The organism is Lysinibacillus composti (assembly GCF_016908465.1).
GTDB lineage: Bacteria > Bacillota > Bacilli > Bacillales_A > Planococcaceae > Ureibacillus > Ureibacillus composti_A.
In genome coordinates, this window is sequence record NZ_JAFBDY010000010.1 from 1 (window position 1) to 57671 (window position 57671).

The following is a 57671-nucleotide window of genomic DNA, read 5'->3' on the forward strand; positions in this document are numbered from 1 at the left end:
ATCCTCTTTTCTAATGTTTATCGTCGTTGAAAACATTGTATCCAAGAGGGCATAAAATGACTCTTTTCTTTTTACACAATTATATGGACTTAATCGTTAACCGTTCTAAATCAGGGTGAAATTCAAAGGTTTGCATGAGATAAGGGAAAAACATTCCTTTATTTCGGATAAAATATCGGCAATTTTTAAAATAAGGGAAATTTCTTCCGTTAAAGTACCGAGAGGCATAATATTGGGCAGATATAAGGGAAGAAAATTCCGTTAACCGTTCTAAATCAGGGTGAAATTCAAAGGTTTGGATGAGATAAGGGAAAAACATTCCTTTATTTCGGATAAGATATCGGTAATTTTTAAAATAAGGGAAATTTCTTCCGTTAATGTGCGGAGAGGCGGCTTATTGGGCAGATATAAGGGAAGAAAATTCCGTTAACCGTTCTAAATCAGGGCGAAATTCAAAGGGGCGGATGAGATAAGGGAAAAATGTTCCTTTATTTGGCGGAAAATATCGGCAATTTTTAAAATAAGGGAAATTTCTTCCGTTAATCTACGAAGAGCAGGCTTAGAAGTCCAAATAGGTGTTGTCTGCCCCTCTCCGATAAAGCTCTATTCCAGTTGCATTGTAAAATCTACCAATGCAGTTGAATTTATCATATAAAATTGAAGAAGTTCGTCTATTCTTTGCAAGGCGATGTGGATTTTCGGTAAGATGAGCCTGTGGAAATACAACATAACATCAAGAGGAGGTACTACATATGAAAAAACTAGGGTATTTGTTAATGTTTTTTGGAATTGTATTATTAGCCGTTTTCTTGCTCGCTGATTTAGAGATGACGTTTCAGTTTTGGCTCATTGGCTTTTTAATTAGCATGCTTGTTTCGGGTGCAGGCATTGTGCTGTTAATTTTAGATTTATGGAAAGCCATTAAATTAGAAAAAGCCAATAAAGTTAAATAGATGGTTCATCTTCATCAGCCACATCTTCTCCCCAAAAAATACTATCAAAAATATACCGGGAAGTGAAATTGTGAAGTACGAAAAAATTGTACATGGCCAATTTGATCAACGAATTAACCGCTTTATCGCTGAAGTGACGATCGATGGGGGAAAGGAACGCGTTCATGTAAAAAATACAGGTCGTTTAAAGGAACTCTTTCTACCAGGCGCGGACGTTCTTTTGGAAGAGACGAACAATCCGAATCGAAAGACAAAATACTCCCTCACTGCTGTGATGAAACAAGGACGTTGGGTAAATATTGATTCACAAGCTCCGAATAAAGTGGCTTTTGAGGCGGTTCGGAATGGAAAAATCGCGGAAATTGGTGAGGTAACCGCGATAAAAAGAGAAGTGACCTATGGAGCATCCCGCTTCGATCTTTATTTTGAACAAGGCGATCAAAAAGGGTTTATTGAGGTGAAAGGTGTTACGTTAGAGAAAGAGGGAATCGCGATGTTCCCGGATGCACCAACAACTAGGGGCACAAAACACGTATTAGAGCTCGCAAAAGCAGTCGAGGAAGGTTACAAGTGTGCGATTCTTTTAGTTGTGCAATTAAAAGGCTGCCAGGAATTTGTCCCGAATAGAGAAACGGATCCAGCCTTTGCGGATGCGCTATTGCAAGCCTCAGAAGCAGGGGTGCAGATTTTAGCCTATGATTCGGTTGTTACAGAGGATGGATTAGTGCTTGATCAGGCAATTCCCGTAAACTTGGTTTAACTTTCCGATACTTAAAGCTTTAAACCAACAAGGGTAACGTCTATAAATGATAAAAGGCATTTTCTAGAATGATATTGTATAATGGATAGAATTGGAAAATACTAGATTTATAGAATGGCTCAGCAACGGTTTTGAACGGTAAAATTCAGTGCTTTAAGAGGAGGAAATGATGGGCTTTAAAGATGAATTTAAACGTGAAATGCGTAACGCAATGAAGGATTTAGAGAAAGAAGTACATAAGACGTGGAAGATTGATTATAAAGGACATAATATTGAAATCATTAATCAAATAAAAGAAGAGATGCTCGTGATTGATGGTATTACGGTCGATAGAAAAATGCGAAAAAGTATTCTCTCGCATATTAAACCGCATTCGAAATTATCTGGGATGCTTCAAATGCAAGATGGCACAAAGCATAAGGTGACGGTTAAGATTGGTGGATATGTACGATTTAATTGTGTTGTAAAAGTGGGGAATGAAACCATTTTAGATGATTCGCTTAAATTGGAATTCCTTCCGTGGGATCATAAAGAAAAGCTGGTTCCCTTCATCCAGCAACAAGTTCAAACAAACCATAAAATCATCAATGACCGGTTGCCAGATGAAGAATATTTATATGATGAAAATCATCCGCGATTTGCTGCGGGCTTATCGGATAATTTTGCAGATGAAACACCAACGCCGTTTTATGCAAAGAAATTACTCAAGCTCTTTGAAGAACAGATAAATGACCCGACAACCAAAACCCGAAAAGCAACATATGAAAAAATCATTTTCGATCAGATTGCGAGCTATGGGAATGAGTTTATCGAACGATTCCGGGAAGCAGAATTAGACGAAACGCTTGTTCAGCAAGAGGCGTTATGGCTTCTTGAGCACGCGGCGCATCGGGAAGTTGTAAAATTTGCTATCACCGTATTAGGTTGTACGAATTGTGAGAAATATAAAGACCTCTTATTCACTTTAGGGATGCATGAGGAATTTACCATATATGTCGTTTTTGCGTTGAGAAATGGCACCATTCAGGCAAACGAACAAGTTTGGAAACTCGCTCAAGAACTTCAGGGTTGGGGGAAAATCGCAGCGGTAGAACATCTAGATGCCTCTACGCCAGAAATGAAACATTGGTTACTGACAAAAGGCTGTCGCAATGAAATTATGGATGAATATTTAGCATATACATGTGCCATCAATGGAGAACTTGACGTAGCTTTATACGAAGAAATGATTTCAAAAGAGCTATATGATGGGGCAAGTGTCATAATCGAGGCACTATTAAGTGAAAATGCCTCCCAAGGGATTGATGATTACCCCTATGCAAGCGCCATTCTTTCACGGTTGGTCTTTCATGCTAGAACGCACTGTCAAAGGTTAGAAGACTTTTATCCTCTAATGAAAATAAGCGAATTTTTAAATGCTGATCAAGAAATTTGGAATGAACGCTTCAGAGACTCGTGGAAACAACATGAATACAATTCTTTGCAGCAGGCAATCCAACCATTTATAGATGATCCGAAATGGCCACAACTTGCAATGGAGTCGCTACTGCAAGGAAGTAATTATAAAACGATTGAGATCGCTCGTTTTTATCAGTTAGATGTGACGCAGAATTTGTTTGATTTGCTTGAGAAAGAGCCAACAAAAAGTGAATTATATTTAGCGATTATGGATACAAACAAGCGTGAACATATTCAGGCGCTCTGCACATTTGCAGAAACCCATTTATTCTTATCAAGTTTTTCAAATGATGAAGAAGTATGTGTGCACTGTATCGTTCAAGATTTACATGAGTACGAGGGCGTGGGGCTACCGTTGATTCAAGCTGGGCTGCAATCAAAGAATAAAAGCTTGCAGTATCATGCACTAAGTGTACTAAAGAGTTGGTCCCCAGCTTTCTCGCAACAACCTGATATTCAGGAACTAATTAAAAACATTGCCACAACAACAAGTGATAAAGAAGACCGACAACTAGCAAAACAATTGTTAACGAAATAATGGATCAAACAAAAAACTACTGAAATTTTCAGTAGTTTTATTTTTGGGTGTACCTTTAGGCTAATAATTTTTGTAAAGGTAGGAGAATGATGGTGTTGGGGGAAATCCTAATTTTTTTCTAAAATTTTTCTAAGAGTCTAGTCTGTTCGCAAACACCCACATATACTACTTTTAGTAAAACTGTTTTTCTGGAGATGATGTTCGATTCCGGGCATTAGCAATTCCATTTTGAACTCATAGCCGTGGTGAATTGAAATAATTAGTTATTCGCCAAGTGTTTTACTTTTCATATTTCAGATGAATTGCATATCTTAATGGTGTATTGATTAATAACTCCATGAAGTATAGGTGGTGAATTTTGTGGTATTTTATCAGCCGGATCCAAGAAGGAGACCACCAACGACGAATAATAGTCAAAGAGTTGGACCTCCAAATTCAATGAGAATGCCGGAACAAGCATATTTTGGCCCAAATCCAATGAGAATGCCAGATGAAGCGTTTTTCAACCCAAATCCAATGAGAATGCCGGAACAAGCATATTTTGGCCCAAATCCAATGGGAATGCCAGATGAAGCATTTTTCAACCCAAATCCAATGGGAATGCCACGTGAAGCATCTTCTCGCCCGAATTCAACGAGAGGACCGCGAGAAACATATTCAGGCAGAAATCCAATGAGTGGGCGACGTGAAGCATATTCAGGCCCGAACTCAATGAGAGTGCCACGTGAAGCAACTTCAGGTCCGAACTCAACGAGAGGGCCACGTGAAGCATCTTCTCGCCCGAATCCAATGGGAATGCCGGGTGGAGCAAGTTTTGGCCCGAACCCAATGGGAATGCCGGGTGGAGGAAACTTTGGCCCGAATCCAATGGGAATACCCGGTGGAGGAAACTTTGGGCCGAACCCAATGGGAATGCCGGGTGGAGGAAACTTTGGTCCAAATCCAATGGGAATGCCTGACGAATCCTATTTTTTACCTGAACCAATGGGAGGACCAGGAGCGAATTTTTACCCTAATCAGATGAGGGGACAGTTTAATCCTAATGGTCCTTATCCACCGCCACAACAACAACCACCACAGCGTCCAGCGTCCATGCTCCAAAAATTACCGGAGCATATAAATGCAATTAATGGCCATATGGGAACAATACAAAATGGGATAAATTTAGTTAGACAAATCAGTTCGTTATTCAGTTCGTTTAGAAGACCGGCTAATTAATTGAATAACTGTGAAAAACGCAAGAAATCACTATCCTTTTGAAAAGAATAGTGATTTTTTATTTTTTATATAAAACTCTCTTGGATGAACGGGATTTCGGAGAGCTTCCAATGGGATTTGTCGTTCATAGCCCTGATGAACGGCATTTCACCTGAGTTTTCATCGAGATCTACCGTTCATCCCGAAAATAACAGCTTATCACTTGGAGATGCAACCGGATAAGCTGTTCAAAAAGCGAATTCTATTTAATCACACGCTTAGCGCCTACGTAACGATCCTTCCAATACTGGTCGCTTATTTTAACAATTTTAACGCCTTTAGTCGTAACACCAGTAAACGTACCATCCCCATTGTAAATTCCGACAAAGGATACTTTTCCTTTTTGACCTGTAGCGTAGAAGACTAAATCGCCTTGTTGTAATTCATTTTTCTTAACGGATTTTCCGATTTTATATTGTTCCGCACTTGTTCGTGGGATCTTTAAGTTGGTTGCAGCATTTTTATAGATGTATTGCGTAAATCCACTTGCATCAAAGCCTTTTGCCGTCGTTCCGCCCCATTTGTAAGGTGCATCTACATAACGTTGTGCTGTTGCTGATACTTCTTCACCGTAATTAATGGATGCCGAAGCACTGGATGCCAGACCGAAAATCATTGTAGCCAATAAAACAAAAATTGCGCCGACAGTTACTGCCCATTTTGGAAATTGAAAAGACAAAGACATGCTAAACCCTCCAAATTTCAATTTTTTTGACTTACAGATTAGTAGACGGATGGATTGAATAAAAGTGACATCATTTTTCGAAAAGTTCACTCTTTTATATGCTGTACGGTTGAGCATACAGCACTTCCATTTTTCCTTTAAATGTTACACTACAGATACAATCAACAAAATGGAGTGAGCAAATGACAACGAACAAAATACTTGGTAAACAACACTTAGGTTTCCAATGGCAAACGGAAGATCCATTTTTAATTACGGTTTATCATAAAGATCTTTATCCAACAGGGAATGAAGAACAAGGGGTGGACCCGAAATATCTTGTCGGAAGAAACTTAGGCGAGGATTTTGAATTGCGTGATGGCTTTCGAATGTACCACGGGGATTCTGTTCCAGGTTTTCAAGCACATCCACATAAGGGATTTGAAACAGTGACAGTCGTGCAGGAAGGATTTGTTGACCATTTTGATTCTACCGGTGCGAAAGGCCGTTATGGCAATGGGGATGTGCAATGGTTAACAACAGGGAGTGGGTGCCAACATACCGAAATGTTCCCGCTCGTATATTCGGACAAGCCGAATCCACTAGAATTATTTCAAATTTGGCTGAACCTACCTGCGAAGGGAAAGTCCGCAAAACCAGAATATCAAATGCTTTGGGCAGAAGATGTTCCAGTAATCGAACAGGAATCAGTAAATGGAGGGAAATCTACTGTTCGAGTAATCGCAGGACGATTGAACGGAAAGGAAAGCCTTGAACCAAATAGTGCTTCATGGGCAAAAGACCCGAACCATCATGTTGGAATTTATCTTATTCGAATGGAACCCGAGGCAGCTTTCACTTTACCTACAGTTTCAGAAACGTTAAATCGAAATCTTTATTTCTATGAAGGGGATACGATTGAAATCGATGGGGAGGCAATAGCTTCATTAAATCGAGTCAAACTAGCAGGGGATCAAGAAGTCAACATAACAAATGGTTCTAAAGAAAGCTATCTATTAGTTCTAGAGGGTGAACCGATTAATGAACCCGTTGTACAACAAGGGCCATTTGTGATGAATTCAAGGGAAGAGATATTCGCGGCTTTTCAGGAATATCAACAAACTCGTTTCGGGGGATGGCCATGGGGACGTTATGATCCTGTAAATGAACGAGACGCCGGACGATTTGCACAGCATTCGGATGGACGGATTGAAAAACGATAAAATTAAAGTGCCGGCCACCCAAACTGTACAGAGTTGTTTGAGTGACTGGCACGTTTATTTTTCTTCCTTATAGTAACGCTCACCGGTCTCGGGATTGTAGTAAACCACTAACTTTTTCCCGGTGCTTGGGTCAATGGAGACCTCGTTTGTACGCTCGAATCCTTTTGGCACTTGCTGTCCATGTTTCGTTTTAAAGCGAGTATCCCAAACGAACCAAGACCCGATAATCAATATAATAAGAAGGATGATTTGGATACCATAAAAACCGATAATCCACGCCATTGTTTACGCCTTTTCCACACGTACTGCTGTACCATATGCAACGATCTCACTCATGTTCTGACCAATTTCACCGGAGTCAAAACGCATCATAATAATCGCATTAGCACCCATAGCTGTAGCGTTTTTTACCATACGATCCATCGCTTGTTTTCTGGCATCTTCAAGCATTTCCGTATACTGATTAATTTCTCCACCGACAAGCCCCTTTAAAGAAGCAACGATATCTTTACCGATTCCTCTAGCTCTTACAGTTAACCCGAATACTGGACCTAACACTTCTGTCACTTGGTGGTTCGCAATATTCTCCGTTGTAACGATAATCATTCAATTCCGCCCCTTAACAAATAATCATTACATACAAATTAGTTTATGAATTCACAGGATAATGATGCAAAATTTAATAAATAAGCATCGACAAAATTAGGTGGCGTTTAATTATGGACTGCGAGCTATAAATAGTATAATGAGACCGACGATAGATTCAACTTCGAAGGGAGTCATTAAAAATGGCACAAGAATTAAATGGAAAAACAGCATTCATCACAGGTGCAGCAAGAGGGATTGGGAAAGCGACTGCGCTTCACTTAGCAAAAGAGGGCGTTAACATTGGCTTAATCGCAAGAACGGAGTCTGCTTTAAAAGAAGTGGCATCAGAAATTGAAGGATTAGGGGTTAAAGTTGCGTATGCTGTTGCCGACGTATCTTCGAAAGAGCAAGTAGAGGCAGCTGTTGCTTCGTTAACAAATGATCTTGGCACTACGGATATCCTCATTAACAATGCAGGGGTCGCTTCCTTTGCTCCTGTTTTAGAGATGGACCCGGAAGAGTGGAAAAAAATCATTGATGTGAATGTAATGGGTACATACTATGTGACGCGTGCTGTATTACCTCAATTAATTGAGAAAAATGGTGGCGACATCATTAATATTTCGTCAACAAATGGATTAGGCGGGGCAGCAACGGCTAGTGCCTACAGTGCATCAAAATTTGCAGTGATTGGATTTACAGAATCATTAGCGCAAGAAGTTCGCCGTAACAATATTCGGGTTTCCGCGTTAACTCCAAGTACAGTGGCAACGGACTTAGCGCTTGATTTAAATCTAATTAAAGAAAACAATGAATCGAAAATCATGCAACCAGATGATATTGCCGAATTCATCGTTAGTCAATTAAAACTAAATCCAAGAGTTTATGTGAAAACAGCAAGCTTCATCGCAACAAATCCATTCTAATTAGCGATTTAATGAGCCTTCATCATTTATGGGATGAAGGCCTTTTTAGTTGGTGAATGCGGGCGGAAATGTCTTGATGAAGTGGATGAAGACCAATTTTGCATGAGGTAAGGCGTAAAAAGGTCTTCATAGGATTGATGAAGACCAATTCAGCATGGATGTTGGAGTAAAAAGGTCTTCATGACTATGATGAAGACCAATCCGGCATGAGGCAAGGTGAAAAAAGGTCTTCATAGCCTAGATGAAGACCGCTTCAACTTGGAAGTAAGAGTAAAAAGGTCTTCATGACTCTGATGAAGACCAATCCGGCATTGGGTAATGTGAAAAAAGGTCTTCATGACTATGATGAAGACCAATCCGGCATGGGGCAAGGTGTTAAAAGGTCTTCATAGCCTGGATGAAGACCAATACAGCATGAGGTAAGGGGTAAAAGAGTCTTCATAGCCTTGATGAAGACCAATCCGGCATGAGGTAATGTGAAAAAAGGTCTTCATAGCTTGGGTGAAGACCACTTCAACTTGGAAGTAAGAGTAAGAAGGTCTTCATGACTGTGATGAAGACCAATCCGGCATGAGGTAATGTGAAAAAAGGTCTTCATAGCTTGGGTGAAGACCACTTCAACTTGGAAGTAAGAGTAAGAAGGTCTTCATGACTGTGATGAAGACCAATCCGGCATGAGGTAATGTGAAAAAAGGTCTTCATAACCAGGATGAAGACCAATACAGCATGAGGTAAGGGGTAAAAGAGTCTTCATAGCCTTGATGAAGACCAATACAGCATGGGGTAATGAGAAAAAAGGTCTTCATGATCCCGAAAAAGTTCACTTCCACTAGAAAAAATACTTCATCCCATTGACGTGAATCAAAATAATAGGCTGTGTCCATTGGAGAATAGAGTATTCCTGTGGCACAGCTTTTTTATTGAAAATTATTTTTCGAGAAAAGGAAAAGAGACTACTTTCTCCTATAAGTTGCTCGATTCGATCTATGAAAGGAAAACACGATTCTTACATTACATTAGTGTTACAGAGAAATTCATAACGATTGAGATAACAACATTGAAGATTGAATAATTTGTCAATCTAATTGACGAAATGGGGAATTCAGCAGAATAACTTTCTGTAAACTAAGTTGATGAATAATCGCGAGTAGTAAGTTCGTAATTACTGGTCCAATTCAACTCTAAGTCATACTTGTAAACTATTTTGATAAAATACTCTCAATCATACTAAATGCTTTATTAATATAAATGTTTAGGAGTTTTTCTTTTAGTCTTGGGCTAAGATTTTTCACGTGCTGATTCTGTTGGACAAGTTCTCGCTTTCTTCCTGGTGCAATATTCAGTAGTCCATGGTCTCGCTAAATTCGAATCACCGTTTGAATTTATACCTAAATGAAAAAAGGAACTTAGAATCGAATCTAAGTTCCTTTGTATTTAATCCTCTAAGAAGACCTGCCGCCAACATCATTCTAAGGTTGAACGGGTTCTTTTCCTTTATCTCCTGTTGGACCACCGGATGGAGCTCCCTCTGGACCACCACCCATTGGGCCACCAGTTGGAAATTCTATTCCTAGTTCTTTAAGTTGTGCTTGTGCTTCCTCTTGTGTAATGGTTCCATTCATTTGTTGTTCCATAATATTTTGGAGTTTTTCACGAGTTTCTTCATCTAAATCTGAGAACATATCTTCACGATTTCCAGGTGCGCCACCATTAGGACCTCCCATTTTTCCTCCAGGACCGCCCATTCCACCAGGTCCCATTGGTTGTGCTTCTGTGACGCCTGTTTCGTCTAGCCATGTAATCGTGTCAGCAATCGTAAATTGTACGACACTTGTCCCGTTTTGATAGCTTCCGTCTGAATACAAACCGTTAGTTTCTGTACCCGATGCTGTTCCTCCTGAGGAAAGGGTATAGGAAGTATCCTTCGCGAGTTCTGGCGAGCTGATGACCGCTGTTTGATAGTCTTTTTCAGGTGCGAATGTAGCAATGGTATTTCCTTTGTCATCTTCTAAGTGAAGAAGTGTTCCTGCTTTTTGTATTTCAGGGTAAGTCATCAAGATCGCATATTGTGAAGACGTATCAGAAGTGGGCATTGCCATCCCTGAACTTCCTGTCGCGATGAGGAAGCCACCACTTTGTTCAAAGCTTTGATCATAATCTAGGGCCCCGTTAAAGTTATTCGTTGGACCGCTTACAATCACTGTTCCGTCTGTCATTGCAATAGACCCATTCGAATCAAGTCCATCGCCGGCTGCATTCACATAAATTAAGCCGCCACTAATGGAGAGGAGGTTGTCTTCGCTATTTTCTGTTGCAGCAAAGTCTCTTCCTGAACTATCGTTACCTCCACCAATATTGATGCCGTCATCTGCCGCATCCACCCGAATTTTCCCGTCCGCAATTGTAATGGATTTACTTTCTAACCCTTCATAACTTTTTGTTACATTAATATCTCCACCTTTGATTAAAAGGGATTGATCTGCATGTATGCCATCATCACCTGAAGCCACATTCATAGATCCTCCAGTAATCGTGATGGAGTTATTACTATGAACCGCATCATCTAAGGAATTCAGTGTAAAATTCCCTCCGCCAATGGCCACTTCTACGGCAGCTTTTAATCCTTTAGCACTATCCTTGTTTGTCTCCGTGCTAGTAGTCGTTGGTGTTTCGAAAGGTGACATCGGGTTATTTTCATTTGTTTCAATCGTTTCTGGACTGCCTCCACCTGTTGTGATATCGAATTTCCCGTTAGCAACAAGAAGTGTTGTTTCTGCCTGAATGCCGTCGTTAGTAGCCTCAATGTTGAATGTGCCGTCTTCAATCGCAATCAGTGCTTTATCAGCATCTTTATCATTTGTGGATTTGATGCCGTCACCGCCAGCATTAATTTGAATGTTGCCTTCTTTTACCGCTAGGAGGTCACGTCCGATTATCCCGTCATCCACGGATTCAATTTGGATGGTTCCACCAGTAATTTTTAATTCATCCTTAGAGGTGATGCCGTCATTAAAATTACCGTTCACAACTAATGTTCCAGAGCCGTTTATTGTCAAATCGTCCTTGCTAAAAAGGGCAGCATTAGGCTCATCATCATCGGATTTTTCATATACATAGTTGTCGCCATCGCTTAAAACATTTTTAGTGTCATCTTCTAAAGAGATAACTGTTTTTCCAGCGTTCTGTACAAAAATAGGTGCACTCGATGAAGAATTAATCTCCGCTTCATTTAGGACAAGGCGAACGTGTCCATCATCTTCTGCATCGACGATAATTTGCCCATCATTTAGCTTACCACTAATTTCATAGACGCCAGCTGCTCGAATGGTGATGGAGCTCCCATCAATGACTACTGCGCCATCTCCTTTAAAGCTCGCACTATCTCCATTTAACTTAATCGAAGTAGCATTTTTCCATTTTGTATAAAAATCTTCGTCGTCATAGGACACTTTTTTACTAATGACACTAGCGATTTCTTGATTACCAATTGTGCTTAAACTTTCTGCTTGGCTCACTGCTGGATCACTGGAGGATTCAGTTTCCTCCTCCTTATTGTTGCTACAACCAAACAATAGTGCTGTACAAAGAAGAGGTGTTGCAGCCTTGAGTAAATTAGCTTTTTGTTTCTTCATGAATAACCCTCATTTCATTCAACTTTATAAAATGTTGATTGGATAGATGTTATTATCACGGACGAACCTTAAACAAACCTTAAAAAAAGTAACGTTTGCATTTCTTGGGGATATTTCTATAATCAAACGTATCAAATAAAAAAATGGGAGCTCTAAAATGAAGCTATTAATAATTGAAGATGATCGACTTCTTTCGGATTCAATATGTGAAACGATAAAAGAAGTGTTCGAAACCCAGCAGGCCTTCGATGGGGAAGAAGGGTTATTTCTCGCTGAGCAAAATATTTTTGATGTGATTATTTTAGATATCATGCTTCCTTCTATGAATGGGTATGAAGTATTGAAAAATTTAAGAAAGCAAAATATTATGACGCCGGTGATTATGTTAACGGCAAAGGATGGAATTGATGATAAAATTCAAGGCTTCAAAGTAGGGGCCGATGATTATCTAGTGAAGCCATTCCACCGGGAAGAGTTGTTGCTAAGACTGGAGGCAATGGTGAGAAGGTCGGGCGGATTATTAAAGGAGAATACCATCGCGTTTAAGGAGATAAAGCTAAATATTAAAAATAAAACAGCCGAGATTCATGGAGAAATCCTTAAATTAAATGGAAAGCAATTCGATTTGCTAGAGTACCTCATTAATAATAAAAACACTATCTTAACGAAAGAACAGATTTTCGATCGGATTTGGGGATTTGAATCGGACACGTCCACTACTGTCGTAGAAGTGTACGCCAGCAACTTGCGAAAGAATTTGAAAAAGTTCGGCTATGACCAGTACATTAAAACGTTTCGTGGGTTAGGGTATATGCTATCGGATAGTGGGGGAGAAGATGTTTAATAATAAGATTTTCAGGAAACAACAGCTGAAATTTATGCTCTTGAACCTCATTGCTTTTACGGTGATCTTTACAATCTTTGGATTTATTATTTTCGGCCAAGTCCAAAGAACATTGTATTCACATGCGGATGAAGAACTTTTACTTATTAAAGAAAGATTCACTGATGATGTGGGGGTCAAGTTTAAACTCCCTTCAGGAGAAGCGGGAGACCTTTCTCCAAAAGAGCGAAAAGGGGATGGACCAAACCCCAGAATTCTCATCATTCATTGGGGCCATGATGGGAATATTTTAAATAAAGGCGAAATCGGAACTTTATTATACGAAAATTATTTGCAAGATTACGAGTTGGATAAAAGCGGAATGGACGAAATTACGGCGACGACGATTAATGAGTTGTACCATTTCCGTTATATTTTATTTGAAGACACGAATAAACAGGATGACGTTGCGTATACACAGCTCTTAATCAATGTGGATGCGGAACAAACGATTATCTCCAATTTCGTAAAACTAGTAACTATTTGTTCAGTCATTTTCATTATTCTCTCGATTTCCGCAAGTTTCATTTTATCGAAAAAGATGATGAAACCGATTATTCATTCTTGGAACAAGCAGGCAGAATTTGTGGAAGATGCGTCCCATGAACTGCGAACGCCATTAACGATCATTCAAAATAAATTGGAGTTGCTGCTTCGTTCGCCACAAGAAAAAATAGCGGATAAATTTGAGAATATTGCTTTGAGTCTCTCTGAAACCCGTCGTTTAACGAAACTGACTTCGGATTTATTAACTTTAGCTAGGGCAGATTCGGGAGAGACAGAGCTTACGCTAGAGACGGTTCACGTAGATACGTTTCTTCAGAATGTTTGCGTGCCATATCAGGAAATTGCCGAATCCCAAGAGAAGCACTTTTGGCTAAATTTAAAATGCCCAATTGACATGAAAGCCGATAAAGCCCGTCTCCACCAGCTGTTAGTGATTTTAATTGATAATGCCTTAAAATATACGAGTGAACATGACAGTATTGGCGTTACGACTTATGTAGAGGATCAAAAAGTAGTGATTGAGGTAAGTGATACAGGGATGGGGATCAAAGAAGAATATCTTCCGTATATTTTTGATCGCTTTTATCGAGAGGATAAAGCAAGGTCAAGGGAAACCGGCGGAGTAGGGCTAGGATTATCCATCGCCAAATGGATAGTCGAGAAGCACAGAGGCACAATTAAGGTAATGAAAAATCAACAAACAGGCACGACGTTTATTATTAAACTTCCGAAGTAAGGCTGGGACGTAGAAAACCATTTTTCTCGATGAGGAAAGTGGTTTTTTGTCGTTAAGCGTACATTTAAAAATTGGAAGACATTCTAAGCTTAATTCTAATAAGGTATATGTAGAGAGCGGGCTAAGCACACAAGCCGCAAAGTCATGTTGAAACATGTCTTTTCGACTTGTCTTCGAGGCCAACACGATGTTGGTCATGGGGGCAATGCCACAGGACGTGGCGTTTTTGCCCCCGGATTTGTGTAAGGCCCGCTCACATATAATTTGTCCTTCTAAACTTTCCGGAAACTTTGCGCGGCTTACAGTGAGTAGGCCGCGTTTTCTGAAGAGCGGCTAACACTTATTAATCTATTGGAGCCAAACTATAAAGCGTCAGAATGGTTATAGGTACTAATCGTTTTCTTGTAAATTTTACTATATCCCAGGCTCTTTTATTTTCCTGAGAGTTTTTAAGGTTTGTTTAAGGTTCGTTTTACATAATAGGTTCATAAGCAAAACACCACAATAAAGGAGAAGCGCGATATGGAGGCTATGCGTTTAAACGGCGTGATGGGACGAACTGAGTTAAAGCATGAAATCACAAAGATGGATTGCTATCTTTTACGCAATAAATTAAAGCACTTTATGAAAGTCGACCCACACGCAACGAAGGATGGGAAATATTTAATACGCAGCGTTTACTTTGATAACTTTGACAATAAGGTGCTAACAGAGAAAAAAGAGGGATTTTACGGGAGAGATAAATTTCGAGTGAGGCTGTATGACTACAACATGGATTTCCTGAACTTAGAGAAAAAAAGTAAGCGAAACAACTTAACATATAAACAAAAATGCCCAATCACTGCCGAGGAATACGAAAAAATAAGGGTGGGGGAAATCGCTTGGATGGAAGTTGATTCAAGGTCACTCATCCGGGATCTTTATATCCAAATGAACTTGTTTCAAATTAAACCTGTGACGGTCGTCGATTACGAGAGAGAAGTATTTATTTATGATCAAGGAAATGTCCGGGTTACTTTTGATAGCAATGTTAAAACGAGTTTTCGAAACAATGATTTATTGAATCCTCATTTAGCGATGGTCGAAACCACTCCTGAAATTGTCATTCTGGAAGTGAAATATGATGAATTTTTACCAGATGTCATTAAATGTTTGCTACAACTGGGGAACCGAAAAAAAGGGACGTATTCAAAATACCAAATCAGTCGAATGTTTGGATAAAACGGGGGAATCAAAATGGAAACAATCAATTTTGAAGATATTTTTAAATCTAGTATTCTAGAAAAAACAAGTAACTTTTCAATCATAGATTCAGTGATTGGATTAATCGTCGCTTTTTTAGTCGGCTTGTTTATTTATTATGTGTATAAAAAAACGTTTTCGGGTGTGATTTACTCACATACATTTAATATTTCATTAATCATTATGTCGATGACAACAGCGTTAATTATTATAGGGATTTCATCAAATGTTCTATTGTCATTAGGGATGGTAGGGGCATTATCGATTGTACGTTTTAGAACACCAATCAAAGACCCAATGGATATCGTTTATTTGTTCTGGGCAATTGTGGCGGGTATTTTATGTGGAGCTGGATTCATTCCACTTGTAGTCATTGGATCCATTTTAATCGGTCTCGTGCTAATTCTATTCGGTAATCGCGTGAGAGTAGAAAATCCTTATCTATTAGTGGTTCGCTATAATGAAACATCGATTGAAAAAACAATGGAACACGTCATTTCAGAGCATGTTAAAAAGCATTCAGTGAAATCAAAATCAATTATGCCTGGAAATGACTTTGAAGTAACGTATGAAGTACGCGTTAAAGAGAATGATATGATTTTTATTAACCATATCTCCAATATCGAAGGTGTGAAATCTGCCATTATGTTAAGTTATGATGGAAATTTCACAGCTTAATAGAGTGTAAGTGACTTTTGGAAAGGGTGCTATTCACGAATGTGAATGGCACTCTTTTTTTTGTGTTGGCGCGTTTGTAGTGGATTTGAAGTGACTATGAAAGTTGAAGAGAGGGCGTAAAATAGGAATGTCGGGATTATTTCAAAAATTGTCGGGATTATTCTCGAACACATTCTAGTGAGAGTAAATGTTATTGCCCCGCCCTTAATTGTTTTCTAGAAAAGTAAAAACCTCAAATTTTTCCTTGTCTCACATTACTCTATATTAACGAGAACAAAATGCCAAAATCCAACCAAGACTTCTGCAACGGAAGGTCTCTTAAACGTTCATAAATTAACATTTAAGTTTCAATTTTTTGTCAACTAAGTTTACGAGACGGAGGAAATAAAGAAATAGCTTTTTGTAAACGATGATGACAAAAAATAAAGTTCTCGAATTGAAGCTTACAAGGAAAGAAATGCACTCCGTAAGAATTGTAAATTATACCAGTAAATTAATGCGATATCAGGAAGAAGTTTTAGTACAATAGAAAGATAGTGGTAGGGGAGCGATTTATTCTCAAAGGTATTTTAGTTTTGATTCCTGAATATAGTGACTTGTATTCCCCTTGCAATCATTTACCGCTGTTATATAATAGATTCTAGAATGTAAACGAAATTGACGATGTGTACTAGTAATTTTCCAACTTCAACTTGACAGAAAGTTTAAAAAATATTAGAATTTTAAATTGTAAATAGAATTTAACACGTTTCTAGTAGCTTTAGTATGATGGTCAATGATGTATTGATCACCGTAAAAAAGTGAAATAGAAAATTAGAATAGTTAATTACATAATAGGTAGACGATTAAAAAACCTCATGTAGGTTAGTTAAAAGTAAACCGACAATTTTCAAAGTTAATGGGTTGTTATGGCCATTAATTTGTTAAATTGTCGGTTTTTTTATTTTTTCAAAACGAATTTATGACTTTGAACGAAAGGAAGGGACCGTCATGATGCAGAGAGATCATGGTTCGATTTACGAGATGCCGACTACTTACATTCATCTCATTCAGTGGAGGGGATGCAGATGTTAAACGTACTCAATGTTGACTTATACCCAAGCTTGTTTTTGATTATGCTTGCGATTTCTTTACTCATTTCTGTGATTTTTTTACATCCAAAAGTACCTCTATCTTTTGTACGTATACATGTAGGGTTTATGGCAATACCGCCACTTGTTGCGCTCGTCGCACTGATCTTTCATCATGAACGCATCATGGTGGGGCCTTGGTATTTTAGTTCGTTGTCTTGGCTATTGGCATTTTTTGTTCTGACGATTGGCTGTATTGTCCAACGCTTTTGTGTCCGTTACTTACAAGGCGATTCCGCTTATCGAAAGTATTTTGCCTTACTAACAGTGACTACAACGGCTGCTTCCGCAACTTGGGTTAGTAATGATTTTCGTTTGTTATTGGCTTGTTGGGGGGCTACACTCCTTGGGCTAACCTTACTTATTGGGTTAAAAAGGGAATGGGTAGTGGCGAGAAATGCAGCAAAAATTTGTGGACGTCTATTTGCAATCAGTTGGGGCGTATTATTGTTCGCGATTGTTTGGATTGCACAGGCAACGAATCACTGGCAGTTGTCGGACGCACTTACACCCACTAGTCTTGCACAGCTTGATTCATGGGAGAAGACATGTATCAATTTATTGCTCATTGTAGCTGTCGTTATTCCTGCAGCGCAATGGCCTTCTCATCGATGGTTGTTAGACTCGGTTGTTGCACCAACGCCAATCTCTGCGGTGATGCATGCGGGGATTGTGAATGCTGGTGGTATCATCTTGACTCTTTTTGCACCACTCTTCCAAGGGAGTATGGCGCAGATGATTTTATTAATTTTTTCTAGTATCTCTGTGTTAATTGGAACGGGAATAATGCTCGTTCAAGTAGATTATAAACGCCAACTTGTGGGGTCCACTATCGCGCAAATGAGCTTTATGTTAATTCAATGTGCATTAGGTGCTTATTCGGCAGCCATTATGCACGCAGTATTACATGGCATGTTTAAGGCGACTCTTTTCTTACAATCTGGGTCCGTGATTCATCGTCACGAATCTGGTTTCTATACAAAAATATCATTGTCATTTTCAACAATTGTTACTGGAAGCATCGTTGGTGTTCTAGCGGGGATTGGCTTTTGGCTCTCGTCCCCAGGCGAAACTTATCAATTAGTAAGTGCCTTTATTGTAGGATGGTCGGTATCGATCGCTTGGGTACAACTTGTTGCTTTTGGATTGGGGAAAATGGGGCACGTTGTTGGGTTCGGTGTTCTCGTCGTTGGAGCCATTGTTTACTTTTTCATTCATCACCTTTTGTACGGTGTGTTACATGAAACCGTTCAAGTAAATATGCAACCACCTGTACTGGCAGCCATTGTTCTCATTCTAATCTTGTTAGGAGCTTTCTTGATAGGGGCTTGGTTAACTCACAACCGTTTATCAAAATACTATGCGATTGTTTATCTTTGGTTAGTACGATTAGGAGAGCCGAAAGAAAATGTGATTGAAAGTCATCCCTATTATTTGCAATCTCAAGGAGGTAAAGTACGTTGACTACAACATTAGTTAAAGAGATAAATATAGAAAAACGTTTTAATTCTGTAAATCTAAATGAACTTGTGGAAACTGCTAGTAAAGTGATTGTGCCACTTGGACCTTTAACGAAATTTGCTGCACGTCATCCTTGGGCAGGCATCGAACAGCAGTCATTTGAGCAAGTTGCACGTAAACTTAAAAGTACCAGTAATGTGGAAATCTATCCTGATGATTCGATCCTGCAATCTGCTTGGAACCGAGGTGAGATTGGTCAGGAGTTTCTAGAAATGAAGCTTCAACAATGGCTTGATTCACAGTCGTTTGAATTGCCAAGTGAGGTGGTAACTCAGTTCTGCCAAGCAACGCTTATGCAAGAAAAGAAATCTATTAAACAATTACCAAAGACTGAGATAAAGGGCATGGCAAGGGAACTAGTAAATGATTTTCATATTCCGACGAAACAGGTCCTCCAAACATATAGTCAGCGTCTGCAAAGGATAAATGGTGAGAACTTAACTGAAGTTCTTAATGGGCAACTGATTAAGTGGTGTAAATTGTTTTTAGATGAAGCACAGGCAGTTTGGGCAATGCCAAATCGTGATAAGGGTTTTTATTATGCTTGGAAGGAAATGGCGAAATATGATCCTGCCATGAATCATCTGATTCGTCGGGAGCTTAGCCATTTACCAAACGATGCAACGCAAGCTTTAATGGATGCGCTGCTAGGTTTAGAAATTTCCTACTTAGAAATTGAGAGTTATTTAGAAGCGCATTTGCTCGCTCTACCAGGTTGGGCAGGAACGATGTTGTGGCGCTCACAGCAATCTACTGAGCAAAAGAACATAGTAATGGAATATTTAGCAGTTCGTATTTGTTTGGAGTATGCGCTTATTAAGCCGCATCTGCCATTACCACAGCCAAAACAAGAAGAGAAGATAGAGCTTTTAGAGTCTCTCATAGCATCTTGGGCACATTGGGGTGACATGCCAATCAAGGAGTGGCTAGAGTTATCGCCGAAAGAGGCCAAAGCAAGACTGGCACTTGCTTACCGATTTGATCAAACAGTCCAACATCGACTTTGGTTGGAAGCGTGGGAACAAACTTTTGAAGATCAGTTACAGAACATCATCAGTTCAACACGAAATCGTGTCGTGGAGTTTCCCAAGTCTGCATTGGCCCAATTTGCCTTTTGTATCGATGTTCGTTCAGAACCGTTTCGTCGCCAACTTGAAGATGCAGGTCCTTTCGAGACGTTTGGAACGGCTGGTTTTTTTGGATTACCAATTGAAACAAGCGAGCTTGGTAGTAAACATAGCCATCCATCCTTGCCGGTTCTATTCAAACCTCAAATAAAGGTGAAAGAATGGTCATCTGAAAATGACTTAAAACCCTATAAACAACGTCACCAAACAGTCGGTTCGATTAGCTACGCTTTTAAAAGGCTGAAATATAATTTACCTTCGAGTTTATTGTTACCTGAAATTAGTGGTCCGTGGCTTATTTTACAAACGATGGCTCGTAGCTTTGTTCCGAGAAGTACAGGCGATGTATACCGTAAAATTCGAGGGAAATGGTTACGTAAACCACAAGCGCAACTTTCGCTTGATCGTGCACAGGCATCGGAATCAGAATTACCAATTGGATTTACCCTAGAGGAGAAAGTGCATTATGTACGACAAGCATTGAAGATGATGAGCTTAACAGAAAACTTTTCACCTTTAGTCGTCATTTGTGGCCATGGTAGTCACAGTACGAATAATCCCTATGCCTCGGCACTAGATTGTGGTGCATGCGGTGGGGCTTCGAGTGGATTTAATGCGCGGGTATTGGCAACATTGTGTAATCTTCCAGTGGTACGGAAATTGCTTGAACTAGAGGGGATTATTATTCCGAAAGAGACGGTTTTTGTAGCAGCTGAGCATATTACAACGCTCGATGAATTACAGTGGCTTTACGTCCCTAAACTTACTGCCAAAGCGAAAGAAGCATTTGAGGCTATTCAAAAAGTACTGCCAAAGGTTAGTGAACAGGCGAACGCTGAAAGAATTCCAAAATTACCTGGAGTAGGAGCTTGCAGTCATAACCATAAAAATGAGGCGAAACGCTTGGGAAATGATTGGAGTGAAGTTCGACCTGAATGGGGATTAGCGCGTAATGCTACGTTCATCATTGGGAATCGTGCACTTACTCAATATTGCAATTTAGATGCTAGAGCTTTTCTTCACAACTATGATTGGAAGAAAGATCCGAACGGGCCGATCCTAGCGAATATTATTTCTGGACCAGCAACCGTTGCCCAGTGGATTAACTTACAATATTATGCGTCGACCGTTGCCCCTCATTATTACGGCAGTGGCAATAAAACGACCCAAACCGTCACAGCAGGCATTGGGGTAATGCAAGGAAATGCGAGCGATCTATTAAGTGGACTTCCGTGGCAGTCGGTGATGCAATCAGATGAAGAAGCCTATCATGCTCCACTTAGATTATTAGTAGTCATTGAGGCACCAAGAAAGTATGTGTTACGGATGCTAGATCAAAATCCGGCATTTCTTCAAAAAATCCAAAATGGATGGATTCGTCTTGCATCGATTGATCAAGAAGGAAATTGGGAGAGTTGGTCTTAACACTCTCATTTGAACAGCTCACTTGTGGGATGTATGATTGGAGTTTATAGTTAAAAACTAAAATAAACTAGAGCGAAAACTTGAATTGTGGACCAGTAAGAAAGGAAGTCATTATGGATAAATCAAAAGGTGCCCTTGAAGCAGAAATTAGTAAAGCTTTAACACACTGGGAGAAAAATTATCTCGGTCGTGGGAGCGTATCGGTTAAGTCAGATATATTACGAGATATGATCATCGTGGTGTTAAAAGGAATTTTAACACCTGCTGAGTATTCAGTCTGCCAAGAAAAAGAGGGCCGATTAACAATAAAAACGATTCGTAATAGTTTGGTGGAATCAGGAGTTGAGGAATTAAAAGAGGTGTTATTATCCATAACAGGTGAAGAAGTCGTGAGTTTTTATACCGATTTGAGTACACAAACTGGGGAACGCATGATGATCTTTAAGCTTTCAGATGATCTGCAAAGTAAATTATGATGAAACATTTGGGTGGATTCATTCCTAAGAATCGCTGAAACAATCAAAGTTTACAAATGGAAATAGAATGTAAATCGTTTAAGGAGTGATTCTTAATGGAGACGGCAGATAAAAATAAAATCACACTTTACGTATTGGATTTTGATGTTGAAATAGATGATTTAATAGAAGAGAACCAAAAGATGAATACGGAAAGTAGCATCGTTTTGCATACTGGCCCGATCGGATCACCCTTTGATGACATCATGCGATCCATCATCATTGCGGTTTATCGATACAATGTTGCAGAAATAGTCATCGTGAGTAGTCTTTATCATAATAAAGAGAAGAGCCTATGGACTGGATACAGCGAGGAATGTCAAAGAGAGGTACAAGAGAAGGTACATACGCTCAATTATCTATTTGAACATTGTAAACCAGAATTTGTCGAGAATAATATAAATGAGTGGTTCGCAGGTGGAGAAGCCCGAACTGACCGTGCACAAAATACAGTTAGAGTCATTCGCCAACACCCATTAATCCCGTCAGATGTAAAGATTACCGAAATCAGTATTCTAAAGGAAAAAGAAGCGGTTCTTCAATAATTGAGAAATACGTAAGTGTGAAAAGAAAAAACGTGATGCTTTCAGGTGGAAATTTGAAAGCATCGCGTTTTTCTTTTTCGTGGGACAGGGGGACAGGTACACTGTCCCATTAACTGGGACGAGGTACCTGTCCCCCCGTCCGTCCCGAAAATAAGGGAAGCATTTTCCGTTAAGGTATGTAGTAGGTGCATTTTTAGTAGAAATAAGGGAATATATTTCCGTTAACTACTCTAAATATGCCTAAAATCCAAGGTTTTGGACAACATAACGGAAAAACTTTCCCTTATTCTTAGTGAAATAAGGGCAGTTTCCAACAATAAGGGTAATTTGTTCCCCTATTTACCAATTCAAGTAAAATCAACATTCAAAACGAGAATAGAGCCGATATAAATTCTTGACCTAAAAAGGCAGCAGCACTCTCCTAAATGGAGGAAATTGGAACATTCTAAAGGGGGCAAGAATTTATGAAGAAAAAGTTTAAATTTTGGTTTAAAAAAAGTGACTGTTGGCTATTATAATGTATGTAATAAGAATGTTATTCACCGCAACAACAACTGTTGGAGAATAATCTAAAGTAACATTTCATATTATTTTTCCGAAGTAGCTCAGTGGTAGAGCAATCGGCTGTTAACCGATTGGTCGTAGGTTCGAGTCCTACCTTCGGAGCCATTATTTCCCTTGAGTTTAAACTAAACAATCATTAAATAGTTTGTCTTAACAAAGTGAAAGAGCACTTAACCGCCCATAAACGGTTAAGTGCTCTTTTTTAATTTGTACATACAGATTTTGATTTTAATTGCCTCTATGGTTGGCGACGCTTGTCGTTCAAAAGCGCAAGGAAGGGAATTTGTTATTCGAAATAGAATTCTCATTAAGGTGGTATAAAAAGATTACTAAAATCGTATAAAATATAGGAGGTTTTGCGAATGAAAATTGTGAAAGCGAGAGCCGTTGACGGTCCAGACAAACCGTTTCGCGCGGCTGAAATCACTCGACGTGATCTAGATTTGTATGATGTGTTAATTGAAATAAAGTTTGCTGGAATTTGCCATTCGGATATCCATACTGCTCACAGTGAATGGGGCCGGACAAAGTATCCACTCGTCCCTGGACATGAAATTGCAGGGGTTGTTGCGGATGTTGGGGAAGCGGTCACGAAGTACAAAGTTGGTGATCGAGTAGGGGTAGGATGTATGGTTGACTCTTGCGGCGAATGTGAAAATTGCCAAAAAGGTGAGGAACAATACTGTCTAAATGGCAATGTTTCCACTTATGGTGGGATCGACAAATATGGTGAGATAACGCAAGGCGGCTATTCTACTCACATTGTAGTGCAAGAGAATTTCGTCCTTCGAATTCCAGATAATATTGACTTTGACGTAGCCGCACCACTCCTTTGTGCAGGGATTACAACGTATTCACCGTTAAATCACTGGAAAATTGGTCCAGGTAAGAAAGTGGCGGTCATTGGGTTAGGTGGCCTTGGTCATATGGCTGTTCAAATTGCCCATGCGATGGGTGCTGAGGTGACGGTTTTATCCCAAACATTGAACAAAAAAGAAGATGGTTTAGCACTTGGAGCTGACCATTACTATGCAACAAAGGATCCTGAAACTTTCAAGAAACTTGCTAGGTCCTTTGATTTTATCTTAAACACGGTAAGTGCGAAGATTGATTTAAATGCTTACTTAAGTTTGCTTACGCTTGATGGGACGATGGTGAATGTAGGGGCTCCTGCAGAACCACTAGCAGTAAACGTGTTCAGCTTAATAGGCCATCGCCGTTCCTTTGCCGGTTCGTTAATTGGCGGCATTCGTGAGACGCAAGAAATGCTCGACTTCTGTTCGGAACATAATATTACGCCTAAAATCGAAGTCATTTCGGCTGACCAAATTGATGAAGCCTATGACCGCGTTTTAGCTTCTGACGTGAAGTATCGTTTTGTCATTGATGTTAGTACAATGTAAGAACTTTCAAAGATGTTCCCAAGCTATTTTGGGGACATCTTTTTTTATGTATTTCCAGTACAACTGCAATGTTATAATTTATCAGCATTCATCCAAATTTAGATTTTTTGTGTTCACCCAAAATAAATGTGACGAGTTGATTTTCACTTGCGTCTAAGTAGTAGAAAAAGGGGGGGCAGCCTTGAAACAAGAGGAACTAACGGAATGGTTTGACCAATATGGTGAATCCGTTTTAACTTACATACTGTTGATGGTGCGAGACTATCAACAAGCGGAGGATTTAACACAAGAAACTTTTATAAAGGCCTATAAACATCAACAGCAATTCGAACATAAATCCTCTGTGAAAACTTGGTTATTTTCAATTGCTCATAATACGACAGTTGACTATTTTCGAAAAAAACACCCGATCCAACATTTTTTAGGCTTAACAATTGAAGAGAAAGATTACAAGCCACTACCAGAACAAATTGTCGCGATGAATGATCAAACCGAACAACTATATAGGACGATCCAGCAATTAAAACCATCTCACAGGCAAGTGATCATTTTGCGGAAACTAAAAGAATTTTCAACAGCAGAAACAGCCTATGTATTGAATTGGTCAGAAAGCAAAGTGAAAATGACGTTAAAAAGAGCATTAGAGGAACTAAGAAGAAAGCTAATTCAAGGAGGGATCACTGATGAAATTCTTGGATGAACAATTCCGTGAATTAGACGAAGAACTAAAGATTAATGAACAATCAAAAGAGCAACTGAAACAAAAAATCTTACAAAATGTAACGACAAAAGAAAAACGACCTATAAAACAGTACGGTTGGATTGCCATTGCCGTTTGTATGTGTTTCATCATTACGCTACCATTTTATTCACCAACCATGGCAAGTATTGTAGGAAAAGTTTTACCAATAAAGATTACGCCCCATTATTCTGAGGGACAGTATAACCCGAATTTAACAGCTCAGCTTTTTGAATTAGTCGAACAGGAAGGATACGCAGTTGGTTCTGTAGGGATCACGCCATCTCCCTATACAATTGAAGTTTCACTCCTTTTAAAGGATTCTACTTTGAAACAAGCAACAAAAGACCTTGAACCTACAATCACAAATTATCTATATGAAAATGGATATGATGAATATGAATTGCTCTTTACAGAAGCAAAGGAAGTCCAGCGAGCTCCTCATGAAGATGAAGAGTCGAAACTATATGATGAAGTACGTGAAATTGTGAAAGAGGTATTTACATCCTATGGTTATGCAGAAGAAGCAGACTATGAATTAGCAGGTTTTAAATCAACATGGTTTTCTAATATTGTCACATTAGACATGCCTGATCATATTGAAGAGTCCGATGAAATCATAGTGGATATCGAAAAAGAATTCGAGTCACGTAAATTAGATATAAAAGATATTGAAGTAACCACCTTTAATTTAGCGCATCGCCTGCAAGATAATCGTTGGGCATATATTGCATCCGATATTTATAATGCGATGGCGGGGAAATCAACGTATCATCTGACAGGTGTTTCCTATAAGGTGAGGAAAGGGCATTCTTATGTTGACATTAAAACAGCTTTGACTGAACCGCCTTCTGAAGAAACCATCAAGGAAATCGAAGCAGCGATCCAAGAGTATTTCGCTTTACCAGAAAAGAAAGAGCAACTTCAAAATGACGATTATACGATTCAATTAGAGCTTGAAAATGGCGAACCATTTATGGAAGTAACAAAATAAAGAAAGGCTGAAAGGATTCTCAAATAATCCCTTCAGCCTTTTTGTCATTACACGAATGATAATTTCTCTAAAAATTTCTTTTCCATCTCTTTACTTGGTACCGGCTTACTTAAGTAATAGCCTTGAATCATGCCTATACCGAGAGATTGGATAATATAAATTTGTTCTTCTTCTTCCACGCCTTCCGCAACGACGGTTAAGCCGCGACTAGAAGCAATCCGACTTACGGATTTGACAATCTCTCTTTTGGTTTTATCGCAAATATCGTTAATAAACGATTTATCGATTTTAACAAAGTTAATTGGGAGAGTACTCAAGTAACTTAGCGAAGAATACCCAGTTCCAAAGTCATCTAATGCAATGGTAACGCCAATTTCTTGTAATTTTTTTAGTTTATTGAGCGTATCGGTTAAGTTTGTGATGGCCAAGCTTTCTGTAATTTCTAGCGTTAAATATTGTGGGTCCAGTTGATTCTCAATTAATATCTCTTTCACCAATTCAACAATATGATTGCTGATGAGTTGCTGGTTCGATAAATTAACTGAAATCGAAATATCGTGCCCCTGGTTTCGCCACTTTTTCGTTTGCTTACATGATTCCCTTAATACCCATTCACCGATTGGTACGATTAAGCCTGTTTCTTCCGCTAAGGGGATAAAATCAGCAGGGGAGACAAACCCCTTTTCTGGATGATGCCAACGAAGTAATGCTTCCACTGAAACAATTCGATTTGTATTTAAATCAAGCTGCGGCTGGTAGTATACTTCAAACTCTTCCTTTACTAACGCTTTTCTTAGGTCATTTTCTAACGATAATTTAAAGGAAATTTCCTCGTTCATCGCCTTCGTGAAGAATTTATAATTATTACGTCCCGTTTCTTTTGCTTTATACATCGCTAAATCTGCGTATTTAATTAAGTTCTCCGCATCCAGTGCATCCGTTGGAAAACAACTAATCCCGACACTTGGCGTACAGTGAATTTCCTTTCCATCTAAAATGAAAACAGAGGACAATAGCCCAAGGATTTTATTCACCGTAATCTCTGCTTTATCGGGAGATACATCTTGAAGTAATAGGATAAATTCGTCGCCCCCTTGACGAGAGACAATATCCTTTTCTCCAACAGTACGAACGATTCGATTTGAAACTTCCTCTAAAAGAAGATCCCCCATTCGATGACCATAACTATCATTAATCATTTTAAAACGATCAAGATCAATAAACACAACTGCAAACTGCTTCTTATATTGAGTTGCTTCATTAATCACTTGTTCCATAAGGATGTTGAAATAATTTCGATTAATTAGTCCTGTCAGCATATCATAGTGAGCCAAATAGCGAATCTCTTTATTTGCCTCTTCTAACTCTGCTGTAGATGGGATTCTTAAAAGTCTAGGCATAATGGACCAAACCATGATTGCTGTAATGATAGAAATCGTTGCGGTTAGCCCTGCAGCAATGGTTTGAATAGATTGTAATGGCTCAATTGACATTAAATGTGGTAAAACATGCAATGCATGTGTAAATCCACAAAGTAGAATAAACAGAGTAAAACAAATATAAATCCATTTAAATTTTACGTGTTTCCGTTTCTTCATAAAAAATAAAATGGCGAGTGGAATCGTGAAATAAGCAAGGCTAGTCAATAAATCGAAAAAGGTCCTTATTGAGAAATGGGATGTATGTGTAGAAGCAATGACAAGGCTATTTAATATTTGACTCATTATATTAGGTTCTCCTTCTGAGCTGTTCAGTCATAGATAAGCCAAAAGTTCTGATACCGGCTATTTTTATATGCGTTTTTTTAAATATTAATAAAGCGCTACTACTAAATATAGCGGAAATTTCATCCATTTTTAAGGGCGGAATTGCATAAACACAAAATGCGTGTCTGTTACTCTAGTAATATCGGTTGTTTCCTTCATATTTGAACTAAATTAGCTGTTAAAATGTTGCATGTAATAAAACGCTTGCTTCTGTGCTTATTCGATACTCAAATAAATGTTACCGCGTTACTTTAATTTAATCTGATAAAGGGTATTTAATATACGGTCTAACTCTTGACTGCATTGGATGGTGTCGGGGTGAGAAAGTCCTTTTTGGGTGCCAAGGTTAATCATACGAGCTTGCATTTTCATAAATTGATGCTTTAAACCTAATAAAGATAACTCTTCAGTAGTTAAAATCTCTACCATAATTTTCTCCTATTATTTTCAATTTTTTAAGCACTTTTCCTATTATAGTACAATGCTTGTGAATGTAATATAAATTTTTAAACGATGACATATTACATATTGGAAAAATTTATCTCATTCATATTTATTAAATTTTTCTCGTGAATATAGCTTGTGGTTGGTTCGAGAGTGAAGCTTAGTTATTAGTTTAAGAAGGCGAGAACGATTTGCGCGATAAAAATAGGGGATTTTTTTATTCTAATTATTTTGAAAATTAGAAATATAGGAGTAGAATAATAGAGGGAATGTAAAATTGCACCATTTCCAGATGTAATCCTCTCAATGTAAAGTTTTTTCGAATAAATGAGACAAGCCTTTTGAAAGAAAGAGATTTGATCGGATGAAAGTGGAGGAGGAATAGGATGAAGTTGGCAATGAATTGGAATGAATGGTCTACTTATGATGCAGTTGGTCTGGCAGAGCTAGTACGCGGAGGGCAGATTACACCAAAAGAGGTGGCACAGCAGGTAAATCGTGCAATCGAGGCGGTAAATCCTGAGATTAATGCGGTTATTGAGGTCTTTGATGACGCGGTCAATGAACCTGAGAAAGATGGAACCAACCTAGATGGTGTTTTTGCTGGCGTGCCATTTTTGATGAAAGATTTAGGCCCTACAGTTAAAGGGCGCCTTCAGGAGATGGGGTCTCTGCTGATGCAAGGGAATCGTCCTTCATCCGACAGTTATCTCACAAGTCGTATCCGCCAAGCGGGACTAAACATTGTTGGACGTACGACAACACCGGAATTTGGCTTATGTAGTTCAGCCGATAATCCGGATGTTTACGTAACACGTAATCCATGGAATCTTGACTATACAACGTGCGGCTCGTCTGCAGGTTCTGCAGCTGCTGTTGCGGCCGGAGTAATCCCTATTGCTCATGCGACGGATGGGGGAGGTTCGATTCGAATACCTGCCGGGGTGAACGGCAATATCGGGTTGAAGCCGTCCCGTGGTGTACTTTCGGTTGCTCCCTATAGTTCAGACTTAATGGGCGTAGTATCTGCTCAAGGATGCCAATCTCGTACAATCCGCGACACTGCAGCCTTTATAGACAATTGTAGAGGTGGAGCGCCTGGGGAATTCATGCCTTATTGGATGCCGTCAGAGTCATATTCAAATCTTATTCAACGTGATCCGAAAAAGCTTCGTATTGCGGTTTCCCATGAGTGGGGGAATTACAAGTCCACGCCGCACATTGTGGCCGAATTAGAACGTGCGGCAAAATTCCTTGAGGGACTGGGTCATCATGTTGAGTGGAAGTTGCCGAATATTGATTTCCATGCCGCTTACATGGCCCAAACCGAGTGCTATATTATGAATTTTGCCCAAACGATCATCGGTCTGTTAGAACAAAAAGGATTAGAAAAACCGCCAGCGGATCTAATCGAACCAATGTGTATTCGCGTCTGGGAAGAAGGACGTTCCGCATCCTATACGCACCGAGCAAAAATGCAGTCAGCATTCAACGACACGTCTCGTAAAGTAGGTGCCTTCTTTGAAGATTGGGATATCATCCTTACCCCAACAATGGCACTACCGACACCATTAGTTGGAACGAAGGAGTACCTAACAATTAGCGATAACCCGTCCGTCTACGATTGGTTCGAAAACCTTTGGAGCATCTTCTCCTATACGCCGATCGCCAACCTTTGCGGACTTCCTGGCATCTCGTTGCCGATGGGTCAGCTTGAAAATGGACTACCACTTGGAATCCACGCCCTTACTCGACAAGGAGAAGATGGACTCCTTCTGCAACTAGGCGCTCAAATCGAACGTGCCCTAAATGGCAAATGGAACAACGGCCGCACACCTGGAGTTCATGTAACACGGGACGTGGGCTCCTTGTCCCATTAAAAAGGGGACAAGGGGACAGGTCCCTCGTCCCACATGTAAATACTGGTTATTAGCGGATAAATATTGCTGATTTAAAAGACTAGGACATAGATTCCTAGTCTTTTTTTAATGAAAATTACCTATAAGTGGTACTACATGGATTAATAACTTGTAGTACCTTTAATTACGCCTTTATCTCACCGATTTGCCCTTTATAATTAGGTGTATAGCAGGGCGATAGAACAACGCCACGTACAAAGGTGTACTACATAGTAATAAGTAATTTAAAAAAGCATACATATCAAACTGCGAAAAGTAATTGCAGCAATTTTAAGTAGCTTATGATTTTAATAGCGTTATCAGAGCTGCAGCGTAATAAAAATAAAAGGACAAAGATTGGGGACTTAACCAGAATGCTTAAAATTGATTTACACACTAACAAAGTTTTAACTTTATCAACAGCTCACATTACACTTGATACAGCGGTGTACATCCTTGATTTAATAGAACAAGGAAAAGAAACAGGTTGGAATGAGTTAGTCATTTACGATAAACCAGGAAGTGGCTGGATGATTAACACAAGTGACGTTGAAGATGAAGAAATGGTCGTTTCAGAAGAAGCAACTCCTATGCTGCCATTGGAACTGTTAGATTTACTAAGACTTGCACAAGATCATGATTGCGAATGGTTGTGCTTAAATCGTTATATCGAACCTCTTGAAGGACTTCCAGTGTTTGATTGGGCTGAGGAAATCAACCCTGAACAAGACCCTTCGAAAGAAAGATACGCTCACACAATGTACTATCATGAATTTGAATTCAGTTCAATTGAGTTAGATGAAGAAGATGAAAGTGAAGTAGAAGTTGACGCGGAGTTAGGAAACTTACCTCATTAAGGTCGTTTTAGGGACGAGGAACCTGTCCCTACTGTCCCAAAACGGAGAAGCATAGATTAGTATGCTTTTTCCGTTTTTTTTGTGGACTGGGACATGGGGGACAGGTACACTGTCCCACCATATGACTTACGCTTCTCTTAAGAGAGGGAGCGTGCAGCAGCGGAAAGAGCCACCAGATTTAATAATTTCTGTGATATCGACTTCAATAACTTCGAAGCCACGGTCACGAAGCTGTTTGTTAACATTTTTATTAACAGGCAAGCTTAGGACCCGTTTATTGCCAATAGACAATACATTTGTACCTAACTGAAATTGTTCCTCTTCCGAAACTTCAATTAAATCATAACGTGAAGAAAAAAGTTCTATGTCCTCTTTTGTTAAAGCTTTTGGATAAATAAGAGCAACTTCAGGTGATACAACATTAAATACACAATCTAAATGCAGGTATTTTTCTTTAAAAGGGATCGGGATCACATTAAATTGATTTAACAGACGTTGTAGTTGTTCAGCTGCTTTTGCATCTGTCCGCTCGCTAAGTCCCACGTAAATGGTATTCCCATCGATCACAACATCGCCGCCTTCGATGCGTTCCTCGACTAAATTATAATAAGAGATTTCTTCGTCTTCTAGCCATTGCTTTAAAACGTCTTCTTCTCCTTCCCGGATATCCGTTGCCATTTTAGCAACAAAAATGGTTTGTCCTAATGTGAAACCAATATCCCGAGTAAAGACCTGTTCAGGATATTTCTTATGATAGGGTAGTAAAATCACTTCAACGCCGTGATCCTTTAGTGTTTTGACAAATACATCATGTTGCTCAAGCGCGCGTTCAATATGAATCCCTTCTTTTTTAAAATGCTTTTGGGTTTCATTAATAACATCACGGATTGTCATATATTGTGGCTGACAAAGGATTACGCGTTTCAATGTATCGTATTCACTCATACAATAAGTTTTGTTATTTGTCTCTGGACGTTCTTCCATAAATCGTGCTCCTTGCTTCATTTAGTTAGGTTTACCAGGTTAGGTTTTCCTAAAGAATTCATGATTATTACATGAGGATTGGATTTTAGGGACACGGGGACAGGCACCGCGTCCCACTCATGGGTTCCTGGAGAGAAGAGGAGGTTAGGTTGGGCGTTGAGAAAAAATCGGAATATGCCAGTTTGAGAAATAAATAAAACTTATTAAATTAACGGGATTATATTAGAATTATTTGATATAGTAATAACGGAAATTTGGGAACAAGAAACGTGTCCCTCGTTTCATGGAGGCGATCAATTGAAAAATAAAAAACTACTTATTACAGTATTCGTCATAGTGGTAATCATAGCTGGACTACTTGACTTAATGTTTAAAGGATTATTCTATCAAATGTTACCCGAATCAATTCAGTCCATCGTATCGAATATCTTTTAAGGGACAAGGGGACAGGTACACTGTCCCAAACTTCAAGATGATTTTGGGACGAGGAATCTGTCCCCACTGTCCCAAAACGGAGAAAGCATAGATTAATATGCTTTCTCCGTTTTTTATTTATGAAATTAACCACTCAAAAAGCACCTTCCCAGGCAGGGAGGGTTCCTTGTCCCATCAAGAAAATTCTGGGACAAGGAACCTGTCCCTGCTGTCCCAAAAAAATTTTTTCCCAACATGTCTCTTTTTCTCTTCTAAAACACTATATAAGACGTTGAAGGCAGCTGTTGATAAAAAACTGCCTGAAAATGGAGGGATGCAATTGGATTATCAAGGTGAACGTGTGTTAACGACAAAACGTTTGGCCGCAATGTATGAAATCACACCAAATACTATTCATCAAATCTATTTACGGCATCGAGATCAGTTTGAAGAAGGTGAACACTTTTATGCGCTGACAGGGGAAGAGTTGAAATCTTTTAAAAAATTGTATCAAGACGAAGTTGAAAAGTACGTAGCTTCACTTTATTTATGGACGGAAAAAGGAGCGCTCCTGATTGCTCAAACTCAAAGTGGCCCGCAATCATGGCAGTCTTTTAGTCGATACGTCCATTACTACATGGAAAAATCAGATGAATTAAAGCAATCCGTAGAAGGAATAAGAAAAATCTTCAACCTCAAATAAAAAATCGAAAGGCGGATTAACATGACAAACTTATTAACTAAAGAGACACCGTTGCTATTATTACCACAGTTAGCAGCAACGTTTGGAACAAATGAAGCTGCCGTTTTACAGCAGCTCCATTTCAGGCTGCAGCAATCACCATTAAACTATGACGGCTATACATGGTACAACCATACCTATGCTAAATGGAGAAAACAGTTTCCCTTCTTGTCAGAGAGGACGCTTCAACGTGTGTTTTCAAAGCTAGAGCGAGATGGTTTTATTATCTCAACCAATAAATATAATCGTATTCGAACAGATCACCTGAAGTGGTATCGCATTAATTATGAAAAACTTCAGAAACAAATCCCAGATCTTATTGGAGACTTCACTTTTATCAATGAAAGTGGCGTACTTTGTCATACCCATACAAGTCAAAGTGGAATGCTAACACGTCAAGTTGTCGATGGATGCCACGACAAAGTGACAAGACAAATAAGAGACTTTAAAAAAGAGAAGAAAAAAGAAAATAACATTGTCGAGAAGAATCTCGACTTTGCCTCTCAAGTAATCGATTACTTAAATCACAAAGCCGAAAGGAATTTCAGAGTGAACAGTAAAGCGACGCTAAGGCTCATTAATGGAAGAGCACAAGAAGGTTACACACTCGAGGATTTCAAGAAAGTGATCGATGTCAAAGTTAGGCATTGGAAAAATGACCCAACGATGACACTTTACTTAAGACCAAGTACGTTATTTAACCCAACAAACTTCGAAAACTATTTAAATGAATTTAACTTGAACAACCAAAAACCGAAAAAACGGATCATACAACCATTTGAGATCGACTACTCGGCCGGAGAAGATTGGTAGATTTTCAGAGTGATCGTCACTCAAAAAAATCCAACAAAATAAAATCGTTTGAGTGATTGACCTAAAAGAAGGGAGACACAGCTTGTGATGAAAACAAACTTGAGTATTGAATTGTTAGAAAAAGCGTTACTTGGTACTATGCTTGAAGAAAACTATTTAATTCAAGATGCGGGATTACGAATGGAAATGTTTGAGCTTCAAATTCACCGCTCCATTTTTCACGCAATGCAACAGATTGCAAACAACCGTAAACCAGTTGACCCCCTCACAATTCTCACTAGGCGTGAGCCTCAAGAGGTAGGGGGTGCCAACTACCTAGCAACTCTCAAATCCTTCGCAAATGTGGAGAAATTTGAATCCTACTTAGAAATCGTTATGGATTCTTGGCGAGAAAGGGAGAAACAAAGAATTTTAGTCCTGGCTCAAACTGAAAACTGGCCCGTCGAAAAGGTACTTGAAACGCTTGATTCCTTGCAGGGCAACACGATCCTAATGAATACAAATCTCACACCAACGTTAGTCGAACAATCCGAAAGACCGTACATAGAAAAGGTAAATTCAAATCTTGTCCCTGTAACCCTTCCAAACCTGAAAAATATGATCGATGGCTTTCGACAAGGAGAGTTAACGATTATTGCGGGAAGACCGTCAATGGGGAAAACGGATGTCATGAATCACTTTGCCTTAACAGCAGGCGAAAAGGGATTCTTACCGATTATCTTTTCGCTAGAAATGAGTCGGGAGATGTTAATTGATCGAATGATTGCGGTTTGTGGGAAAATCAATCGCACCAAAATGCGTAATCCGTACCATCTCTTCTCAGATAAACAAAAAGAGCAGTGGATTCATATCCTAAATGAATTAAATAAGAAAAATATTCAAATTGATGATCGTGGTGGTCTAACGGTGTCTCAAATGCGGGCTCAAGTAAGAAGACTCATTCATACCTATCCTGATAAAAAGCCGATTGTCTTAATCGACTATCTGCAAATTATTTATCCAGAAGAGATGAACGGAAACCAAACTCAAACGAATATTATTGGGCGAATCAGTTCGGACTTAAAAAGGATGGCAAAAGAGTTTGATTGCCCGGTAGTGTGCTTAGCTCAACTGAATCGTTCGGTAGAAGCACGGCAAAACAAACGTCCTCTTATGAGCGATCTTCGGGATTCAGGAAATATCGAACAAGACGCAGATGTCATTATCCTGTTATACCGCGATTTGTACTATGAACAACAATCAAATACAAGTCACTTTGACGATGAAAGCTTAAATAACCAACCCGTGCAACGAACCGCAAAAGGTCTAGAAGAACTGGAACTAATCATTGCCAAAAACCGAAACGGCCCAACTGGTATCGTCATCGCCCATTACAATAAATTAACAGGTCAAATTAAGGAGTGAAAATATGGAAAGGCAAACAGTGAGTAGCTTATATGAAGATGCAATGCAATATGATGTTCCGTATCTCGCTTATTTTATTTACTTCGCGATCACGAAGGGGAAAATAACCATGGAAGACGATGCGTCAAAATTAGATGACATAACCTTAACTGAACAAGAACAAATCGAATTTGATGAAATGCGTTCTAAAAATACACTTAACCTTCGACCGAATCAACTATATGCCATCAAGCGCAGCGCGGAACAATATGTATTCTACTTCGCCCAAAATGCAGGGGAGGCGCGGAAACTTCATTATCAACTTTACGGTGAATGGGTCTCCAAGCTGACCAACGCCCATAATCAAATGATGGACAAATCCCTCTACTTCCCAGAAACCAACGAAACCCAAACATTCCGAGAGCTACTACACGACACATGGGAATTCCCATGTCGTGTATGTGAGCTAGGGACAGGGGGACAGGTTCCTCGTCCCAATTTTCGGGACAAGGAACCTGTCCCTCCGTCCCAAATACAACCACAGACCTAGAACCAATTAAGCCCACAGCTCATTATAAGATCGCTTTACCCCAACTATAATAAACAATGCAAGAAGTCATAACGCACTCAATATATTGCAACCATACAGTTTGGAGGAAAGAACATGAAGAAAATAGGGCCTAAGAAAATGAAATGGTTAAAAATCATCCACGTGTTTCTAGTCGTATTATTTTTCGGTGGTATTTTAAGTTCGTTAGCGCTAAATTTACATATTGATTTAACTAATTACGAAGAGTCCTATCTTATTTATAAAAACATTATCATCATTAGTGACAATATCATTAGATGGGGAGCCGTTGGAACATTACTAGTTGGTTTTATCTATGGATTTTTCACGAATTGGGGCTTTTTCAAACATCGATGGGTTGGGGTAAAATTTGTTCTGTTTATCATTCAAACAATCGTCGGTATTTTTATCGTAGACAAGTTAATGATTGCAAATATGGAATTGTTGGAGACACAAAAAGAAATGGCCTTAAACAATCCAATTTTTATACAAAACCACGAGATCAGACAGTATGCGATTTACTTCCAAGTGGTCGTTACCATTTTCATCTTTATCATTTCCTACATAAAACCTTGGAGAAAGAAAAAATAGGGACGAGGGGACAGGCACCCTGTCCCAAAAAACTTTGGGACAAGGAACCTGTCCCCTTGTCCCATCTCATGTCCCAGTATAACCATTCTCTTTTTTTCCACTTCTAAAAATCTTGACCATTAAGCCTATGTAAATGACCACGATGACCAAAATCCCTTCAAATCGATGGCTATACGCAGGATCAGCAAAGAACCCTTTAACATAAGTATCTTTAACAATCATATCTGCAGCTGTTAATGCCAACACCCCTGAACCAATGACGATAATAATAGGAAACTTCTCAATTAGCTTAATGACAAGAGTACTACCCCATACCACAATCGGAATGGAAACAACTAAGCCGATCACGATCAATAAAATATTCCCTTTTGCAGCACCTGCAACGGCAATGACATTATCAACGCCCATTAAGACATCTGCGAGAATAATCGTCCACATAGCGGCTAAAAGTGTATTGCTCTTTGTATGAACTTCTGGCTTCGAATCACTAATAAGCAGCTTAAATGCAATCAACACCAACAAGACCCCACCAACTAGAAGAAGACCATCAATTTTGAGTAACCGAACAGCTACAATTGTCAGGATTAGACGAACGATAATGGCGCCAATCGTTCCCCAAAAAATCGCTTGCTTTTGTTGTTGCTTCGGTAAATTTTTAGCAGCCATCCCAATTAACAGCGCATTATCACCAGCAAGCACTAAATTAATCATAATAATAGACATTAAACCCGATAAAAACTCCATCGAAAAAACCTCCAACTTTACATCACTCCTATCTTTGCTTCTAAAGAATGTGGGTTACTCATAACGAATGAAACAGTTTGTCTCAAAAAAATATGAATAAAATAAGATACTTAGAATTATTAAAGTAGGGACGAGGGGACAGGTACACTGTCCCACTATCAAAATGACAAATCAAAATCTCTAAAAAAACCCACACTGCCTTTTCTTGCCATCGTTTTTTCGGTCCATCTATCGGAATCTATTGCTTCAAAACGAAATGACCTAGGATACAGACGAGAGGCATTTATGAGACAAAAAACTGTCCTAATATCTCAAACAACGTGGTTTATTGCTAAAATATATAAGTGATACTATTAAGAGCAAAAAAGAAGCAGAAATGGGACGAGGAACCTGTCCCGATATGGAGGAACAAAAATGTATGTCACAATTGCAGACTTTATCAAAGAATGGAAGAAAGAAGCTAACCTAACTCAAAAGGTGTTAGAAGGGTTAACGGATGAATCATTGAATCAAAAAGTTTACGCGGAAGGACGTACTTTGGGCAGAATCGCTTGGCATTTTACAATAAACATTCCGGAATATTTGGCTCATTTCGAATTAAAAGCTGAGCTAGTAGAAAATGCAGAAAATGTCCCAACATCAGCGAAAGAAATTGCGGAAACCTTTAAAAAGCTAAGTGCTGAAGCAGTCCAAGTGATTGAACAACAATGGACAGACGAATCGCTGAAAGAAGTGAAAATCGCCTTTGGCAGCGAAGAAACAAATGCCCAGATTCTAATGGGACTTATCAAGCACATTATTCACCATCGCGGACAAGTAACCGTTCTAATGCGTCAAGCCGGCCTCAAACCATTTGGCGTTTACGGCCCACCAAAAGAAGATTGGATTCACTTAGGTGTAGAAAATCCACCACTTTAATATAGGAAACGACAGGGGAACCCACTTCATTTTGGGTTCTCTTTTTTGGCGCTTAAAATTATCTTGCAAAAGAAAAATACCTCGAAATTGAAAATTAAAACGTAACTTGAAATTGCTCAAAAGATACACTAATTTCTGTCTCAATTGTGTAACAGAAGAACTCATAAATTCAAGAAATACAACATTCAGATTTCAATTATCCGTCAACTAAGTTGATAAAATCGAAAAAACAGCAGAATAGTTTTTCGTGAACTTCTTTGACAAAAAGATGAGATAAAGGATTGGATCCTAGCTAATCAAAATGAGGTTCTTGAAACAATTGTAAATTATTCCAAAAAAGTGGTGAGGGAGCGGCAAGAAATTCTATTGATATAGTGAAGGAAGCGAAAAAACTAACTGATTCGAACTTGCGACTTAAAAATTGTTGACTTAAATGAAATTGTTTAGGATTAGAATAGAATGGTTAATAGGAAGTAGAAAATCGTAAATATGTATAGACGCTAGAGATATCTAACCACAAGGTCAAACTTTATAAAAGACAGGAGAGGTTTCAATTGTTAGATAAAATTCAAGGTGGCTTGATTGGCGTAGCAGTTGGCGATGCTTTGGGAGCGACAACAGAGTTTATGACAAAAGATGAAATTAAAGCGCAATACGGGAAAGTAACGGAGATTATTGGTGGTGGCGTTTGGGGATTGGCACAAGGTGAAACAACCGATGATACGGCGATGACACTAGCGGTTGTGAAAGGAATCATGGCGAATCCAAACGACCCGATCGAAGAAATAGGTAAGGAATTTTTACTTTGGGAAAAAACCGATCCTGTCGATATCGGCATCACCATTCGAACAGTTTTTGGAAACTATAAGGGTGATTGGTTTCAAGCTGCAGAAGAGGCACACCATCAATTAGGAGGGTTAAGTGCAGGGAACGGCACGTTGATGAGGTGTTTGCCGATTGCCTTAGCCTATTCAGAACAAACGAAAATCGATGAAATATCCATCACTCAATCCAAAATGACCCATTACGATGACTTAGCATCCGAAGCATGTGTCATCTATAATCGAATTGCCAAGCGTCTCCTGGAAGGTGAATCGCTTCATCAAGCCATCCAAACAGAAATCAAGCATACAAGATATGAATCTAATTATGAAGCAGAACCAGATTGCCCACCGGACGGGTATGTTGTGCATACGATGAAATGGGTGTTGTATTGGCTGACAAATTGCGAAACGTTCGAAGAGGTTGTCGTAGGTGCCACAAATGCGGGACATGACAGCGATACAGTTGCCGCCATTGCAGGGGGCCTAAAAGGAATGGAGGTTGGCTATCGTAATATACCCGCGAAGCTCTCAAATGCATTACTAGAACAAAGATCCCTTCTAGATTACGCAGAGAGATTATATGAAATAAGAAACAAGGAATGTTAGTTATGGCCACTTACGACAAAACCCTAAACTACTACAACACCAACGCTGCATCATTCACATCTGACACAGTATCAGTCGACTTCGATGAAAAGCAACATCTACTCCTGAAATACCTTCAGCCAGGTGCACAAATTTTAGATTTCGGTTGCGGGTCGGGTAGGGATAGTAAGGTATTCATCGAGAAAGGGTACCAAGTGACAGCGATGGATGGATCCCCGGAGATGTGTAAAGTCGCGAGTCACTACATTGGACAAGAGGTGATTTGCAAGAAGTTTCATGAATTAGATGAACAAAACAACTATGACGCGATTTGGGCATGTGCATCGATTCTCCATGTTCCATCAATTGAATTGCCTAAGATGATCGAAAAGATTGGCACAGCGTTAAAGCCAGGCGGCTACTTCTATGTCTCATTTAAATATGGGGACTTCGAAGGGGAGCAAAACGGTAGATACTTCACATACTTAACGGAAAACACATTCGAAACGCTACTCGACCCGTTTCAACAACTCGACATCGTGGAAATGTCAGTAACGGCTGATGTAAGAGAAGGGCGCCAACATGAAAAGTGGTTGAATGTTGTGGTGAAAAAGGAAGATTAACAAAGGGAGACCTGGCCAAAACGGGAATCCCTATTTTTCATTCTTTTTTATTTTAAGTAGGGACCTATCCCCGTCCCCCTTACTAATAAAAAGTAGGATAGTCGGGCTACAAAAAAGTGAAAATAGTTGTGAGAGTGAGTTTTTATTCATTTGAAAAAGGCGATAATGATACAACTATCACTTAGGATCGAGCATTAGTTTACTGTAAGGGGGTTCAATGTTATGAAATATGTTACTGCCATCGTAGGTTCATTAATTATTGCATTTGCATTTAATTTTTTTCTAGTTCCGTATGAGATTTTAAGTGGTGGAATTAGTGGGGTTGCAATTTTGATAGGGTTAGTTACTCCCTTTAATATAGGGTTAATTAATTTCTTACTTAATGTACCATTACTTATTCTTGGATATTATAAGCTTGGAAAAACAATTACGATGAATACGCTCATTTGTGTTGGATCACTTTCGTTATTCTTATTCATACTACCAGTGGTTCCAGCGACTCATAATATCCTGTTGTCGACCATCTTTGGAGGAATCATTAGCGGCATTGGAGTAGGACTGATTTTAAAATATTCAGGTACATCTGGTGGATTGGATATCATCGCCATTATTATGTCTCGAGCAACTAATTTTAGTGTGGGCCTCCTTCTAACTGGGATGAATGGTATCATTGTTCTGGTCTCTGGTGCTGCATTTGATTGGGAAATCGCGTTATACACACTTCTGTCGATTTATTTGTCGGGGTTAGTAATCGATCAAATCCACACAAATGACATAAAAGTAACGATGCAGATTGTCACTTCTAAAGGTGAGCTCATACGAGAGGATTTGTTGAAGTCAATCTACCGTGGAATTACCATTACAGAGGGATACGGTGGATATACAAAAGAGAAAAAGCAAATTTTAATGATGGTCGTTACACGGTATGAAACACTTCGAATAAAAGAAATCGTCCTTAAGCATGATGAACATGCATTTATCAACATATTTAAAACAGTTGAGGTAGTTGGTGTTTTTGTTAAGAATTAGAATGGTTCAAGTTGTAAATGTAAGACAAGAATTTGGTTGGTACCACGCACAAATAAAAAGCCAGCATATCCAGACGAATGTTAAGCGTCATCGCACGGTTATTCTAGATAATCTACTCAGGAAAGCATTCAGCAATCAAGGGTGAACCCAGCCTATAATTAGACTGGGTTCGTTTTTTAATTCTGCGTTTTTGCTATAAGTAACGAGGCACATCTCTTCACCCTAGTTAAATAAGACCGCTTCCATCTCTAAACTCCGTATCGACAAACGTACAATACCTTCCTACTTGTTAACCCCATCGTTGTTACGTATGACTGTCTATTTCTATTAAACTGGGACAAGGAACCTGTCCCTGTGTCCCATCCCATTATGAGTGGGATAAGGAACCTGTCCCCATGTCCCGCCCCTTAATCCCGTCGCATTTTCCGATAGCGGTAGGGTGATTGACCTGTATAGGCTTTAAATGTTTTTGCGAAGTAATTAGGGTCTTCAAAACCACTGATTTGTGCCACTTCGCTGATGGTAAAGTCCGTCTCGACTAAAGTCTTTTGCGCCTGTTGAATACGGAATTGCTGTAAATAGCGTTTAAATGGCACACCATGATGTTTACTAAAAATCGTACTTAAATAGTTAGAGGTAATGCCTAACTGGTACGCTACCTCAATTAAAGATAATTTCATATTTTTATATTGTTGTTCAATTAGATCCGCTGCTAGTTCTGCGTAATTGGCTTTGAGTTCAACTTTTGTATCGGATGCAAGTTTCATTAAAGCTTGTGTAAATAGGATAATCTCTTGAATGATGGTGTACAAAATAGGATATTCCAAAATAATGTGAAATAATTGGCGATAATTTTCTTCTATTAAAGCCTTTTGATGCAAATTGTATTTCAACATAAACCGTCGAATTTGTGCTAACACACTGGTTAAATGGATCCGAATAGAATCTTGCTCGTAATAAGTTCCTTCCACCGATAAACGGTAGAGAAACTCTTTGATATTTTGTATATGATGATTTTCTAGGCTTTGTATCCACAGCTGTTGTTCTTCAGGCGTTAGTAAAGGGTCAAGAGGCTGGGGTGTCAGTTTCTTGCTAGTATAAAATATATTTTCAAATCCCTTGTAGAAACGTTGGTTTAAAGCATATTTGGTTTCAACATAAGTAGCACTTAATGGTATTGGAGGACCATCATAGATTGCCACATTAATAAAACTGCCACTCATCATATTCCATTCTCTTATTAATGTCCTTGCCTTTTTCTCAAATTGAGATTTCTCCACATATTCAGAAATACAAATAATCCGTTCCGATAAGGGGTAAATTTCCAGACCTTCAAAAACGGGGGTTTCCTTTAACCAATTATATAAAGTTATCAAATCTTTTAGTTGCTCCGGCTCAATTAGGAAAAAGAGCTGCTGATTGTCTGGAAAAGTACTTTCGCTGTTTAAAAATAACCGTAAGTAAAAGTCACTAGGAAATTCGCGATTTACAGGAAAATCCACTTCCATATTTCCTCTTTTTGAAGAAGTATTAATTAAATACTTTAACTGATTTAAATCCACAGGCTTAACGAAAAAATGAGTGACTTGCATTTCAATTGCCTTTAAAGCGTGTTGATACAATGGCTCAGACGTAATGGCAAAAATTTCAGTTCCATTTCTTCTAGCTGAATTAAAGAAAGCAACGTCATGTTGATGCTTCACTAGATCAATTTCTACTATGATAATGTCCGGTTTAATTTGTTGATAAGCCTGATAAAGCTGATCAATGGAATGAAAAATATATAAATCTACCTTATTTAATAAATAGGATTTTAAATACCACTCAAACCCTTTCGCCTCCGAGTGATCCCGATCAATGATGAAAATATTCATATTAACCTCCTTAAAAAAACCAAGAAAATTATATTATTTCTATTATACAAATAAACTCTGTTAAAAAGTATATAAAATTACTCTTTTACATTTCTAAATTCTATATTTTCTGAAAAGGAAAAATATTATGATGATGTAAAGGGAAGGGGGAGAAATATGACTGAAAAAGTAGAAGAATTGTCAACTGATCTTATAGAAGATTCCGAAAAAGTTGTGCAGTTGCCAGCTAGCTATGTAGGGAATTCAAATAAAACAGTTACCACTTTAAAAATGATTGTATGTAGCCTCATTGGTATCTTTAGTTTCTTCGTGACATTTGAATGGAACGGCAAGTCCTCGATTCTAATTGACCATGTGGTGAACTTTTTATCTACATCATTTCCAACATTAATTACGGCCTATGTTTTAATTCTGCTCGTGGCTGGAGCAGTAATACCATTTGTAAATAAAAGCTGGAAGAAGGATACAGTCAGTCGAATTTTATCTGTCTTTAAATTAGTGGGTTTAGTTGTTGGAGTTATGTTGATCTTCGGAGTAGGCCCTGCTTGGCTATTTGCTCCAGATGTTGGGCCATTTTTGATGGATAAATTAATTAAACCTGTAGGCGTATTAATTCCGATTGGTTCGATCTTCTTAGCATTATTAGTTAGCTATGGATTATTAGAGTTTATTGGTGTATTTATGCAGCCGTTTATGAAACCAATCTTCCGTACGCCAGGTCGTTCAGCTATCGATGCAGTAGCGTCCTTTGTTGGAAGTTATTCAGTTGGATTGTTATTAACAAATCGCGTATTCAAACAAGGCAAGTATACCATCCGTGAGGCAGCCATCATTGCCACGGGATTCTCGACAGTATCCGTAACGTTTATGGTCGTCATGGCCAATACCCTCGATATTATGGAATATTGGACTGAATTCTTTTGGGTTTCCCTTGTTATTACATTTATTGTAACCGCTTTAACAGCACGTATTTATCCGCTTAACCGAATGAAGGATGAATATTTAGATGGAGCAACACCAGATCCAGAAGTTCATGTGACGGGCAAACGTTTCCAAACAGCGTATCAGGAAGCTTTACAGGCAGTAGAAAGAAATCCAGCATTCCTAAAAAATTTATATCTCCATTTAAAAGATGGGATCATCATGGCAATGGGGGTAGTTCCTTCTATCTTATCGATTGGTTTACTTGGAATCGTGCTGGCGTTGTATACACCAATCTTTGATGTGGTGGGCTATATCTTTACACCGTTTACTTATTTATTACAGTTGCCAGAGCCAATGTTAACTGCGAAGGCACTTTCATTATCCATTACAGAGATTTTCTTACCATCTTTATTAGTAACAGAAGCTTCATTGATTACTAAATTCATTGTAGCGAATGTATCGGTATCGGCGATTTTATTCTGTTCAGCCGTGATTCCGTTAATTTTATCAACAGAGATTCCATTATCTATTCGTGACTTAATTATTATTTGGTTTGAGCGAGTTGTCCTATCTTTAATACTCGTAACACCAATTGCATTTTTACTATTTTAAAAGGAGAGATTTATTATGATTACAACTAATAAAATTCAAGCACCAAGAGGGAACGAATTAACATGTAAAGGTTGGGAGCAAGAAGCGGCAATGCGCATGCTGATGAATAATCTGGATCCAGAAGTGGCAGAAAATCCAGATGAGTTAGTTGTTTACGGTGGGATTGGAAAGGCTGCACGAAACTGGGAAAGCTATAAGCAAATCATCGCATCTTTAAAGGAATTAGAAAATGATGAAACATTACTTGTACAATCTGGTAAGCCAGTAGCTGTATTCCGTACACATGAAAATGCGCCACGCGTGTTAATTGCCAATTCAAACTTAGTTCCTGCTTGGGCTAATTGGGATCATTTTTACGAGTTAGAAGAACGTAATCTAATGATGTATGGTCAAATGACAGCGGGAAGCTGGATCTATATCGGAGCACAAGGAATTTTACAAGGTACGTATTTAAGTTTTGTAGAAGCGGGCAAAAAAGTCTTCGGAACACCTGATTTAAGAGGGAAGTTCATTTTAACTGGTGGTATGGGAGGAATGAGTGGAGCTCAACCACTAGCTGGAAAAATGGCTGGAGCGGTGATCTTAGTGGTAGAGGTCGATCGCAATCGAATTGAACGTAAAATCAAAGAAGGGTACTGTGACTATTTAGTAGAAACAGTGGATGAAGCGCTTAAGTTAGTTAAAGAACTAACGGAGAAAAAAGAGCCTGCATCAATCGGATTAGTAGGAAACTGCGTAGATGTACACAGAGAATTACTAAATCGCGGAGTAACTCCTGATATTGTAACGGACCAAACGTCAGCTCATGACCCAATCAATGGCTATGTTCCAAATGGAATGAGCTTAGAGCAAGCATTTGAATTACGTGCAAAAGATCCAAAAGTATATGAGAAAAAAGCAAAGCAAGCCATGGCAGATCACGTACAGGCAATGCTTGATTTCCAAAAAGCAGGTGCAGAAGTATTTGACTATGGAAACAACATTCGTGCTTATGCAAAGGAAATGGGTGTTGAAAACGCATTTGATTTCCCTGGATTCGTTCCTGCCTATATTCGACCATTGTTCTGCGAAGGGAAAGGTCCATTCCGTTGGGCAGCTTTATCAGGTAATCCAGAAGACATTTATAAAACAGATGCCCTTGCAAAAGAAATGTTTGCTGAAGATGAAGGGTTGACAAACTGGATTGATATGGCGCAAAAAATGGTGAAGTGGCAAGGGCTTCCTGCTCGTATTTGCTGGCTAGGTTATGGCGATCGTCACCGTTTTGCACTAAAAGTAAACGAAATGGTCGCAAGTGGCGAGTTAAGTGGACCAATCGTATTTGGTCGTGACCATTTAGATTCTGGTTCTGTTGCATCGCCAAACCGTGAGACAGAAGGAATGAAAGACGGTTCAGATGCAGTATCAGATTGGCCAATTCTAAATGCTCTTATTAATACGGCTGGAGGAGCAAGTTGGGTAAGTGTACACCATGGTGGTGGTGTTGGAATGGGTTATTCACAACACGCAGGTCAAGTATTAGTGGCGGATGGCTCAAAATTAGCAGCCGACAAAATTAGCCGTGTACTTGTTTCAGATCCAGGAATGGGCGTTGTTCGCCATGCGGATGCCGGATATGATATTGCGATCCAAACAGCAAAAGAGAAAAATGTAAAAATGCCAATGCTAGAAAAATAGAAAAAGAGGTTGATGGAAGATGCCTACACTTATAAAAAATGCAAATGAAGTCATCACGTTAAAGGGTAACGGACAGGGTCCTCGTACAAAAGAAGCGATGAAGGAAATAGGCATTATCGAAAACGGTAGTGTTTTAGTGAACCAAGATCGCATTGTAGCGATTGGTACGTTAGAGGAATTGCAAAAGGAATATCCGGAGCTGATTGCCGATTCAGAAGTGATTGATGCGACTGGAAAAGTTGTCATGCCTGGTCTTGTGGACTGCCATACACATTTAGTGCATGGTGGTACACGAGAAAACGAATTCAATATGCGATTAAACGGTTCCACTTACATGGAAATTATGAATGCAGGCGGTGGCATTCATTCAACAACAAGAAGCACCCGCCAAGCTAGTTTCGAAGAGTTATATGAGAAAACATATAATCATTTAAATGAATTCTTAAAGTATGGAATTACGACGGTTGAGGCAAAAAGTGGCTATGGCTTAGACTGGGAAAATGAAAAGAAACAACTAGAAGTCGCAAAAAAGCTTCAAGAAACGCATGCCGTTGATATCGTCAGCACATTCATGGGGGCACACGCCGTTCCCGCTGAATATAAAGGCCGTGAAGACGAATTCGTTGAGATCGTCATTAACGAAATGCTTCCAAAAGTAGCAGAAGAACAGCTTGCTGAATTTAATGATGTCTTCTGTGAAAAAGGAGTATTCACACCTGAACAATCCCGCCGAATTTTAGAGGCTGGAAAACAATACGGGTTAACACCTAAAATTCACGCTGATGAGATTGAACCATATGAAGGTGCGGAAATGGCAGCAGAGGTAGGAGCAATCTCTGCAGAACATTTACTAGTAGCTTCAGATGAAGGAATCCAAAGAATGGCGGAAGCAGGAACAATTGCGGTTCTACTTCCAGGTACAGCATTCTTCTTACGTGCTCCATTTGCACGTGGTCGTCTCATGGTGGATGAAGGGGTACCAGTTGCGATTTCAACTGACTTTAATCCTGGTTCTTCGCCTACAATAAGCTTACCGTTTATCATGAACTTGGCTTGTATGAATATGGGCTTAACACTCGAAGAAGTATTAACAGCAACAACGATGAATGCAGCTTGTGCCATCAATAGAGGAGATCAAATAGGTTCTCTTGAAGAAGGAAAAAAGGCAGATATTTTAGTGTTGAATGTGGCGAATTATAAACAACTACAATATTATTACGGCATGAATCATACTCATCTTGTGATGAAAAATGGCCGTGTAGTAGTAAAGGATGGCGTACTTCAATGACAGAAGAACTCTATGAATATATTCAAAAAACTTCAACGGTATGGGTTCGAGAGCAAGGGCAAGATATCAAAGTGAAGGATTGGATTGTTCCTGTTTGGGAAGAGGCAAGAGAAGATTGGGATGCTGTACTTCTAGGTGTCCCGCTTTCACGCTCATCCATTAGTGCATCGGCTGCTTCAGAGTTTCCAAAGGCGTTCCGAAAGGCTTGGGAGCTTTTCACAACCTATTATTTTGACGAGCAGGTTGATTTTAGGGGATACAAAGTGGGGGACCTCGGCGATGTCAAAATGCATACCACTGATATTTTAAAGTGTCATGACAATATAGAACGTGCCATGAAGAGTGTTCAACAACAATTCCCGGCTTCTTTTGTTGCTTCTATTGGCGGTGACCATTCCATCACAGCACCGTTAGTAAGAGCGATTCAACGTAAAAATCCAGATAAAACAATAGGAATTGTCCAGCTTGATACACATCTAGACTTAAGAGATTTAAGTCAAGGCCCAACGAACGGTACGCCGATTCGTCAACTAGTAGAAGGCAATGTAGTAAAAGGTGAAAATGTATACAATATTGGACTTCACGGATTTTATAATGCACCATCCTTAATCGAAGCCGCACACGAACATAAGGTGAATATGATTTCCTTAAAGCAGCTTCGTTCCAAGGGAATTGCTCAACAAATACAAGAAGTGATGGAGCAATTATCGAAAAAAGTGGACATTGTATACCTAACAGTGGATATGGATGTGTTGGATATTGCCTATGCACCGGGTGTACCAGCCTCAACACCTGGAGGCATGCGGACTGATGAACTCTTTGACATCTTATTCGAGATGGGCAAATACCCAATCGTTCGAGCAATGGACTTTGTATGCATCGACCCAAATCGTGATAACCCAGCACTTTCAACTGTGAAGGCCACAACTTATGCATTTTTGACTGCTTTAGCATCTCGTTATATTCATCAAAGAAAAGCGGTGCAACAATTATCGATTTAATACAATCAAACCAAAAATGAACCCTGCACAAAAGGGGTTCGTTTTTTTTATTTTATAATTTGGGCTTTTCTCTTAAAACCAATCTTTCATTTACTACATAAACCTTTATAGACCCTAAATTCGTAACTTTATTGCTAAAATAGAGTAGCTATTTAATTTACATAAACGGTTTTGTATTGAATTTATGAATAAGAAAGGTTGGGAAATCAATGGATAGAATTGAAATGGTCATTCATAAATATAGAGGCATTACATTAGATTACATTATTTCGAACCATAAAGATAATTTCGTTAAGCAATATGAGATTACGGCAAGTTGGCATAAAGCCTATGAACAACGGGTAGAGGATACGAAATGGGAAGAAGAAAAGAAGGCAATATTTTTAAGAATAATTGAGAAAATCCGAACGAATACGGAAATTTTTACAGAAGAGGACACTAGTGATTTAGATATTTTTATTGGCTCGATTGACACACTTGTGAAAACCAACAATATGATTAACAATTTTAAATCTCACAGGTTAGATATTGTGTCTTTATTTAATGAAATGAAGAATCAGTCTGATTATCGAATCATTAGAGACAATTTTAACATGCCAGAAAAGCTTAGAGGGCATTTTGTACATCTTTATTCGATCGTAAAAAATATCCAATCCCCTAATGAATATGTTGTTGCATACAAATTTGAAAGAAGCGTTAACCAACTCATTTTTGGAGAAAGGTCGGACGATAATTACCTAGATTTACTACAAACTTATCAAAGTTTTAGCGGATATGGAGAAAGAAAAGATTTAGCATTTTACGTTTATACAGCCGTCATTTTAACTTTAATTGTAAATGAATTGAACAAGTTTGAATCTCCTTTAAACAAACAAGAATATAAAGAATTGAATAAACTAATCTTCCAATTTGGTACAAGAAGTTACGCCCTAAAATTAGATTGTTCTCTTCTTTCATACCAAACGGCGGCTACGATTTCGGAATTAGAAAATAAGCTAAACGATTCACCTTTTGTTTTGGAAGCGATTAAAACGGATTCCATCAATTTAAAAACAATTCAATATATACATGAATCTAAACTATATATTTGCAATCAATCTAAAAAGGAAATTGAATGGATAGCAACTGTTGAGGGTGTTTATTTAACGGAGGATGAAGTTCCTTCAAATGTAGAATTGATCAATCTTGAAACAGCTTCTTCTAAAGGGGATACCGTTTGGATTAAAATCGCAAGGTTATCGAAATTATCTACAAGACTTATGATTGATCAGTTAACACCTGTACATGGACCAAAAACAGCTGAACTGTCACAAAAGGAATTGCATTTAGTGTTTTCCAATCGTAAATCCCATTCAAAGGAGACTGTAAGAGTGAGAGAAGTGAATGAAGAAATCCTGCCAGACATCAACAATGAGGAGTTATCCATTTCTCAAAATACTATATTATTTGGACCACCCGGGACAGGTAAAACATATCAAGTTGCATCCCGTTCGATTGAAACTATTTTAAACAAATCGGCGGATGACTTTGAAGAAAATGGGATACGTGTAGACGATTTGTATAAAAGATATCAACAAAACGGCCAAATACGGTTTGTAACGTTCCATCAATCCTATTCATATGAAGATTTTATCGAAGGTCTACGTTCTGATGGGACAGCTTTTGTTCCGAAAGATGGCGTATTTAAAGAAATCGTAATAGAGGCTCTATATGAAGGACTTCAAAATCGCTCTGATACACTTGACTACAATGAGAAAAAACAATTGGTAATGGAAGCATTAGCGCAAAATAAGGAATTCAATTTCCGTCAAGCAAAGCGTTTTATCATGATTATCGATGAAATCAACCGTGCTAATATTTCAAAAGTATTTGGAGAATTGCTTACTTTGTTAGAAGAGGACAAGCGTGTGAATACGGAAAATGAGACACGTGTGAAACTACCTTATTCCGGAGATATGTTTGTACTACCTCCAAATCTCTATGTGATTGGAACAATGAATACAGCAGACCGTTCGATTGCTTTACTAGATACAGCTTTAAGAAGAAGATTTAGTTTTGAGGAAATTTTACCTCAGCCCTCGCTTCTATCACCAATTGAAGATATTGATTTGCCAAGCTTATTACATCGTATGAACCAGAGAATTGAAGCTTTATACAGTCGTGACCATATGATTGGGCATGCCTATTTCATGAATGTAGGAACAGAAGCTGAACTAATTTCAACGATGAAAAACAAAATTATCCCATTATTAAAAGAGTACTTTTACGATGATTGGGAAAAAATCGGCCTGGTGCTTGGTGGAATAGGGAAGAATGAAAATGACTCGTTCATTGTTTATCAAGAACAAGTGGATGTACAAGCATTATTCAATCGTGCCGCTAACTATACAGCATTGGATTTTCCACCAAAATATCGAGTGAAAGAAAACATGACGGTAGAAGATATTAAAGGGATATATGAATAATGAAAAACATTACGATTCGAGAAGCATATGATTGGCTTTATTTAGAGGAGCATCTGACAAATACCGAATATGTTCATCTCGTTCAATTTCTAGAACAGAAGTACAAAGATGAAAATGTAATTGAAATGGGCATTAGAAGATTGCGCTTTATTAATTTGGTAGGGGTCATTCAATTAAAAACCGTTCGAATAGAAATCCTACCGAAGCTGGCTTTGGATAATGAAGAAAGGTTAAATAGACGATCATTATTAAATATGTTAAGTCAGACGAGACAGTTACCAGTTCAGTTAAATGAACGTACTTTAAGTGAATTTGAAAAGACTGATCTTTCGCACATACTAGGCTATTTATATGTTACGGAATTGTATAAAGCTCTAAAACGAGGTTTATATAGAGGGTATGAACAAAAAACAGAGAACTTGAAGCATTTAAAGGGAAGACTATTAGTACCGCAACATATCCGTACGAATGGCACCCATTCCGTCAATGCGTTTTGTGAATTTGATGAGCTATCACCTAATATCCCATTAAATCAAGTGTTAAAAGCAGCTTTAAAAATTATTCATCCCTATTTGAAGAATATGGAGATAAAAACAAAAACACTGTTCATTTTTGAACTTCTTGAAGAAGTAGAGGATGTATATGCTAATCAGCAATTAATCGAAAAAATTCAAATGAATAGGCAAAATCAGCACTATGAAGGGGTTTTACAACTTGCCATTGCCATCATCAAATCTACGATGATGAACACTAGTGTAAACCATCAAATTGCCTATTCCTTTCTGTTTAAAATGAATGATTTATATGAAGCGTATGTGGGTGAATGTTTAAAAAGAGTTGTGGGTCCAATGCAACTCCAATTAGACTTGCAGCATAAAGAAAAAAGATTGCTTGTGAATGTACATTCAGGGAGAGAAAACATTTCCTTAAAGCCAGACTTTGTTATATCAAAAATTGAACAAAACCAACCGATTCCAACGGTCATCCTAGACACAAAATGGAAGAGCATACTCACAAATTCGCACGTAACCTATAGCCAGGCCGACATTTATCAGATGTATGCCTATATTACGGCTTACAAAACAGCAACCCGTTGTATTCTCATCTATCCTAAAATAGAAGAAGACGTGCTATTACCCAAATGGCTTGTACCAGAAATCTCACCTGAAAAACACATCGAGATAAAAATGGTTCGATTGGATAAAGTGCAGAATACAATTGATGATCTAGGTGGACTGTTATTAAATTCATTTGAAAAAGGCGATAATGATACAACGATAACTTAGGATCGAGCATTAGTTTACTGTAAGGGGGTTCAATGTGATGAAATATGTTATTGCCATCGTAGGTTCATTAATTGTTGCATTTGGTTTTAATTTTTTTCTAGTTCCGTATGAGATTTTAAGTGGTGGAATTAGTGGGGTTGCCATTTTGATCGGGTTAATTACTCCCTTTAATATAGGGTTAATGAATTTCTTACTTAATTTACCTTTACTTATTCTTGGATATTACAAGCTTGGAAAAACAATTACGGTGAATACGCTCATTTGTGTTGGATCACTTTCGTTTTTCTTATTCATACTGCCAGTGGTTCCAGCGACGCATAATATCCTGTTGTCGACCATCTTTGGAGGAATCATTAGCGGCATTGGAGTAGGACTGATTTTAAAATATTCGGGTACATCTGGTGGATTGGATATCATCGCCATTCTTATTTCTCGAGCAAGTAATTTTAGTGTGGGCCTCCTTCTAACAGGGATGAATGGTATCATTGTTCTGATTTCGGGTGCTGCATTTGATTGGGATATCGCGTTATACACACTTCTGTCGATTTATTTGGCTGGGTTAGTGATCGATCAAATTCACACAAATGACATAAAAGTAACGATGCAGATTGTCACTTCCAAAGGTGAGCTGATACGAGAGGATTTATTGAAGTCAATCTACCGTGGAATGACGATTACAGAGGGATACGGTGGATATACAAAAGAGAAAAAGCAAATTTTAATGATGGTCGTGACACGATATGAAACACTTCGAATAAAAGAAATCGTCCGTAAGCATGATGAACATGCATTTATCAACATATTTAAAACGGTTGAGGTAGTTGGTGTTTTTGTTAAGAATTAGAATGGTTCAAGTAGTAAATGACAGAAAAGAATTTGGTAAGTGCCAGGCACAAAAACAAGTTATGGATTGTTTTGTGCCTGGCACTAAATGTATACAATTTTAGCTTCGTAATTTCACAGTTTGAATATGGCAGTTTTTCAGTAATGTGGCATTGTCCGCAGTATGAGAAACTAAGTGTTTAATATACGCTTTTGCCAATTGTGCGTTATGCACGATTTTTTTCAATTTGCTACCGTGTTAAGGTGGCTGTTTCCGAAGATTGAACGGTCACTTGGGATAACTGGAATTTTGGTGGATCTTTTGGTTCAACAAAGAGCGTTGAATAGTAAGAATCCGCAATCGTTATGAGGTAGGCAAATATAAGTAATGCTTTCATTCAATGGTTCAAAATTAATCATGTGCTCCTTTATTAACGTCCATTTGGAACGGTATAAATAAGTATACGAAACGGTGATAGAAAAGTTTCAAATCTTTAGTATTTGAATGATAATGTCGAGAAGCGTTTATTTGAGATTATGATAAAACCTTGATTGTCCTGAGTGTAGGAAAGAAAGAGAGAAAAGCTGAATATTGGGAAGCTAAAAGTTGTGGGAAAAGAAATATAATACTTGCCACAACTTTTTTAATGGAAAACTATTTTCGAACACCAATAGGTAATTATATAAATCGATTCATCATTATTTGGACTATTCACCACAACATTTCCCAATCCGACCTTAAACCACTAATAAAAACAGGATCTAAATTTGTTATAATATTACAATGGACATAGTACATATGAATTAACAGTCACTCAAAAAAATCCTAAACACACAATTTTTTTTTGAGTAGATCAACCCCAAAAGACTCAAAACCAGAAAAGGAGACTAGAGATGCAACCATTTTGGAATTTTCCGGCTACGGCTGGTGGAACAATAAATTCGATAAATAACGCAGGGATAGAAACGTTCCGTGGCAATGAATTAGACTCGTTAACTCGCGAAATTTGTCAAAATTCACTCGATGCCGTGAAAGACGAAGAACAACCCGTCATTGTGGAGTTTAAACAATTTCAAATCTCAAGAAATCAATTCCCACAACGAGACGAACTTGTTAACGCCTTCAACAAATGTGAAAGCACATGGAAGAGTAAGAATACTAAAATCGAACAATTTGTAGAGCAAGCAAAATACATATTAAAGAATGACCAAATTCCATTCCTTAGAATTAGTGATTTTAATACAAAGGGTTTGGAAGGTGCCCGTACCGGAGAACTCGGAACACCATGGAGTTCACTCGTTAGAGAAGCGGGCTCTTCAAACAAAGGAGATAGTTCAGGAGGAAGTTTTGGTATCGGTAAGTCTGCGCCGTTTGCCAATTCAAAGCTACGTACACTCTTCTATTCTTCTTATGACATCACAGATTACCAGTCTCATATTGGTGTAGCGAATATCATGTCATTTGAAGAGAGACCTGGCTTTAACACGCTAGGAACGGGCTATTTTACGGACAGTCATAACTCAACAGCCATCTCAAACCTATTAAACCTAGATCCAAGCTTCCAACGTGACGAAACAGGAACGGACATCTATGTAACAGCATTTGAGCCAAAGGAAAACTGGGTTGAAGCAATACGAAACTCTGTGATTTACAACTTCTTTATTACAATTTGGCAAGATAAATTGGTTGTCAAGATTGAAGATGAAACGATTTCTCATGAAAACATTGGCACTCTCATTTCTAAACTCGATGATGATAAAGAAGAATATTGCCAAGTGAAGGCTTACTTTAAACTTTTAACATCTGAAGAAGGTATCCAAGTTCCTTACCCAGCTAAAAGGTATAAGAAAATCGGTGAGTTTAAAGAGGGAGAAGCAACTCTTTACATCATGAAAGGCGAAGATTTGAATCGACGTGTACTCATGACACGAAAAGCGGGGATGCGTCTATTTGAACAAAACCGTATTAGCGGAAGTATTTCCTTTACCGGAATTCTCATCATCCACGGAACACATATGAACCAAGTTTTTAAAAAGATGGAAAACCCAGCTCATACCGAATGGGAGCCAAACCGTTATGAAGAGGCACCAAGCGAAGCGAAGAAAGCATTTAGTGATTTACGTAAGTTCATTCGGGAGACCGTACAGCAACAATTCCAGGCGGAAACAACTGAAACAATGGATGCCTTCGGAGTAAGCGACTTCTTACCTGATACAACACAAGTAGCAGGGGAGGGGGATGAAAAGAAAGAATCCCTTACAATGAAAATCAAGTCTATCGCCCACAAGAAAAAAGAGAAGCCAAAGAAAAAAGTAAAGAAAAAACAGCAGAAAGAAAACTTTGAAGATACCTTAGAAGAAGTAGGGATTACACCAGAAGGCGATCAAGCAGGACACTCGAACGATGACCGCAATGAAGGAGAAGGTCTAGGTGGTGGCACAGGCAACCAACAGGGTGAACAAGGCCCTGCTGATGAAGGAACTGGTGGAGCTAAAGAAGGCAAAGGTGAAAAGGAAAAAAATAAACCGATTGACGTAGACACACGTTATATTTGTCTTGAAAAAGATTCCGGATTATATCGCCTAAACATCAAACCAGAGAAAAAGTTTGAAAAAGGGAAACTTGAATTTAAAGTATCCGGGGAGCAAAGTGATTATATTTTACCGGTCATAACAGTGACATCGAATGATATTGAAATCACAAGCATCGATAAAAATGTTGTGCGTTTCGTTAACTTAACAGGAAAAAAACCAAAAAACATTCAAGTTCAAGTAGATTACGAACAATATTGCGTACTGGAGGTGGACCTATATGAAATTTAATGGATCCTTCCCATATCCTGTTCTGACTTCTGAAAATGACAATTATAAAAAGTCGTCTTTTGAAACGACGATAGAAGCAGAAAAATCATTCGGTCAATTATATATCAATTTAAAATGTAGTCTACAAGATAAACAGATTACAGAACTAATTGCAGAAGAAAAAGCGAAGTATGCATTACATATCGAATGCCCACAAACCAGCTTCCGCCAAATTTATCAGTCAGAACAACCAAACATTACTGCTAAGATTCCAGACAATTTATTGCGCGGAAAAATTGATGTGCATCCGTTTATCTTAGCGAACGTGAAAATTGAAGATTATACAAACCCTAATTTAGATGATTTTTATCAGGGCTATCCGATTACGTTTGAAAAAGGGAATATCTTAGCGCTAGGTGAAGCGGTAGAGGTTGTATTATTTGAAGAAGATGAAGAATCGCATAACCTTCCATCAATCGTAACGGTTCGTCGTGTAGAAAAAGACAAGGTAATGACAGTAGATATTGACTCTGATCAAATCATTATAAAGCTACCTAAAGTCGAATATGACCAATATGCTATCAATGCTAGTTCAAGATTAAAAGAAACGATTTTATCGGTAGTTATTCTACCAAGTCTGGTAGATGTGTTTTATCGAATAAAAGATAATAGTGAAGATAACGCCGAATACAAATGGTACCAGGTGCTAACACGTATTTTTGAAAAGAACAATCGACCATTAAGTCAGGTTATAAATGGAACATTATCTCCTTTAGAAGCAGCACAAATGGTATTACAGCAGCCATTAGATAAAGCATTTAATGAAATCAAGAAATTTAACGAAACGGAGGACTAACAATGAAACTTAAATTTTTATCAGAAGACACATTGCAAGACCTTCGTGCAAATTTTGATTTTTACAAAGAGCATTACTATAAGAAAGATGATGCTTGGTTTGATGAGTATTTCAGCCAAGAGGGGCGACTATTTGAATCGAACATTGAGTTTGAAAGGCCTGAGTTTAATGATGATGAAAATTACATGGTCAGTGACTTTGAAAACGTAAAAATTATATATGAGTCATTAAAACATTTAACAGTATCACAGGCTACTCAAGAACGACTTTGGGCCGGGTTGGCACATATTCAAATGAGAGATTTTGTATATTATCGATTGAAAAATGAGTTCAATAAAAAGAACGAAAAACGTATATTTTCAGCTTTGTTTTACAAGTACAATGTAAAGCGTTCTATATTTATCCATATAATAGCTCGACTATGGTGGGTGGGTTATATGACTTATGATGAAGAAAATAAAGAGAATCCTTATTGGCTAACAGAATTCTTTTGTTCTGCTGACTTCTCGGCACGATCAACTATATTCTTTTCTAGTAACTTCACATCAAATAGCGCAGTTACGAAAGGAATATTAAAAGCCTTAATTATTTTGCGTGATGAAGGTATTTCAATTAAACGTGAACATTTCATTGAATCAACAAAGTACCTTAATATTGCTGGTGGGGCGATGGTCCTGGATTTACTTGAAGAAGATGAAGCGAAAGAAATGGTGGAGAAGCGGGTACGGAAAGTATTTGGAGTTGAATTTGTCCAAGTATAACCGAAGATAGTCTATATATTATGTTTAAGTATTCCTTGTGATTGAAATAGTTTGGTTGTATTCTCGATGATTAGTTTTATGTTTTTCAAGGATACAACTAAACTTTAAAAAT

The 57671-nt window shown here is 38.5% G+C and carries 48 protein-coding genes and 1 tRNA gene; 40 read left to right on the top strand and 9 right to left on the bottom strand.

Annotation, left to right across the window (positions count from 1 at the left end):
* Positions 1-752: 752 nt before the first annotated feature.
* The 4 genes from JOD29_RS11645 (at position 753) to JOD29_RS20455 (ending at position 4927) form a co-directional block, all read left to right on the top strand.
* Complete coding sequence (locus JOD29_RS11645) at positions 753-953, top strand: hypothetical protein (protein ID WP_124765161.1); 201 nt, start codon at positions 753-755, stop codon at positions 951-953.
* A 70-nt stretch (positions 954-1023) separates the two neighbouring features.
* Positions 1024-1713 carry a DNA/RNA nuclease SfsA gene (sfsA, locus tag JOD29_RS11650; RefSeq protein WP_124765163.1) on the top strand — a complete coding sequence of 230 codons (690 nt, stop codon included), beginning with the start codon at positions 1024-1026 and terminating at the stop codon, positions 1711-1713.
* Between the two features lie 169 nt (positions 1714-1882).
* A complete protein-coding gene (locus JOD29_RS11655) occupies positions 1883-3709 on the top strand; it encodes a hypothetical protein (protein WP_124765165.1) in 1827 nt (608 codons plus the stop codon).
* A 360-nt stretch (positions 3710-4069) separates the two neighbouring features.
* Positions 4070-4927, top strand: coding sequence for a polyadenylate binding domain-containing protein (locus tag JOD29_RS20455; RefSeq protein WP_124765167.1), 858 nt, complete (start codon positions 4070-4072; stop codon positions 4925-4927).
* Between the two features lie 241 nt (positions 4928-5168).
* Here JOD29_RS20455 and JOD29_RS11665 read toward each other — a convergent pair whose 3' ends face one another.
* Positions 5169-5651, bottom strand: coding sequence for a C40 family peptidase (locus JOD29_RS11665; RefSeq protein ID WP_124765169.1), 483 nt, complete (start codon positions 5649-5651; stop codon positions 5169-5171).
* A gap of 182 nt (positions 5652-5833) precedes the next feature.
* Here JOD29_RS11665 and JOD29_RS11670 point away from each other — a divergent pair, with 182 nt between their 5' ends.
* Positions 5834-6853, top strand: a complete 1020-nt coding sequence (locus tag JOD29_RS11670) for a pirin family protein (RefSeq protein WP_124765171.1) — start codon at positions 5834-5836, stop codon at positions 6851-6853.
* A 54-nt stretch (positions 6854-6907) separates the two neighbouring features.
* Here the strand turns inward: JOD29_RS11670 and JOD29_RS11675 are convergent, their stop codons facing one another.
* Both JOD29_RS11675 and JOD29_RS11680 read right to left on the bottom strand, forming a co-directional pair.
* Complete coding sequence (locus tag JOD29_RS11675) at positions 6908-7135, bottom strand: hypothetical protein (protein WP_124765173.1); 228 nt, start codon at positions 7133-7135, stop codon at positions 6908-6910.
* A 3-nt stretch (positions 7136-7138) separates the two neighbouring features.
* Positions 7139-7459, bottom strand: a complete 321-nt coding sequence (locus tag JOD29_RS11680; protein ID WP_124765175.1) for a YbjQ family protein — start codon at positions 7457-7459, stop codon at positions 7139-7141.
* 182 nt (positions 7460-7641) lie between these two features.
* Here JOD29_RS11680 and JOD29_RS11685 point away from each other — a divergent pair, with 182 nt between their 5' ends.
* Entirely contained in the window at positions 7642-8367 is a 726-nt protein-coding gene (locus JOD29_RS11685) for a 3-ketoacyl-ACP reductase (RefSeq protein ID WP_124765177.1), read from the top strand.
* Between the two features lie 1469 nt (positions 8368-9836).
* On the opposite strand, the gene JOD29_RS11690 is transcribed toward JOD29_RS11685, so the two are convergent.
* Entirely contained in the window at positions 9837-11999 is a 2163-nt protein-coding gene (locus JOD29_RS11690) for a carbohydrate-binding domain-containing protein (protein WP_124765179.1), read from the bottom strand.
* Positions 12000-12156: 157 nt separating this feature from the next.
* Between JOD29_RS11690 and JOD29_RS11695 the strand changes: the two genes are divergently transcribed.
* The 12 genes from JOD29_RS11695 (at position 12157) to JOD29_RS11750 (ending at position 26008) form a co-directional block, all read left to right on the top strand.
* Entirely contained in the window at positions 12157-12843 is a 687-nt protein-coding gene (locus JOD29_RS11695) for a response regulator transcription factor (RefSeq protein ID WP_124765181.1), read from the top strand.
* Positions 12836-14125: a sensor histidine kinase gene (locus JOD29_RS11700; protein WP_124765183.1), complete on the top strand. Its 1290-nt coding sequence runs from the start codon at positions 12836-12838 to the stop codon at positions 14123-14125. Before JOD29_RS11695 ends, JOD29_RS11700 begins: the two co-directional genes overlap by 8 nt.
* Before the next feature lie 522 nt (positions 14126-14647).
* Positions 14648-15346, top strand: a complete 699-nt coding sequence (locus JOD29_RS11705) for a polyphosphate polymerase domain-containing protein (RefSeq protein WP_124765185.1) — start codon at positions 14648-14650, stop codon at positions 15344-15346.
* A 15-nt stretch (positions 15347-15361) separates the two neighbouring features.
* Positions 15362-16045: a DUF4956 domain-containing protein gene (locus JOD29_RS11710; protein ID WP_124765187.1), complete on the top strand. Its 684-nt coding sequence runs from the start codon at positions 15362-15364 to the stop codon at positions 16043-16045.
* A gap of 1067 nt (positions 16046-17112) precedes the next feature.
* Positions 17113-18639, top strand: coding sequence for an NADH dehydrogenase subunit 5 (locus JOD29_RS11715; RefSeq protein ID WP_124765189.1), 1527 nt, complete (start codon positions 17113-17115; stop codon positions 18637-18639).
* Positions 18636-21248, top strand: coding sequence for a DUF2309 domain-containing protein (locus JOD29_RS11720; RefSeq protein ID WP_124765191.1), 2613 nt, complete (start codon positions 18636-18638; stop codon positions 21246-21248). The genes JOD29_RS11715 and JOD29_RS11720 overlap by 4 nt, the downstream gene beginning before the upstream one ends.
* Before the next feature lie 113 nt (positions 21249-21361).
* A complete protein-coding gene (locus JOD29_RS11725) occupies positions 21362-21724 on the top strand; it encodes a Na-translocating system protein MpsC family protein (RefSeq protein WP_124765193.1) in 363 nt (120 codons plus the stop codon).
* 95 nt (positions 21725-21819) lie between these two features.
* Entirely contained in the window at positions 21820-22308 is a 489-nt protein-coding gene (locus JOD29_RS11730) for a hypothetical protein (protein ID WP_124765195.1), read from the top strand.
* A gap of 594 nt (positions 22309-22902) precedes the next feature.
* Positions 22903-22977 (top strand) — tRNA-Asn (locus JOD29_RS11735).
* Between the two features lie 257 nt (positions 22978-23234).
* A complete protein-coding gene (locus JOD29_RS11740) occupies positions 23235-24275 on the top strand; it encodes an NAD(P)-dependent alcohol dehydrogenase (protein ID WP_124765197.1) in 1041 nt (346 codons plus the stop codon).
* Between the two features lie 181 nt (positions 24276-24456).
* Positions 24457-24975 carry an RNA polymerase sigma factor gene (locus JOD29_RS11745; RefSeq protein WP_124765199.1) on the top strand — a complete coding sequence of 173 codons (519 nt, stop codon included), beginning with the start codon at positions 24457-24459 and terminating at the stop codon, positions 24973-24975.
* Entirely contained in the window at positions 24959-26008 is a 1050-nt protein-coding gene (locus JOD29_RS11750) for a DUF4030 domain-containing protein (RefSeq protein ID WP_124765201.1), read from the top strand. Before JOD29_RS11745 ends, JOD29_RS11750 begins: the two co-directional genes overlap by 17 nt.
* Positions 26009-26055: 47 nt before the next feature.
* Here JOD29_RS11750 and JOD29_RS11755 read toward each other — a convergent pair whose 3' ends face one another.
* Together JOD29_RS11755 and JOD29_RS11760 are read right to left on the bottom strand one after the other, a co-directional pair.
* A complete protein-coding gene (locus tag JOD29_RS11755; protein ID WP_124765203.1) occupies positions 26056-27732 on the bottom strand; it encodes a putative bifunctional diguanylate cyclase/phosphodiesterase in 1677 nt (558 codons plus the stop codon).
* Between the two features lie 288 nt (positions 27733-28020).
* The gene (locus JOD29_RS11760; protein ID WP_124765205.1) at positions 28021-28203 is read right to left on the bottom strand and encodes an aspartyl-phosphate phosphatase Spo0E family protein; all 183 of its coding nucleotides are present in this window, start codon (positions 28201-28203) and stop codon (positions 28021-28023) included.
* A gap of 401 nt (positions 28204-28604) precedes the next feature.
* Here JOD29_RS11760 and JOD29_RS11765 point away from each other — a divergent pair, with 401 nt between their 5' ends.
* Together JOD29_RS11765 and JOD29_RS11770 are read left to right on the top strand one after the other, a co-directional pair.
* A complete protein-coding gene (locus JOD29_RS11765) occupies positions 28605-30098 on the top strand; it encodes an amidase (RefSeq protein WP_124765207.1) in 1494 nt (497 codons plus the stop codon).
* Between the two features lie 392 nt (positions 30099-30490).
* Positions 30491-30973, top strand: a complete 483-nt coding sequence (locus tag JOD29_RS11770) for a DUF5983 family protein (protein ID WP_124765209.1) — start codon at positions 30491-30493, stop codon at positions 30971-30973.
* 126 nt (positions 30974-31099) lie between these two features.
* Here the strand turns inward: JOD29_RS11770 and JOD29_RS11775 are convergent, their stop codons facing one another.
* On the bottom strand, positions 31100-31957 hold the full coding sequence (locus JOD29_RS11775; protein WP_124765211.1) for a dimethylarginine dimethylaminohydrolase family protein: 858 nt from the start codon (positions 31955-31957) through the stop codon (positions 31100-31102).
* Between the two features lie 297 nt (positions 31958-32254).
* Here JOD29_RS11775 and JOD29_RS11780 point away from each other — a divergent pair, with 297 nt between their 5' ends.
* From JOD29_RS11780 to JOD29_RS11805, 6 genes are all read left to right on the top strand, one after another.
* A complete protein-coding gene (locus JOD29_RS11780) occupies positions 32255-32392 on the top strand; it encodes a hypothetical protein (protein WP_239585688.1) in 138 nt (45 codons plus the stop codon).
* Positions 32393-32558: 166 nt separating this feature from the next.
* Positions 32559-33074 (top strand): ORF6N domain-containing protein, encoded by a 516-nt coding sequence (locus JOD29_RS11785; RefSeq protein ID WP_158610569.1) that lies wholly within the window; start codon positions 32559-32561, stop codon positions 33072-33074.
* A gap of 21 nt (positions 33075-33095) precedes the next feature.
* Entirely contained in the window at positions 33096-33926 is an 831-nt protein-coding gene (locus JOD29_RS11790) for a conserved phage C-terminal domain-containing protein (protein ID WP_124765217.1), read from the top strand.
* Positions 33927-34013: 87 nt separating this feature from the next.
* A complete protein-coding gene (locus JOD29_RS11795; protein WP_239585694.1) occupies positions 34014-35330 on the top strand; it encodes a replicative DNA helicase in 1317 nt (438 codons plus the stop codon).
* A 4-nt stretch (positions 35331-35334) separates the two neighbouring features.
* On the top strand, positions 35335-35859 hold the full coding sequence (locus JOD29_RS11800) for a hypothetical protein (RefSeq protein WP_124765221.1): 525 nt from the start codon (positions 35335-35337) through the stop codon (positions 35857-35859).
* Between the two features lie 114 nt (positions 35860-35973).
* Positions 35974-36468, top strand: coding sequence for a DUF2269 family protein (locus JOD29_RS11805; RefSeq protein ID WP_124765223.1), 495 nt, complete (start codon positions 35974-35976; stop codon positions 36466-36468).
* 66 nt (positions 36469-36534) lie between these two features.
* On the opposite strand, the gene JOD29_RS11810 is transcribed toward JOD29_RS11805, so the two are convergent.
* A complete protein-coding gene (locus JOD29_RS11810) occupies positions 36535-37227 on the bottom strand; it encodes a TerC family protein (protein ID WP_192894225.1) in 693 nt (230 codons plus the stop codon).
* Between the two features lie 399 nt (positions 37228-37626).
* Here JOD29_RS11810 and JOD29_RS11815 point away from each other — a divergent pair, with 399 nt between their 5' ends.
* From JOD29_RS11815 to JOD29_RS11830, 4 genes are all read left to right on the top strand, one after another.
* Positions 37627-38130, top strand: a complete 504-nt coding sequence (locus tag JOD29_RS11815; protein ID WP_124765227.1) for a DinB family protein — start codon at positions 37627-37629, stop codon at positions 38128-38130.
* Positions 38131-38684: 554 nt separating this feature from the next.
* On the top strand, positions 38685-39560 hold the full coding sequence (locus JOD29_RS11820; protein WP_124765229.1) for an ADP-ribosylglycohydrolase family protein: 876 nt from the start codon (positions 38685-38687) through the stop codon (positions 39558-39560).
* A gap of 2 nt (positions 39561-39562) precedes the next feature.
* Positions 39563-40162 carry a class I SAM-dependent methyltransferase gene (locus JOD29_RS11825; protein ID WP_124765231.1) on the top strand — a complete coding sequence of 200 codons (600 nt, stop codon included), beginning with the start codon at positions 39563-39565 and terminating at the stop codon, positions 40160-40162.
* 222 nt (positions 40163-40384) lie between these two features.
* Positions 40385-41191 (top strand): YitT family protein, encoded by an 807-nt coding sequence (locus tag JOD29_RS11830; RefSeq protein ID WP_124765233.1) that lies wholly within the window; start codon positions 40385-40387, stop codon positions 41189-41191.
* 407 nt (positions 41192-41598) lie between these two features.
* On the opposite strand, the gene JOD29_RS11835 is transcribed toward JOD29_RS11830, so the two are convergent.
* Positions 41599-43065 carry an AraC family transcriptional regulator gene (locus JOD29_RS11835; protein WP_124765235.1) on the bottom strand — a complete coding sequence of 489 codons (1467 nt, stop codon included), beginning with the start codon at positions 43063-43065 and terminating at the stop codon, positions 41599-41601.
* Between the two features lie 270 nt (positions 43066-43335).
* Here JOD29_RS11835 and JOD29_RS11840 point away from each other — a divergent pair, with 270 nt between their 5' ends.
* The 10 genes from JOD29_RS11840 (at position 43336) to JOD29_RS20460 (ending at position 57559) form a co-directional block, all read left to right on the top strand.
* Entirely contained in the window at positions 43336-44601 is a 1266-nt protein-coding gene (locus JOD29_RS11840) for a YjiH family protein (protein WP_239585695.1), read from the top strand.
* 15 nt (positions 44602-44616) lie between these two features.
* A complete protein-coding gene (gene hutU / locus JOD29_RS11845) occupies positions 44617-46278 on the top strand; it encodes a urocanate hydratase (RefSeq protein WP_124765239.1) in 1662 nt (553 codons plus the stop codon).
* A 19-nt stretch (positions 46279-46297) separates the two neighbouring features.
* Positions 46298-47566, top strand: coding sequence for an imidazolonepropionase (gene hutI, locus JOD29_RS11850; protein WP_124765241.1), 1269 nt, complete (start codon positions 46298-46300; stop codon positions 47564-47566).
* Positions 47563-48567 carry an agmatinase family protein gene (locus tag JOD29_RS11855; protein WP_124765243.1) on the top strand — a complete coding sequence of 335 codons (1005 nt, stop codon included), beginning with the start codon at positions 47563-47565 and terminating at the stop codon, positions 48565-48567. Before hutI ends, JOD29_RS11855 begins: the two co-directional genes overlap by 4 nt.
* Positions 48568-48776: 209 nt before the next feature.
* On the top strand, positions 48777-51032 hold the full coding sequence (locus JOD29_RS11860; protein WP_124765245.1) for an McrB family protein: 2256 nt from the start codon (positions 48777-48779) through the stop codon (positions 51030-51032).
* Positions 51032-52318: an McrC family protein gene (locus JOD29_RS11865; protein WP_124765247.1), complete on the top strand. Its 1287-nt coding sequence runs from the start codon at positions 51032-51034 to the stop codon at positions 52316-52318. The genes JOD29_RS11860 and JOD29_RS11865 overlap by 1 nt, the downstream gene beginning before the upstream one ends.
* Before the next feature lie 37 nt (positions 52319-52355).
* Entirely contained in the window at positions 52356-53162 is an 807-nt protein-coding gene (locus JOD29_RS11870) for a YitT family protein (RefSeq protein ID WP_124765352.1), read from the top strand.
* A gap of 872 nt (positions 53163-54034) precedes the next feature.
* A complete protein-coding gene (locus JOD29_RS11875; protein WP_124765249.1) occupies positions 54035-55963 on the top strand; it encodes a hypothetical protein in 1929 nt (642 codons plus the stop codon).
* Positions 55953-56798 (top strand): hypothetical protein, encoded by an 846-nt coding sequence (locus JOD29_RS11880; RefSeq protein WP_124765251.1) that lies wholly within the window; start codon positions 55953-55955, stop codon positions 56796-56798. The genes JOD29_RS11875 and JOD29_RS11880 overlap by 11 nt, the downstream gene beginning before the upstream one ends.
* Positions 56799-56800: 2 nt before the next feature.
* The gene (locus tag JOD29_RS20460) at positions 56801-57559 is read left to right on the top strand and encodes a DUF6339 family protein (RefSeq protein ID WP_239585689.1); all 759 of its coding nucleotides are present in this window, start codon (positions 56801-56803) and stop codon (positions 57557-57559) included.
* Positions 57560-57671: the final 112 nt, after the last annotated feature.

Bases quoted from the DNA above. Each gene is read 5' to 3' on its own strand.
- JOD29_RS11645 (WP_124765161.1), top strand. From the start codon at position 753: ATGAAAAAACTAGGGTATTTGTTAATGTTTTTTGGAATTGTATTATTA.
- JOD29_RS11655 (WP_124765165.1), top strand. From the start codon at position 1,883: ATGGGCTTTAAAGATGAATTTAAACGTGAAATGCGTAACGCAATGAAG.
- JOD29_RS11665 (WP_124765169.1), bottom strand. From the start codon at position 5,651: ATGTCTTTGTCTTTTCAATTTCCAAAATGGGCAGTAACTGTCGGCGCA.
- JOD29_RS11670 (WP_124765171.1), top strand. From the start codon at position 5,834: ATGACAACGAACAAAATACTTGGTAAACAACACTTAGGTTTCCAATGG.
- JOD29_RS11675 (WP_124765173.1), bottom strand. From the start codon at position 7,135: ATGGCGTGGATTATCGGTTTTTATGGTATCCAAATCATCCTTCTTATT.
- JOD29_RS11680 (WP_124765175.1), bottom strand. From the start codon at position 7,459: ATGATTATCGTTACAACGGAGAATATTGCGAACCACCAAGTGACAGAA.
- JOD29_RS11685 (WP_124765177.1), top strand. From the start codon at position 7,642: ATGGCACAAGAATTAAATGGAAAAACAGCATTCATCACAGGTGCAGCA.
- JOD29_RS11690 (WP_124765179.1), bottom strand. From the start codon at position 11,999: ATGAAGAAACAAAAAGCTAATTTACTCAAGGCTGCAACACCTCTTCTT.
- JOD29_RS11695 (WP_124765181.1), top strand. From the start codon at position 12,157: ATGAAGCTATTAATAATTGAAGATGATCGACTTCTTTCGGATTCAATA.
- JOD29_RS11700 (WP_124765183.1), top strand. From the start codon at position 12,836: ATGTTTAATAATAAGATTTTCAGGAAACAACAGCTGAAATTTATGCTC.
- JOD29_RS11705 (WP_124765185.1), top strand. From the start codon at position 14,648: ATGGAGGCTATGCGTTTAAACGGCGTGATGGGACGAACTGAGTTAAAG.
- JOD29_RS11710 (WP_124765187.1), top strand. From the start codon at position 15,362: ATGGAAACAATCAATTTTGAAGATATTTTTAAATCTAGTATTCTAGAA.
- JOD29_RS11715 (WP_124765189.1), top strand. From the start codon at position 17,113: ATGTTAAACGTACTCAATGTTGACTTATACCCAAGCTTGTTTTTGATT.
- JOD29_RS11725 (WP_124765193.1), top strand. From the start codon at position 21,362: ATGGATAAATCAAAAGGTGCCCTTGAAGCAGAAATTAGTAAAGCTTTA.
- JOD29_RS11730 (WP_124765195.1), top strand. From the start codon at position 21,820: ATGGAGACGGCAGATAAAAATAAAATCACACTTTACGTATTGGATTTT.
- JOD29_RS11740 (WP_124765197.1), top strand. From the start codon at position 23,235: ATGAAAATTGTGAAAGCGAGAGCCGTTGACGGTCCAGACAAACCGTTT.
- JOD29_RS11750 (WP_124765201.1), top strand. From the start codon at position 24,959: ATGAAATTCTTGGATGAACAATTCCGTGAATTAGACGAAGAACTAAAG.
- JOD29_RS11755 (WP_124765203.1), bottom strand. From the start codon at position 27,732: ATGAGTCAAATATTAAATAGCCTTGTCATTGCTTCTACACATACATCC.
- JOD29_RS11760 (WP_124765205.1), bottom strand. From the start codon at position 28,203: ATGGTAGAGATTTTAACTACTGAAGAGTTATCTTTATTAGGTTTAAAG.
- JOD29_RS11765 (WP_124765207.1), top strand. From the start codon at position 28,605: ATGAAGTTGGCAATGAATTGGAATGAATGGTCTACTTATGATGCAGTT.
- JOD29_RS11770 (WP_124765209.1), top strand. From the start codon at position 30,491: ATGCTTAAAATTGATTTACACACTAACAAAGTTTTAACTTTATCAACA.
- JOD29_RS11775 (WP_124765211.1), bottom strand. From the start codon at position 31,957: ATGGAAGAACGTCCAGAGACAAATAACAAAACTTATTGTATGAGTGAA.
- JOD29_RS11790 (WP_124765217.1), top strand. From the start codon at position 33,096: ATGACAAACTTATTAACTAAAGAGACACCGTTGCTATTATTACCACAG.
- JOD29_RS11795 (WP_239585694.1), top strand. From the start codon at position 34,014: ATGAAAACAAACTTGAGTATTGAATTGTTAGAAAAAGCGTTACTTGGT.
- JOD29_RS11800 (WP_124765221.1), top strand. From the start codon at position 35,335: ATGGAAAGGCAAACAGTGAGTAGCTTATATGAAGATGCAATGCAATAT.
- JOD29_RS11805 (WP_124765223.1), top strand. From the start codon at position 35,974: ATGAAGAAAATAGGGCCTAAGAAAATGAAATGGTTAAAAATCATCCAC.
- JOD29_RS11815 (WP_124765227.1), top strand. From the start codon at position 37,627: ATGTATGTCACAATTGCAGACTTTATCAAAGAATGGAAGAAAGAAGCT.
- JOD29_RS11825 (WP_124765231.1), top strand. From the start codon at position 39,563: ATGGCCACTTACGACAAAACCCTAAACTACTACAACACCAACGCTGCA.
- JOD29_RS11830 (WP_124765233.1), top strand. From the start codon at position 40,385: ATGAAATATGTTACTGCCATCGTAGGTTCATTAATTATTGCATTTGCA.
- JOD29_RS11835 (WP_124765235.1), bottom strand. From the start codon at position 43,065: ATGAATATTTTCATCATTGATCGGGATCACTCGGAGGCGAAAGGGTTT.
- JOD29_RS11840 (WP_239585695.1), top strand. From the start codon at position 43,336: ATGATTGTATGTAGCCTCATTGGTATCTTTAGTTTCTTCGTGACATTT.
- hutU (WP_124765239.1), top strand. From the start codon at position 44,617: ATGATTACAACTAATAAAATTCAAGCACCAAGAGGGAACGAATTAACA.
- hutI (WP_124765241.1), top strand. From the start codon at position 46,298: ATGCCTACACTTATAAAAAATGCAAATGAAGTCATCACGTTAAAGGGT.
- JOD29_RS11855 (WP_124765243.1), top strand. From the start codon at position 47,563: ATGACAGAAGAACTCTATGAATATATTCAAAAAACTTCAACGGTATGG.
- JOD29_RS11860 (WP_124765245.1), top strand. From the start codon at position 48,777: ATGGATAGAATTGAAATGGTCATTCATAAATATAGAGGCATTACATTA.
- JOD29_RS11865 (WP_124765247.1), top strand. From the start codon at position 51,032: ATGAAAAACATTACGATTCGAGAAGCATATGATTGGCTTTATTTAGAG.
- JOD29_RS11870 (WP_124765352.1), top strand. From the start codon at position 52,356: ATGAAATATGTTATTGCCATCGTAGGTTCATTAATTGTTGCATTTGGT.
- JOD29_RS11875 (WP_124765249.1), top strand. From the start codon at position 54,035: ATGCAACCATTTTGGAATTTTCCGGCTACGGCTGGTGGAACAATAAAT.
- JOD29_RS11880 (WP_124765251.1), top strand. From the start codon at position 55,953: ATGAAATTTAATGGATCCTTCCCATATCCTGTTCTGACTTCTGAAAAT.
- JOD29_RS20460 (WP_239585689.1), top strand. From the start codon at position 56,801: ATGAAACTTAAATTTTTATCAGAAGACACATTGCAAGACCTTCGTGCA.